Genomic DNA, 57,671 nt, shown 5'->3' on the forward strand with positions numbered 1-57,671 from the left:
GACGCCGCAGAATGGCGGCAAGGGCGATGTCTATGGCCTGGAATTGACGCTGCGGCAGAAGTTCAAGGATCTGCCGGAACCGTTCGACGGCTTCGGCATCGGCGGCAACCTCACCCGGCAATGGACCTCGGTGGACCTGGGTAACGATGTTGTGGGCCGCAGCCAGCGCATCCAGAACGCCCCGGAATGGCTGGCCAATGCCCAGTTGTTCTATGAATATGAAGGCTTCACCTTCGACGTCATCTATAATTACACCGGCAGCTACGTCTCCGTTTACAACTTCCTGAACCAGCCGGGCACCTGGGATAATCTCTGGGTCCGCCCGACCACCCGCCTGGACCTGCATACCGGTTACCAGTTCGAAGGCGGTTTCAGCGTCGATCTCTCCGTCTCCAACCTGCTGGGCGACTACACCTATTGGTCGCATGTGGGCAAGAACAGCCTGGCGATCTCCGACGTGGTGGATAGCGGCACCACCAGCCTGCTGACCATCAAATACACGTACTGATGCCGACCCCGGTGGTCGGAAACGATCACCGGGTCTCATACCAACCCGCCGAAAGGTTGACCTTTCGGCGGGTTGGAGGCCGGCGACCGCCGGCCCGCCGCTTGGTAGCGGCGTAAGCCAAGCTGCCGGAGGCAGCGCCCGGCGCCTGAGGGAACGCAAAATCTCCCTGGATCGTTCACGATCCAGGGAGATTGGTATCACGTACCGGTGCAGGGTGGTGTGCATTGCACAGCCGCCCTGCGCCGATGGGGAGCTGCCATGTCCGCCACCGTCATCAAACTGCAACCCACATCCGCTAGGACCACACACGCCAATATGCATGGCCGCAAGGCCCAGGCTGGATGCGGAAGAATGGCGGAAAAATCCCGAACCCTGGCGGATGCCGAGCATCAATCGATGCTGCGGGCCTATTTCACCCGCCAGATCGGTGGCGGCAGTGATGTTGAAGATTATGTACAGGATGTTTTCGTCCGGGTGCTGAGTGCGGCCCCGGCCGAACGCGTTGGCAATTGGCGCGGCTTCTTGCTGCGCGTCGCCTCCAGCCTGGTGGTGGACCGGTTCCGCCGTGATCGCGCCCGCCTGCGCGACCAGCATCAGGAATTGGAAGAAGCCGGCGAGTTGATCGACGATCAGGCGATCAGCCCCGAACAGGCGCTGATCGGCCGTGAGAATCTGGAGCGACTGGAAGAGGCGTTGAAGCAGGTTGATCCCATTGCCCGCAATGTGTTCCTGCTGGTGCGTGTTGATGGAATGCGCCACCGCGACGTGGCGGAACGGCTGGGCATGGATACGCGGACAGTGACAAGGCTGGTTGACCGCACGCTGGTGCATCTGGGCCGTCATCTGGCGGAGACGGAACAGTGATGGCGGGCGACCCGGAACAACGAATTTTGGATCAAGCGGCGGAATGGATGCGGCTGTCGGCATCCGGCAAGCTGGGCCCCGATCAACAGGCCGCCCTGAAGGCATGGCTGCAGGCCAGCACCGACCATGTGGCGGCGATGGATATCGTGTCGCGCGCCTGGATCGCCTCCGGTGCCATCAATGACCAGGGCCGGATGCGCCCCGACATGCTGCGCGCCCGTAATTTCCGCATCGCCCGCAACAGCAGCACCGGCCGTTCCTGGCGGGGGCCGCTGCTGGCCGGGTTCGGCATGGCGGCGGCCTGTCTGCTGGCGGTGATCGGCTGGCAGGGAGCGGTGACAGAGGCCGATTATGCCAGTGGCCCCGGCGAGGGGCACAGTATCGTGCTGGCGGACGGCACCTTGGTGCGGCTGGATGCCGGCACCAGGCTGCATGTGCGCATCGATCCCCTGTCCCGTCAGGTGACCCTGCATCAGGGGGAAGCCGAATTCGATGTGGTGCATGAGAAGCTGCGCCCCTTCAGCGTGGCTGCCCGCGATCTGGTGGTGCATGATCTGGGCACCCGCTTCACCGTCCGCCACCGGGCGGACAAGGTGCGCGTCGTGCTGCTGGAAGGGGCAGCCGATGTGCGCGATGCCCAGAATGGCCGCGTGCTGACGGTGCTGAAACCGGGCCAGCAGGTGGAAAGCCAGGCCCAAGGCGCGCCGTTGCGGCTGACTGCCGCCAATCTGGGCCGGGTGCTGGCCTGGCGGGACCGGCAGGCCGTGTTTGAGGATACGCCCCTGACCGAGGCACTAGCGGAGGTGGAAGCCCGCACCGGCGTGCGGATGCGGCTGGCCGACCCCGCCCTGTCAGGGTTGAAGGTCAGCGGGGTTTTCCACACGGCCGATATCAGCGGCTTTCTCAACGCCCTGACCCTGCTGCACCCGCTATCCTGGCGCCAGACGGCGCCGGGGGAGTATCAGCTTGAGCCGCGCCGGCGTTGATCCCCGCCCTGGCCGTCGGGTAGCGGCCATCGCGCTGGGGGCCGCCTTGCTGGCGGCGGGTGCGGCCCCTGCCGCACCGGGGTCGCAGCAGCGCAACCTGTCGGATGCGTTGCTCTCCCTGGCCCGGCAATCGGGCCGCAACCTGCTGTTCCAGGGTGCCGCCCTGCCCCCGCGCGCGGCCCCTTCCATCCCGGACGGCACCAGCTTTCGGGCGGCCCTGGATCTGCTGCTGGCCGGCACCGGTCTGATCTATCGTGAACAGCCGGATGGCACCATTGTCATCCTGCCAGCCCCTGCCAGCCGCCCCACCCCGCCGCTGCCCCGACCGCCGGAACCGACAGAGGAAATCCTGGTGATGGGACAGCGCCTGCAGGACCGGTTTGCCGCCGAACTGCGCTCCCCCCTGCCCGTGCATATCCTGCCGGCGGCGGATTTCAACCGGGCGGCCGACCGCAACATGGCGGAACTGCTGGGCCGCCTGCCCGGCGTCAATGTGATGATGACCTCCCTGCAAGGTGATCTGGGCGGCATCGACCGGGCCGCACGGGCGGAAGGCCAGTCGGTCGCCATCCGGGGGCTGGGCGGGGCCTACAGCCAGTTGCTGATGGATGGCGTCAATATCGCGCAGAGCCTGCCCTATAGCCGGGATGTGCAACTGAGCCTGCTGCCCCCCTTCGGGCCGGACGCGCTGCATCTGGAAACCGCCCTGACAGCGGACAAGGATGGGGATGCCATTGGCGGCATCATTGATTTCCGCAGCGCCAGCGCCTTTGATCTGGGGGCAGAGCGCACCCGTATCAGCCTGCGCGGCAACTGGACAACCCGCACCGGTGATTATCACCTCTCCGGCGCCGGTGGCGGGGGGGAGGTGGAATGGTCCCGGCTGTTCGGGCGGGATAATGCGCTGGGGCTGGTGCTGCGCGCCCATGCCGACAGCCGCCCGTTTGCCAGCCGGCAGCAGACCTATCAGACCGGCCAGTTCGATTATGCCATCACCGATGCGGCCGGCCATAATCCGGCCGGCATGGATGCGGGCGAAAACCTGCTGGCCACCTCCCTGAATGCACAATTTGTGCGCGGGCGCACCAAGCGGGGCGGTGCTGCGGCAGCACTGGACTGGCGGCCCGATGCGCCTTACAGCGCCTTCCTGCGCGCTGGCTGGAACCGCGCCGACACCGAACAGGATGTCTATCAGGTGGGGTTCCAGGGCGGGCGGGATGCCAGCTTCACCCGCCGCATCCCGCTGGGCAATGGCCTGTACCAGACACAGAGCATCAAGAACCAGTTGCATTACTGGTTCCAGACCAACCCGGACGAAGCCGAACTGCTGACCCTGCATGGTGGTGGAGAGATCAGGGCCAGCGCCCTGACCCTGCGCCCCTATCTGTTCCATAGCTGGGGCCGCAACGACAAGCCGCGCCATATCGAGGTGTCGTTCTGGAACAATCGCGGCACCACGGTGGATGAAGGGCTGGTGATGGCTGACCGGGGCGGCTATCCGGTGCCGTTGCTGGGGCCGAAGATGCAGGCACTGCTGGCGGGTGCCGACGCGGTACCTGCCTCCAACCTGGGCGAATATACCAGCCTGACCAGCCGGCAGCGCAAGGATGGCGGCGGGCTGGACCTGGAGACAGGGCCAGACGGCATGAAGCTGCAAGCCGGCATGAAGCTGGTGCGCAGTGACAACAGCGTCACCCGCCGCAACCAGCGCCCGCAGAATAGCGGCGGCAGTGCCGCCCTGCCGCCCGGCACCCGCATGGGCGATCTGACAGCGCTGGGCCTGTCCGACGGCACCTGGGTGACGGTGGCCAAGGGGCTTTATGATTATCAGGTGCCGCTGATTGATCAGGGGCTGCTGCTGGAACGCTTTCGCGCCCATGCCGGTGACTTCGTCTGGACCCCGGACGATTATAACGGCAACAGCATGAGCGGTCAGGAAACCGTCAGTGCCGCCTATCTGCAGGCTGATCTGCAGCGCGGTCCCTGGCAGCTATTGCCCGGCCTGCGGGTGGAACGGGCGGAAATCAATACACGCTACTGGCTGTCGGGGAACCAGGGGGTGCCGGCGGGCGGCATTGCCTATGGCTGGAACCATGGCGAAAGCCGCTATAAAGCCTGGCTGCCGCGCCTGCTGGTGAACTACACACCAGATGAGGATCAGCGTTACCGGCTGGCCATCTGGACCGGGCAGGTGCGCCCCGCGCTTTATCAGCTTTCCGGCAGTGCCACGGCCAGCCGCGACGCCAATGGCACGGTCACCCTTATCCAGGGCAATCCCGATCTGAAAGCGGTGTCGGCGCTGAATATCGATCTGGGCGGGGAATGGCGCTGGCCGGGTGGCCATGCCGGCCTGTCGCTCTATCACAAGCGTTTGCGGCATTATCTTTATGATGCCGGCGCCAATTACAATGGCCTCGCCGACGGGGGGGGAGCAAGCCTTCCCATCGTCAAGCCCTTCAATGGCGGCACGGCGCGGCTGTGGGGGGCGGAACTGGCGGCGGCACAGGAACTGGATTTCCTGCCTGATCCGTTCAACGCCCTGGTGCTGGAAACCAGCCTGAACAGCCAGCAGAGCCGGGTACGCCTGAACATGCCAGACCTCGCCCCGGTGGAACGGCTGCAATATGCGCCCAACTGGCAGGTCAATAGCCGCCTGCGCTATGCGGCGGACGATTGGTCCCTGTCCGTCAGTTACAGTTGGTCGGATGCCTATATCCAGAAATACGGGTTGCACGGGCTTTCCGGCAGCGGCAGCCGGATGAATGGCAGCGCCCTGGATGTCTGGGTCCAGCCGTCGCAGCGACTGGACCTGCAGGGCGACTGGCAGGTATCGCCCGGCGCCACCCTGGAATTCTCCATCCGCAATCTGCTGAACGACCTCGCCTATCGCGCCACCATCGGCCGGCAGAGCGATGCCGTGCCGGAAACCATTGCCAGCGGTCGCAGCGCCCAAATGGTGCTGCGGCTGGAATTCTGATTCCCTTTCCACCAGCTTTAAGGAAACCCGCGTCTTGAAACGCCTTGTCCTGGCCTTGCTGGCCACCCTTATTGCCGCCCCTGCCCTGGCCGCTGCCGATCCGGCACCGGGGCCGGGCTGGAAACTGGAACGGTCGGTGCTGCTGCTGCGCCATGGGCTGCGCACGCCGCTGGAAACCGAAGCCGCCATCACCGGCCTGAACGAACTGCCGCTGCCAGCCTGGAAGGAACCGCCCAGCCTGCTGACCGCCCATGGCGTAGCGGCCACCCGGCTGCTGGGCAGCTATCTGCGCGGCTGGGCCGCCAATGGCCAAATCCTGCCCACCGCCGGCTGTCCGGCGGATGGGGTGGTCGATATCTGGACCAACAGTGCGGCCCGCACCATCAGCACGGGGGAGGCCCTGGCCGACGGTCTGGCCCCCGGCTGCAAGGTTAAGGTTTCCCATCTGGAACCCGGCACGCGCGACCCGCTGTTCAGCCCGCCCAATGAGATGACGGGCTTCACCCCCGAAGCGGCCATTGCCGCCATCCGGGCGGAAAAGGGCGATCCGCAGGGCATCACCGCCCCCTACAAGGCGGAAATCGCCCTGATGGAAAAGGCGCTGGGCTGCGACCGCCGCAACCCGCCCTGTGATATTGCCGGCACCAAAGCCACCCTGTCTTTATCGGCCGATGGCAAGGGCATCGATCTGCTGGGGCCGATCTATATCACCTCGGGCACGGCACAGGTCTTCCTGCTGCAATATCTGGAAGGGATGCCGATGAAGGATGTGGCCTGGGGCAAGCTCGACGCCACGGAACTGGCCCGGATATCCCGCCTTCACGCTCTGCTGTTCGAGGTCTATGCACGGCCGCATTACATGGCCCGCCACACCGCCTTCAAGATGGCACCGCGCGTGCTGGACGCCCTGTCGGCGGACAAGGGGCCGGCCCTGACCCTGCTGATCGGGCATGACAATAATGTCGCCGCCCTGTCCAGCCTGCTGGATGTGCATTTCCAGGTGGATGGCTATGGCCAGGATGATCCGCCCATCGGGGGTGGCCTGCGCTTTGAACGCTGGCGCGATCCGGCCGGTGCCGTCTGGGTGCGGCTGGCCTATCTGGCGCAGACGCCGGACCAGATCCGCCACCTGACCCCGCTGTCGGTGGCCCAGCCGCCTTTTACGGAAATCCTGCCCATTCCCGGCTGCGCCGATACGGGGGATTTCTGCCGGCTGGACCGGTTCACCACGCTGATCAACCAGGCCCTGGCGAAATCCTGATCGGCGATCACGCCCCCGCCATCGCCTCCCCCACCGCCAGAAAGGCGCGGACAATGCCCAGGCGGCTGCGGTCACGCAGGCACAGGACATATTCGTCCAGATCAATCCGCAGCCCCTGCAGCGGTCGCAGCACCATGTCGCTGTCGCCGCTGAATTCTGTCTTGCAGATGAAGGCCAGCCCCATGCCGGCCTTCACGGCCGCCAGTTGTGCCTCACGGGAAGCGATTTCGATGGTGTCGGTCAGCACCAGTTCGGCTTCCGCCAGCACCCGTTCCACCACACGGCGGGTCATGGAACCCGGTTCCCGCACCAGCACCCGTTCCTTGGTCAGCTCCACCGGGTCCACATGGTCACAGGCGGCCAGCCGGTGACTGGCCGGCATCATCACCATCACCTGATCCCGCCCCAGCGGCAGCCCGGTCAGGCGCGGGTCGATGGTGGGGCTGGCCAGCACCGCCACATCCAGCCGCATCTCCAGCAGATCGCGGCGGATTGTCTCGGCATTGCCCAGCGACAGGCGCAGCTTCACACCGGGATGCCGGCGGGTGAATTCCGCCACCAGCGGGATGGCCAGCACCGGCCCGTCGGCCCCCACATTCAGCGTTCCGCCCGTCAGGGCCCGGTGACCGGACAGCAGTTCCAGCGCCTCCTGCTCCGCCGCGAACAGCCGGTGGGTAATCTCCTGCAAGGCTTGCCCGGCCTGGGTCAGTGTCACGCCGCGCCGTTCCCGCAGGAACAGCATGATGCCATAGCGTTCCTCCAGCGCCTTCACCTCTGCCGACAGGGTGGGCTGGGAAATGGCCAGCGCCCGGGCCGCCAGGGTGAAGCTTCCTTCCCGCGCCACCCAGTGAAAGGCCCGCAACTGTGTATGAAGCATGACCACTCCTATAGATTTTATCTATATCTGCCATTGATACGATGGATTTCCAATATAGTTCCCCCGCCTTCATGGTGCGGCCGGAATGGTCCGCCCGTCGCCAAAACGGCTCCCCGTCCCTGATCTGCTTCGTCCTTTGAGGATGCCCCCATGCGCCTCCGCCGCCTTTCCATCCTGCCGCTCGCCCTTGTCGCCCTGGCCATGGGGTTGGCAGCGCCGGCCAGCCGGGCGCAGGAAAAGACCAGCCTGACCGTCTATACCGGGTTGGAGGCTGATCAGTTGAAAGCCTATAAGGCGGCGTTCGAGGCGGTAAACCCCAGCGTGGAAATCCGCTGGGTGCGTGACAGCAACGGCGTCATCATCGCCCGGCTGCTGGCGGAAAAGGCAGCCCCCAAGGCCGATGTGGTGATGGGGGTGACCGCCACCTCCCTGATGCTGATGGACCAGGAAGGCATGTTGGAACCCTATGCGCCGGCCGGTCTGGCGCAGGTGAAGCCGGCACTGCGCGACAGCCGGCCGCAACCCACCTGGGTCGGCATGGATGTGCTGAGTTCAGCCTTATGTGTCAGCAAGGTGGAACGGGAAAAGCTGGGGCTGGCCCTGCCCACCCGCTGGACCGACCTGACCGATCCGGCCTGGAAGGGCCGCATCACCATGCCCAACCCCGCCTCCTCCGGTACCGGCTTCCTGATGGTCAGCGCCTGGCTGCAGATGATGGGGGAAGAAAAGGGCTGGGCTTTCATGGATGCGCTGGACCGCAACATTGCCAGCTATTCCCATTCGGGTTCCAAACCCTGCAAGCAGGCAGCGACCGGGGAATTTGCCATCGGTCTGTCCTTTGAATATCGCGCCAGCAAGCTGATCGAACAGGGGGCACCGCTGGAACTGGTGCTGCCGGCGGAGGGGCTGGGCTGGGACATGGAAGCTGTCGGTATCGTCAAAGGCACGCCTAAGCTGGCGGCGGCCCGTACCCTGCTGGATTGGGCAGTCACCCCGGAGGCCAACGCGCTCTATGCGCAGAACTTCGCCATCGTCGCGCGACCGGAGGTACAGCCCAAGGTGCCGCATATCCCGGCCGATCTGGAAAGCCGGCTGGTGAAGCAGGATTTCGCCTGGGCCGCCGCCAACCGCGACCGCATTCTGGCCGAATGGTCGCGCCGTTATGATGCCAAATCGGAAGCGAAATGATCCCTGGTTCTGTTGCTGCCAACACCGCACCGGCCCATCTGGTCCTGTCGGGGGTCGGCCATCGTTTCGGTTCTTTCACAGCCCTGGCGGGCGTTGATCTGACGGTCCAGCGGGGGGAATTTGTCACCTTGCTGGGGCCGTCCGGTTCCGGCAAGACGACGCTGCTGCGCGCCATTGCCGGGCTGGCCCCGCCGACGGAAGGCAGCATCCGGCAGGATGGGGCCGATGTCACCGCCGTGCCGGTGGAACGGCGGGATGTCGGGATTGTCTTCCAATCCTATGCGCTGTTCCCCACCCTCAGCGTGGCGGACAATATCACCTATGGGCTGCGCGGCCTGTCGCGCGCCGCCCGGCGGGACCGGCTGGATGCCATGCTGACCCTGATCGGCCTGACCGCCCATGCCGGCAAATATCCCGGCCAGTTGTCGGGCGGCCAGCAGCAGCGCGTGGCGCTGGCCCGCGCCCTGGCCCCCGGTCCCGGCCTGCTGTTGCTGGATGAACCGCTGTCGGCCCTTGATGCGGAGGTGCGGCGCGATCTGCGCGGGGAACTGCGCCGCCTGCAACGCCAGCTGGGCATCACCACGCTGATGGTCACCCATGACCAGGAAGAGGCGCTGACCCTGTCCAACCGGATCATGGTGCTGAACCAAGGAAGGGTGGAACAGGTCGGCAGCCCGGTCGACCTGTATGACCGGCCGGCCAGCCTGTTCGTCGCCGGTTTCATCGGCGCGGAGAACCGGTTGCCGCTCACAAGCGGGCCGGATGGTTCGCTGCGGCTTGGGCCCTGGCCGCTGCCAGGGCTGGAACTGGGCAACAACCAGCCGGGGCAGGCCCCCGTGCTCTGCCTGCGGCCGGAATGGCTGGGGCTGGAGGATGGCGGGCTGGACGGGCCGCTGATCGAGGATGGCCATCTCTGCCTGCCCGGCCGGGTGACCGACAGCGAATATCGCGGTGCCCAGATCATGGTGCAACTGGCACTGGATGCGCCGGAACTGGCGGGCCTGTCGCTGACCAGCCTGCAACCGGCCTGGGCTGGGGCGGTGGCCGGTGGGGACTTGGCCCCGGGTCGCCGGCTCCAGCTGCGATTGCCCTTGGGCCGGCTGCGCCTGTTCGCCGATGGGGTCGCCGCGTGACCATGCCCCAAGCCCTATACCGGCCCCGCCTTGCCGGGCTGACGCGGGCGACCATATCACTGCTGGCCATCACCCCCACCCTGCTGTTCCTGCTGCTGGCCCTGGCGCTGCCGCTGGCGGCCCTGCTGTCGCAGGCGCTGCATGATCGGGCGGGGCATTTTGTCGGGCTGGCCAATCTGCGCGACTATCTGGCCAACCCGTCGCTGCTGGCCGCCCTGGGCAACAGCCTGATCCTGTCGCTGGTCAGCGCCGCCATCACTGTCACCCTGGCCTTTCTTTATGCCTATGGGCTGACGCGGACCCGGATGCCGGGGCGCAGCCTGTTCGCACTGATCGCGCAATTGCCCTTGCTGGCGCCGTCGCTGCTGCCCGGCATCTCCCTGATCTATCTGTTCGGCAATCAGGGGATGTTGAAGGGGGTGTTGGGCGGGCACAGCATCTATGGCCCCATCGGGATCGTGCTGGGGGAGGTGTTCTGGACCTTTCCCCATGCCCTGCTGATCCTCACCGCCGCGCTGTCGCTGGCTGACGCACGGCTGTATGAGGCGGCGCGTGCCTTGAAGGCGGGGCCCTGGCGGCGCTTTGCCACCATTACCCTGCCGTCGGTACGCCCCGGTCTGATCTCTGCCTTCGTCGCCGTCTTTGCCATGGTCATCACCGATTTCGGCGTGCCCAAGGTGATTGGCGGGCAGATGCCCCTGCTCTCCACCGACATTTACCGGCAGGTGATCGGCCAGCAGAATTTCCAGCGCGGGGCCGTGGTGGCCCTGCTGCTGCTGCTGCCGGCCCTGCTGACTTTCCTAATCGACCGGGCAATGGCGGCGCGGCCAAACGCCGCCCTGGGGGGCAAAGCGGTGGCGCTGGTGGCAGAACGCAACCGCGCGGTCGATACCGCTTTCCTGATCTTCTGCGCTGCCGTGGCCGGCTGCCTGCTGCTGATCCCGGTGACGGCCCTGTTCGCCTCCCTGGTCAGGCTGTGGCCTTATGACCTGACCTTGGGCCTGTGGCATTATCAGTTCGACATGGCGGACAGCAGCGGCTGGGAAGCCTATGGCAATTCCGTGAAACTGGCGGCTTTCACCGCCCTGTGCGGCACGCTGGTGATTTTCCCCGGTGCCTGGCTGGTGGTGAAGGGCCGGGCGGCGGCGGCGATGCGCCAGGGCATTCATGCGCTGGCGCTGCTGCCCCTGGCCGTGCCGGGGCTGGTGCTGGGGCTGGGCTATGTGTTTTTCCTGGCCGATCCGGGCAATCCGCTGCACGTGCTTCAGGGCACGCTGGCGCTGCTGGTGATCTGTACCATCGCCCATTATTACAGCGTGCCGCACCTGTCCGCGATGACCGCCCTGCGCCGGCTGGACCCGGAGCTGGAGGAAGCCGGGCGGGCGCTGAAAGTATCGCCCGCCGTGACGCTGCGCCGTGTCACCCTGCCGCTGACGCTGCCGGTGGTGCTGGACATGGCCTCCTACCTTTTCCTCAGCGCCCTGACGACCGTATCAGCCGTTGTCTTTCTCTATGATCCGGACACCAGTCTGGCGGCCTTGGCGGTGCTGGCCATGGATGATGCTGGCGATACCGCCCCGGCCGCCGCCATGGCAATGCTGATCTTCGCCACCGGCGCCGTGGCCCGCATCGGCTGGGCCCTGGCGACAGCCGGGCTTCGGCGGCGAACAGCGCGTTGGCAGACACGGACGGACGGTTGAAACGGGCGGCGCAGACGGTCACCCCGGCAAGGTAAGGTCAAAGATGGTGCCGCCCTGGCTGGATGGCAGGCAGCGCACATCGCCCCCATGGGCACGGGCAATGGCACGCACCACGGCCAGCCCCAGCCCGCTGCCCTGCCCGGACCGGGATTTCTGGCCCCGGTGAAAGGCATCAAACACGCTTTCCCGTAACGCCACCGGAATGCCGGGCCCCGCATCCTCCACCTGCAAATGGTAGAGACCATGGCGGCGGAAAGACCGGATATGCAGCGGTCCGGATTCGGCATGATTGATGGCATTGTCCAGCAGGGCCATCAGGGCCTGACGGATGCGCACCGGGTCACACACCACCTCGTCCGTGTCCATTTCCAGCTCCGGGACCAGCCCGGCAGCGCGGAGATTGGGTTCCAGCGTTCCCACCGCATCGCGCAGGCTGGCGGCCAGATCGCATTGTTCCAGCTGGATATCCAGCCGTCCGCTCTCCCCTAGCCCCAGCACGCGCAGATCCTCCACCAGCCGGGCCAACCCTTCCACCTGGCTCAACAAGCCCGCCAGCAGGGCGGGTGTGGGCTGGAAAACCCCTTCGGTCATGCCCTGCAGCCGTCCGCGCAGCACCGTCACCGGCGTGCGCAGCTCATGCGCGATGGCGGCGTTCCAGAAGGCCCGGTCGCGGGCCATGCTTTCCATCTGTTCGGCCAGATTATTGAAGTCCAGCACCAGCCGCGTGGCTTCCCCAATGGGGCTGCCATCCATCGTCGCCCGGGCGGAAAGGTCACCCTCCGCTACCCGGCGCAGGCTGGCCGCCACGGAATTCAATGGTGCCAGGATACGCCGGGCCAGTTTCACCGCAACACCTGTCGCCAAGATCAGCGCGACCAGCAGCGTGCCCGCCATCCAGATGATTTCTACCGGGTTGGGAACGATGTCATCGGAAATGCTGGAAGGAAAATATGTATAAAAATATGCATAAAAAGCATAAGAACCAAAGATCACAAGCAGTACCACACTGGTTGCGACGGCTGCCATCGACAGGATGATCTGACGTCGCAGACCGGAGCCCTTTGGAGGCACGATCCTTGGCGTCATACATCACCCAGTCGGTAACCGACGCCACGGACATTTGTTGGCACACCCGCAACACCTTGTGCCTCCAGCTTTTTGCGCAGCTTGCTCAGATGGCTGTCCACCGTCCGTTCCAGCGCCTCGCCTTCCGGCAGGCAGGCCTCCAGCAGTTCCATGCGGGTAAAGACCCGCTTCGGCATCCGGGCCAGATGCACCAGCAGCCGATATTCGGTCAGGGTCAGATCCAGGGGCAGGCTGTCGCCATCGGTTGTTTCGATCAGCGTTTGATGGCCTTCCAGGTCGATGCGCAGGGGGCCGAAGCGCAGGACGCGCGGGGAACGGGCGCCACCCTCCCCGCTACAGCGCCGCAGCACGGCCTGGACGCGTGCCACCACCTCCGCCGGGTTAAACGGCTTGACAACATAATCATCCGCCCCGATGCGCAAGCCCATCAGCTTGTCGATATCCTGGTCGAGCGCGGTCAACATGATGACAGGGGTATTGCCGCGATGGCGGATTTCGGCCAGCACCTGCCAGCCATCCAGCCGCGGCAACTGCACATCCAGCAACACCAGATCGGGGTGCAGGGTCAGATGCAGGTCCAGGGCCCGCCGGCCATCCTCGGCCCGGACCACGCGCAGCCCCGCCCGTTCCAGATAGGCGGTCAGGATATCGGCAATCTCCGGTTCATCTTCGGTGACAAGGATCAGCGCCTCGCCCGGCCGCCCCCGGCCGGGCGTCCCCGCATCGTCATGCGCATCCAGCATCATCATTCTTTTTTGCCATCTCCATCATTTCTCCACACACCCTCGATTAAAACACAACGGTCCTCTCAGACTTTCCCGGCGAGCGCCAGTCGGCCGTCATCGCATCAATCGCGAGGCAAACAGAGAATATGTACCGTAAATTGGCAATAACCGCTCTGTTGTTGGGCGGGGCAGCCTTTCTGGGTTTCTTGGTCCTGCAGAAGGGGACAAAAACCCATGCCGAAGTCGCAAAGAAGGAGATTCTGAGCGTCACGGTGACCAGTCCCCATACACAGACAATCATCGACCATACCGGCGTTGCCGGCACATTGGTGCCGCGAGAAGAGACCACGGTGATGGCTGAGCTTACCAATGTCCGCATCCTGGATGTGTCGGCCGAGGTGGGCGATCGTGTCAAAAAAGGCGACCCGCTGGCGGTGCTGGATGCAGAGGGCCTGCGCCTGCAGCTGGCGCAGATGGAGGCGGACTATGCCAAGGCCCGCGATGAGGCGACGCGGACCCTCTCCATCAAGGATACCGGCGCTGTCAGCGAAAGCCTGATCATGGAAAAGCGCAGCGCCCTGGCCACGATGAAGGCCAAGGTGGAGGAGGCAAAGCTGGCCATCCGGCGCGCCACCGTGCACGCGCCCACCGGTGGGGTGGTGTTCGAACGCCGGGCCCTGGTGGGGGGAATCGCCAACGCGACCGACCCGCTGTTCCGCATTGCACGCGATGGTGAAATTGAAGCCGAACTGCGTGTTCCCGAAGGCCAGGCCAACCGTGTGAAGCCGGCCAGCAATGTGCATCTGACGGTCCCTGGTGTTGCGGGTTCCCTGCTGGGGTCCGTGCGGCTGGTGTCGCCGCGCATTGATGCATCCGACCGTGCCGCCGCTGTACGTGTGACCGTCCCCAGCGCCCAGGGGCTGATGGTGGGCGGATTCGTCCATGGCGATATTGAACTGAACCCGGTGACGGCCCTGGCCTTACCGGCCACAGCCATTCAGCGCGATGGCGAGGGTGCCTTTGTCTGGGAGGTGGATGCCAGCAACCATGTCGTCCGCCATCCCGTAACGCCCCTGCTGCAACGGGATGGCGTGACCCTGGTCGAAGGGGTCACGCCCGATCTGCGGGTGGTGCAGCGCGCGGGAACGCTGATCCGTGCCGGTGATTTCGTGAAGACGGTGGAGGCACGCTGAGCCATGTCCATGCCAATTTCCACCTGGGCCATCCGCAATCCGATTCCGCCCATTGTCCTGTTTCTTGTGCTGACAGTTGCCGGTCTGATCGCGTTCCGGCAGCTTCCCGTCACCAATATGCCCAATGCCGTGGTGCCGGTCGTCAGCGTCATCATCAACCAGCCGGGAGCCTCTCCCAGCGAAATCGAAATCCAGATCACCCGACGCGTCGAAGGCGCCCTGGCGGGGCTGTCGGGGGTGAAGCACATCACCTCCACCATCGCCGAGGGGTCCTCCATCACCAATGTCGAATTCCATCTGGGCACGGATTACGACCGGGCCACCAATGATTCGCGCGACGCCTTGGCCAGCATCCGTGACCAGCTGCCACGCTCCATCCTGGAACCGCAGGTGCGGCGGGAAGAGGCGGATGGCGGGGCCATCTTCTCCTTCGGTGTCGAAGCACCGACCATGCGGCCGGAGGAACTGTCCTGGTTCGTGGATGACACGGTCAATCGCCGATTGCTGGCTGTTCCCGGCGTGGCCAAGGTGCAGCGCAATGGCGGCATCAACCATGAGGTGACGGTGACGCTGGACCCGGCCCGGCTGGCCGCCTTCGGCGTATCCGCCGCCGATATCAGCCGCCAGCTGGCCCAGACCAATATCGATCTGCCGGGCGGCCGGCTGGTGCAGGAAGGCACGGAATACAGCCTGCGTACCCTGGGCGGGGTCCAGTCCGTCAAGGCGCTGCGCCAGACCTGGATCAATCTGGGCAATGGCCGGGGGGTGCGCCTGGGTGAGATCGCCACGGTGACCGATGGCGGGGCCGAGCCCCGGTCCATCACCACCCTGAACGGCAAGCCGGCCGTCACCTTTGCGGTGTTCCGCGCCAAGGGGGCGAGCGAGCTGACCGTGGGTGCCGCCGTGCGGGAAGCGCTGGCCGATATTGCAGCCAACAACAAGGCCGTGACCTTCACCGAGCTGTTTTCCCTGGTCGATTTCACCCAGACCAGCTTCAGCTCCACCCTCTACACCTTTTTCGAAGGGGGGCTGCTGACGATCCTGACCGTCTTTTTGTTCCTGCGCGACGGGCGGTCGACGGCGCTGGCTGCCATCACCATCCCGCTTTCCATCATCCCCACCTTCCTGGCGCTTTATTTCCTGGGCTATTCGCTGAACATGGTCAGCCTGATGGCGATCTCCCTGGTCACCGGCGTGCTGGTGGATGATGCGATTGTGGAGATTGAGAATATCCATCGCCACATGGCGGATGATCCGACCAAGAAGCCCTATGATGCCGCCATCATCGCCGCCGATGAAATCGGGCTGGCTGTGGTGGCAACCACAGCGGTGATCTGCGCTGTCTTCATGCCGGTCAGCTTCATGGGCGGCGTGGTCGGTCAGTTCTTCGTGCAGTTCGGGGTGACGGTGGCGGTGGCGGCCTTCTTCTCCCTGGTGGTGGCCCGGCTGCTGACACCGATGCTGGCAGCCTATCTGCTGCGCGCACCCGCCACCCATCAGGGCCCGGTCGAAGGGCGCTGGGGGGCACGCTATCGCCGGCTGGTGGAATGGACGCTGGACCATCGTGGCGTGACCTTGCTGATCGCCGCGGCCAGCGTCGCCCTGTCCTTCGGCATGATCCCACTGCTGTCCACCGGCTATCTGCCCTATGAGGATTATTCCCAGTCAACGCTGACCATCGAGTTGCCGCGCGGTTCCACCCTGGCCCAGACGGATGCCACCGCCCAGCGCATGGCCGACATCCTGCGCGAACGGCCGGAAACGCTGTATGTGCTGACCAATGCCGGCGGGGAGCAGGGGGTGAATGTTGCCAACCTGCAGATCAAACTGGCCCCACCCAAGGAACGTGATATCAGCCAGCGTGAATTTGAAGCGCTGGTCCTGCCGGCCCTGTCGGTGGTGCCGGATGTCCGCGCCCGCTTCTCCAATTCCTCCGGTGGCAAGGATATCAGCATCATCCTGACCAGCGAGGATACGCAGGCCCTGGAGCGGACGGCCAAGGCCGTTGAACGCGGAATGCGCGGGATTGACGGCATCAATTCGGTTGGCAGCACCGCCCCGGTGTCACAGCCGGAAATCGTCATCACGCCCGATTTCGCCAAGGCGGCTCAACTGGGCATCAGCGTTCAGGCACTCAGCGATGCCGTGAATATCGCCACCATCGGCGATACCGACGCCAACCTGGCCAAGTTCAACCATAATGGCCGCCAGCTGGTTGTCCGCGTCCGGCTGGCAGCCGCACCGGAAACAACGCTGGAGACGGTGCGCGAGCTGCGGGTTCCCACAGCCGGTGGCGGGTCGGTGCCGCTTTCCGCGGTCGCCAGCATCCGGTTCGGGGCGGGGCCCGCCAGCATCGAACGCTATGACCGGCGCCGTAAGATCGCGGTGGAAGCCAATGTGGATGGGCTGTCGCTGGGGGATGCGCTGGAAATGATCCATGAGCTGCCGGCCATGGAGAACCTTCCCCGCAGCGTCGATGTCCGCAATGGCGGCGATGGGGAGGAGATGACCGACCTGTTCAACCGTTTCCTGGAAGCCATCGCCGCCGGGTTGATGCTGGTCTATGTCATCCAGGTTCTGCTCTACAAGGACTGGATCCAGCCGCTGACCCGGATGGCGGCGCTGCCGCTTTCCATCGGGGGTGCTTTCCTGGCCCTGTTGCTGACCAACACCGATCTCAACATGTCAGCCGCCATCGGCATCCTGATGTTGATGGGGATTGCCGACAAGAACTCCATCCTGCTGGTGGATTATATGGTGGAGCGTATCCGCAACGGGGTCGATCGGCGGCAGGCCATTGTCGAATCCTGCACTGTCCGGGCCCGGCCGATCATCATGACCTCGTTGGCCATGCTGGCCGGGATGCTGCCCATCGCGCTGGGCATCGGCCTGGATACGGCGTTTCGTGAGCCCATGGCGATTGCGGTGATCGGGGGGCTGATCTCCTCCACCGCGCTCAGCCTGATCTTCGTCCCGGTCCTGTTCGATTATGTGCGTGATGCGGAGGACTGGCTGGTGCCCCGGCTGCGTCGCCTGCTTTGATACTCTGTTACCATGATCAGAACCGATCGGTTCTGATCATGGCCCTCAATCGCCGGCGCCAACATCCGTTGGCTTGGCTTCACGCGGCACGTGCCGCGCGGCGGCGGTCGCCGCCGTACCAAGTTGCGATGCGTTCTGCTCATCGCAACTTGGTATGACCTGCCCCTTCAGACCGGCCACCCGGCAGACCCGATCCAGGGTCACCGGGCGGCCGGTGGCCCCGTTCCCTGGTCCAAGGACCGATCCCATGCGCCTGCCCATCCTGGTCGCCCTAATGCTGACCGTCTCCGCCTGCAAGACCGTGGCCCCGCTGGAAAAGCCGGAGCCGCCGATCCCCGCCGCCTTCACCCCGGCGCTGACACCCGATGGGGCCGGCGAGGCCCGGCGGCTGACACGGGAGGAGATGTTCCGCGACCCGCGCCTGCTGCGGGTCATTGATCTGGCCCTGGAGAATAACCGTGACCTGCGGCTGGCCCTGCTGAATGTTGAAACGGCACGGGCACAGAACAACATCCAGAATGCCGCAACCCAACCCGATATCGACCTCCAGACCTCCTCCAACCTGGAACGCACCAGGGTGCAGCGCAAGCGCAAGCCGGAGATGATCCTGCAGAACAATCTGAGCATTAATCTGAATGCATTCGAGATTGATCTGTTCGGTCGCGTCCGCGCCATGACGGAGGCCGCCGCCGCCCGCTATCTGGCCAGCGAGGAAGGCTATCGCGCGGCGCGGGCCACGCTGATCGGGGCTGTGGCCGAGAGCTATTTTGCCCAGCGGCTGGCCATTGAACAGCGGGCGCTGATGGAAAACATCCTGGCTGACTGGCGGCAATCGGCGGAACTGGCCAGCGCACGCTGGCGCAGCGGCACCGGGAACGAGGTGGATGTGATCCGTGCCCAGGCCCAGGTCTCCGCCGCCGAAGCGGATCTGCGCGGGCGTGAACGGGCGGTGCTGCGCGCGGATAATGCGCTGCGCCTGATCGTCGGTGCCGACCTGCCGGCGGACCTGCCCCCCGCCCTGGCGCTGGACCAGAACCCGGTGGTGACCCGGCTGCCGGCCGGTCTTCCCTCTGACCTGCTGCTGAACCGGCCGGATATCCGGCAGGCCGAACAGGTGTTGCAGGCCAGCAATGCCGATGTGGCGGCCGCCCGGGCCGCCTTCTTCCCCCGCCTGTCCTTGACGGCCGCCGTCGGTTTCACCTCCCCCGCGCTGGGGTCGCTTTTCAGCCCCACAAACAATACCTGGAGCTTCGCCCCCCGGCTGGCCCTGCCGATCTTCAATGGCGGCCGCCTGGAAGGTGAATTGGACGTGGCAAAGGTGCGGCGCAACGAAGCCGTCGCCCAATATGAAAAGGCGATCCAGACCGCCTTCCGGGAGGTTGCCGACGGGCTGGCGGGCAGCGCCACGCTGGACGCCCAGATTGATGCCCAGCAGCGCACCGTGGCCGAGGTGAAACGCGGCGTGGCCATGGCGGAGGCCCGTTACAAGGCAGGGCTGGAAGGCCGGCTGGAACTGTTGGATGCCCAACGGCAGCTGCAGATGACCCAACAGGCCCTGCTCGCCCTGCAGGCCGAAAATATCGTCAATGCCGTCGCCCTCTACAAGGCGCTGGGGGGAGAAGCGACCTGGAAATAATCGGGAAAAGGGTCACAAGGGGCCGCCATGCCGGCCCCTCTTTTCTCCCGCCGATATTATGAATTGTTTCCAATCAGGGGCATTTTTTCGCCGCCAAAAGAGGGGGTGACTTTTACGAAGGGCGCGATATAAAGTCCGGCGGCGCAATGGATATTGAAGGCGGTGCTGTTCTTAGGAATTTTTTCTCCGATAGAATAAACTGCCCGCAATCACATTGAAATACCCGGTCAGAGAATCACGATGCGTATCGGCTTTCTTTTCAACCATGACCAAATTCATCAGGTCGCCCATAGCCTTCCTATCGCCATTGCGCTGGCCGATGCTGGTTTCGCCGGTGAGATCATTGTTGCCACCACAACGGAACGGATGAAGCGGGAGGTTCTGCGCCTGGGTGGCGACCGGATCGGCCGCAGCATCCAGCATGTGGCGCTGGAGCTGAAGGGAAAATCCCAGACCCTGTCACGCCTGCTGGAATTCGCCATACCTTCCCGCAAGCTTTTGATCTATGGCGATAATCTGGATTTCTTCCGCAGCCTGGACATTATGGTGGTGGCGGAAAAGACCTCCCTGGTGCTGAAGAAGCATTATGGGCTGACCAATCTGAAAATCGTCCATACCCGCCATGGGGCGGGCGACCGGGCCATCGGCTTTGACAAGGCCAGTGCCGGTTTCGACCATGTGCTCTGCTCCGGCCCCAAGATCAAGGAACGGTTGATCGCGGAGGCGGGCGTTCCGGCGGAACGGATCAGCATTGTCGGTTACCCGAAATTCGACACGCTCAACCCCAGCGTCACCCGGTTTCCGGTGCAGAACGACAAGCCGGTGGTGTTCTATAATCCGCATTGTTCCGCCCATCTGTCCTCCTGGTTCAAACATGGGCGGCAGGTGCTGGATTTCTTTGTCGGTAATGATGATTACCAGCTGATCTTCGCCCCCCATGTCATGCTGTTCGAACGCAAGTTCGTGATGACCATCGACAAGCTGCGGCTGGATCGGCCGGGCCGCATCGATGAACGCTATCTGAAGTCGCCCAACATCCATATCGATCTGGGCAGCCGGGCCTGCACGGATATGAGTTACACATTGATGGCCGATCTCTATCTGGGGGATGTCAGCAGCCAGATTTATGAATTCCTGCTGCGGCCACGCCCCTGCCTGTTCCTGAACAGCCAGGGCGTGGATTGGCGCCAAGACACCAATTACACGCACTGGCAGGCCGGCCCGGTGATCGACAGTCCGGCGCAACTGGCTGCCGGGCTGAAACAGGCCCTGGAAAGCCATCCGGGCGACTATCTGCCCGTGCAGCAGCAGATGTTCGCCCGCAGTTTCGATCTGGATGATCGCCCCTCCTCCCGCCGGGCGGCAGACGTTCTGATGCGGCTGGCCGATCAGACATCCGGCGCTATTGCATGAGCGCGCTGATCACCATCCTGCTGCCCTTCTTCAATGAAGAAGGTTGGATCGGGGCGACCATCGACAGCCTCATCGCGCAGCATGATCAGCGTTTCCATCTGATTTTATTGGATAATGCCTCCACCGATGGCGGGCGGGCGGAGGCGGAGCGGCATCTGGCCGGCTGGGATGCGGGCATGTCCCGGATCGTCCCGGTGGCCATTCCGGGGAAAACCAATGCCCTGACCGCCGGCCTGTCACTGGTTACCACCCCCTATGTGGCCATCTGTGATGCCGATACGCATTACCCGCCCTGCTATGTCGCCAATTGCCTGAAACTGTTTGCCGGCCGCGCCGATGCGACGGCCGTCATGGCGATTGATCTTTACGATCCGGCAGACAGCGCAGCGGCAAAAAAGCGGATGAACCGCATCCTCGGCAAGGCCCGCCGGCACCGTGACCGCTGCCATGCCGGGGGCTATGCCCAGGCCTTCCGTACCGACGCGCTGCGGGCGGTCGGCGGCTTTGATACTCAGCGCTGGCCCTTTGTGCTGGAGGATCACGAGGTCATCCATCGTGTTCACCGGCTGGGCATTTCGCTTTATGATGCCAGCCATTATTGTCACCCGTCACCCCGGCGGGGCGACAGGCGCTGTGTCAGCTGGACAAGGTTCGAACGTTTGCTCTATCGCTTCCTGCCCCGGTCCCGGATGGATTGGTTCTTTTACGAATTCCTGTGGCGGAGACTGGAACACCGCCGCGCCTTTGCCGCCGCTTTGCGAGAGAAGAATTGGACGTGAACCAGGGTGGGGCGCCGCAGGGCACGCTGCGGCGCATTTTCAGCGGGCTGGGGCTGGTGCTGGGGGGCAAGGCCGGGGCGGGGCTGATCAGTCTGGCCTATCTGGTCATCGCCACCCGCGCCCTCGGACCGCATGATTATGGTGTGCTGGTGCTGATCCATGGCTATGTCACCACCGTCTGCGGCATTGTGGAATTTCCCGCCTGGCAAGCCGTTGTCCGCTATGGGGCGGAGGCACGGCGCGATGAAGCCACACACCGGCTATCCCGCCTGCTGCGCTTTGGCGCGCGGGTGGAGCTGCTAGGCGGGCTGGCCGCCATCCTGACGGCGGCCATCTGCGCGCCGTTGATCGGCCCGCGGCTGGGCTGGCCGGAAACGGCCCTGGTGCTCTCCCTGCCTTACAGTCTGGCCGTGCTGGGCTCCGTCCGCTCCACGCCGGCCGGATATCTGCAATTGATCAACCGGTTCGATCTGCTGGGGCTGCATAATCTGGTCCAGCCGCTGGTGCGGCTGGCGGGTGCCGGGTTGGCGGCCCTGGCCGGCTGGGGGCTGACCGGTTTCCTGGCGGCCTGGCTGCTGGCGGCATTGGCGGAATTCGCCGTGCTCTGGGCGCTTGGCCTGTGGTTCGCACATCAGCATCTGGGGCGGGATCTGCGCCATCCGGAACCGGGCAATGCGGTGGCCGATAATCCGGGCATCTGGCGCTTTCTGCTGGCCAGCAATGCCGATGTGACCTTGAGCGAACTGGCCGGGCGGGCGGCACCGCTGATCGTTGGCTGGGTACTGGGGCCGACGGCGGCGGGCCTGTTCTCCGTGGCGCAGCGCGCCACCGTGCTGATCGCCCAGCCGGCGCAGATATTGGGCAATACCGCTTATCCGGAAATGGCCCGCATGGTGGCCAGCGGACAGGGGGGCAGCGCCCTGCGCCATACGGTGCTGCGCGTCACCGGCATCGCGCTGGCAGCCAGCCTGCCCATCATTGCCCTGGTCTGGCTATTCGCCCCGCAAATCGTCCGGCTGATCGCCGGGCCGGAATTTGCCGGGGCGGCGGGGTTGATGGTGGTGCTGGTGCTGGCCCGTGCGCTGGCCCTGGCCGGGCCGCCGGCCACGGCGGCGCTGACGGCGCTGGGGCGGCCCGGCTGGTCCATGTCGGCCAACCTGACGGCCAGCCTGCTGTTCCTGCCCATTCTGCCGGTGCTGCTGAACCTGCAGGGGCTGGACGGGGCCGGTTTCCAGGCCATCGGACAGGCCGCCACCGCCAGCCTGCTGCTGCTGATTCTGGCCTGGAAACGGAGCGCGCAGGCATGAGCACCGCCCCCCGCATCGCCTATATCATCAATTCCGTGGAGGGCGGCGGCGCCGCCCTGCCCGTGCCCGCCGTTACAAAGGTGATGCGCGATGCCGGGGCCAGCGTGCGCGTCTTCGCCCTGACCCGCCGGGATGGCCGCGCCCTGCCGCCGATGCAGGCGGCCGGGCTGGACCCGCTGGTGCGCGAGGGCGGTACCGGTGACCATGGGCAGGCGCTGCGCTGGCTGCACCGGGAGGTGCGGGCCTGGGGCGCTACCCATCTCTGGACCTCGCTCAGCCGCGCCACCATCCTGGGCCTGCTGCTGGGGCCCTATCTGGGCCTGCCCGTCATCTGCTGGCAGCACGCGGCCTTTCTGAAACCCTGGAACCGCCGCTTGATGCGGCTGTTGCAATCGCGGGCGACATTGTGGGTGGGGGATTCCGCTTCTGTCTCCGCCTTGACGCGGCAGCGGCTGGCAGTGGGCGAAGACCGGCTGATGACCTGGCCGATCTTCGCCGCCGATCCGGCCCAACCCGTCGCCCCCGCCTGGCAGCCGGGCCAGACGCTGGAATTGGGCAGCCTGGGCCGGCTGCATCCGGTCAAGGGCTATGATGGCTTGATTGAAGCCCTGGCCCTGTTGCGCCAGCTGGGTTTCACCCCACCCTGCCCCATCCGCCTGACCCTGGCCGGCGAAGGCGATGAACGGGAAAGGCTGGCCGCCCTGGCAGCACAGGGCGGGGTGGCAGATATCGTGCTGCCCGGCTATGTCGACCGGCCGCAACAATTTCTGGCCGGCCTGCATCTTTACCTGCAACCCTCCCGGTCGGAGGGTTTCTGTATCGCCGCCCACGAAGCCATGGTGGCGGGTCTGCCCGTGCTGGCATCGGCCGTGGGGGAAATCCCCTTCAGCATTCAGGAAGGCATTACCGGTCACACGGTGCCGCCACGCGATGTGCCAGCCTTGGCCGACCGGCTGGGCCGGCTGCTGGCCGAACCGGGGCGGCTGCACGCCATGGGCAGTGCCGCACGGGCGCATATCCTGGACCGCTTCTCCCTCAGCCGCTTCAACGCAGCCGGTCAGGCCATCATGCAGCGGATCAGCGGAACCGGCGCCTGAGTTCCAGCCAGAGGCCGGCCAGCGAACGGTCGATATATTTCACGTCGATCACGGTCACCCCGCCGCCAGCGCTCAACGTATGAAACCCCTCCCGGTAGCGCCCGGCCGAGGCCGGCACATCCAGCGGTGCGCCCGCCTGTGCGGTGAACCCCGTCTCATCCAGCCGGTCGATCCAGAGCGGGCGCAAGGCGCCCCCATAGGTGCGGCTGCAATCCTGTGTCGGCAGCATGATCCGCCCGTCGATCAGCGCCGCCGTCCCGCCGGGACGGGATGAGGTCATGTCAACGCGCACCGGGTTGCCCGGATGCGGATGCCAGGGGCCGGTGATACGTTCAGCCCAGGCGACATGCAGATGCCCCATCCGGGTTTCCCGCCGATCAGCCGGGGAATAAAACAACCACCACCGCCCCTCATGGTAAAGCGGGGTGGCATCCACCGGTACCCGGTCCAGCCCGATCTCCGCTTCCCGCACCCAATCATGCAAGCCGTCGCGCATCCGGTAGAGATACAGGCGGCCAGAGCGGTGCGCCTCCGGCAGCATCCAGACAGCGCCGTCGGCCGCGAATACGGTGGGGTAGGAAAGATGCCAGGGTTCGGCCAGACAGGGCCGCCGCTCCAGCAGCTTGAAATCGGCATCCAGGGTCAGCAGGTCGATGGTGCCGTGCCGGCTGTTATAATCATAGGCTTCGGCAAAAAGGTGCAGATACCCGTCCTGCCGCCAGGGAAAGGGATCGGCCAGGAAATGAAAACGGGGTTCTTCCGCCAGCCAATGCACGGGCTGATCCGCCAGCCCCTGGCTCAATACCTGCTCCACAGGCCGGTCGATGATACCGCATCTCCAGATATCCTTGCGGCGCGGCATCTTTCCCTCCCGTCACCCAGTGCTGCGGGTGATGCGGATACCCAATTTCTTCACCCGGTGCCAGAGGCTGCGTTCAGTAATGCCCAGACGTTCGGCCGCGCGGGCCTGGATGCCGCCGCATTCCCGCAAGGCACGGGTGAGGATTTCCTTTTCCACCCGCGCCAGTTCGGCATCCAGATCGGCCGGCAGGGCCGCACCGGCACCGCTGGCCAGTCGCGGCCGATCCTCGAACAGATAGGGCGGCAGGTCGCCCACCTCCACCATCGGCCCCTGCGCCACGATGACAGCCCGTTCGATGCAATTCTGCAATTCCCGGATATTACCCTGCCAGCGATAAGCCTCCATCGCCGTCAGGGCCGGCTTGGAAAAGCCGGTCAGCCTTTTGGACATGAAGCGGGAATGACGGGAAAGGAAATGCGCGGCGAGTGCGGGAATATCCCCCGGCCGGTCGCGCAGGGCCGGCACGGTGATGGGGAAAACATTCAGCCGGTAGTATAGATCCTCCCGGAAGTTGCCCTTCTCCACCTCCTTGCGCAGGTCACGGTGGCTGGCAGCGATGAAGCGGACATCCACCTTGATGGAGCGGGTGCCGCCCACCATTTCGAATGTCTGTTCCTGCACAGCCCGCAGCACCTTGGCCTGCAAGGCCAGCGGCATGTCGCCAATCTCATCCAGGAACAGGGTGCCGCCATTGGCCAGGGAGAAGCGGCCATCGCGGGCAGCGATGGCACCAGTGAAGGCCCCCTTCACATGGCCGAACAACTCGCTCTCCATCAGGTTTTCCGGGATGGCGGCGCAATTGACGGCAACGAACGGCTTGTCGCGGCGCTGGCTGTTATCATGGATGGCGCGGGCGATCAGCTCCTTGCCGGTGCCGCTTTCCCCATGCAACAGCACCGTGGCCCGGCTGTCGCACACATCGGTGACCTGTTTCAACACCTGCTGAAACGGGGCGCTGGTGCCAATCAGGCTGCCGAAATCGAACTTGTCGCGCAGTTCCTGGCGCAGCCGACGATTATCATCCTCCGCATCGCGCAGTTTCAGCGCCCGGCTGATGGTGGCAACGACATCGTCCATTTCAAAGGGCTTGGCGACATAGTCGAAGGCCCCCTCACGGATCAGCGCCACCGCATCGCGTACCGAGGCATAGGCCGTCATGATAATGACGGGCAGTTCCGGCCGCGCCACCTGCAACTGGTTCAGCAAGTCCCGCCCGGAAGCACCCGGCATCCGCAGATCGCTCAGCACCAAGCGAACATCATTTTCATCCAGAAAGGCCAGGGCGGCGGGCACATTATCCACGGCATGGGCTTCAAAGCCGCGGGCTTGCAGCCCTGCCGCCGTCACCTCCCCCAGTCGCGTCTCGTCATCGACGATCAGGATCACGCCTACCTCCCCTCCTCCGGCGGTGCCAGGGGCAGCCGCAGGGTGAAACAGGTGCCCACACCGGTTTCACTTTCACATAAGACGGTTCCGCCATGCTGTTCGACAATATGGCGCACCCGGGCAAGGCCAAGGCCCGTGCCGCGCGGCTTGGTGGTGACGAAAGGTTCGAACAGGCGCTGCCGCACCTCCGGATCAATGCCATTGCCCGTATCGGCGATACTGACCAGCACCAGCTCCCCCTCCCTCTCCACCCGCGTGGTCAGGGTGCCCCCCTGGGGCATGGCATCCATGGCATTCAGGATGATGTTCAAGAAGACCTGATGGAGTTGTTCCGCATCGGCCTGGATGATGAAGGCGCCGGGCTGCCCGGCGCTTTCCACTACAATGTTGCGCTGCTCCAGATCATGCTTGGCGAAGGTCAGCGTATTGCCCAGTTCCAGCGCCACATCAACCGGCCGGCGCAACAGGATGCGCGGGCGGGCGAAATCCAGCAATTCCTGCACCAGATGATCAATCCGCCCCACCTCCTCCAGCACAAAGCCGACCAGCCGGTCGCTGTCCGGTGGCAGGGGGGATTTCATCCGCAGTACCTGGCTGGATGTCTTGATGATACCCAGCGGATTGCGGATTTCATGGGCCAGAACGGCCGCCGCCTCCCCCAGCGTGGCCAGCTGTTCGCGCCGGCGGACCAGCGATTCACGCTCGCGCATCACCTCCAGCCGGGACGCCATGGCGTTGAAGCCTGCCGATAGTTCAGTCAGTTCGCCCCCGCCAGCTACGGGCACGCGCGCCTTGAAATCCCCTTCCCGCACATGGCGCAAGGCCTGGCTCAGCGTCGTCAGGGGGCGGGAGATCAGTTTCGACAGCCACAGTGCCACCAAAAGTGAATTCAGCGCCGCACCACCGGACAGGGCGAGAAACAGTTCCAGCGTGCGCACATGGGCCAGCATGGAAAGCTGGTTGGCCAGCCGGCTGGAAACAATGCCCACCAAGGTCCCATCCAGATCGCGCAACGGGGCAAAGCCGGTCGCCAGATGGTCATCATCGTCAACCGGGGGTGCCAGCAGACTGCGCGCACCCGATACCAGCTTTTCCCGCACCCCTGGCGGCAAATGTGCCGGCACGCCATTGGCCAGCACGGTGCCATCATGGGCAATGGCAAAAACCTCGATCATCAGGCCGGGGACGCTGTCCGACATATTGATCATGATGCCGTCCCAGCGGTCGGCCACCAGCGCGTAATAACGTTGGCCATCGCGCTCGAACCGGCGTGTGGCGCCCATCAACAGGACAGGGCGACCTTCATCATCATTCACCAGGAAAAAGCCGCTGCGTTCCCCCTTGGGCAGGCTGCTGCCATGCCCGACGGGGCCGTTGGAGAACAGCAGATTGCCATCGGCATCATAGACGGCCACCGCATCGAAGCCGGCCGAATTCAACAGATGTGCGCTGAAATTCAGCGGCCCCTTATCCAGGCCACGGTTCCCCAGCGTTGCCGCCATGATGCTGGCCGCCTGTCGCGCTTCCGTCTCGTCACTCACCGATTGTTCGGCAAAGAAACGGGCCGATTCCTCCAGCCAGTTTTCCATGTTCGAGGCAAAGGCTGCCGAAATAATGTCCGCCGCAACGTAGCAGGCCAGCAGGACCGGCACAGCGCTGACCAGTACGAAGGCACTGACCAGCCGCCAGCGCAGCCGCATATCCGGCAGGAATGACAGGACAAACGCCTTCCAGCCGATCTTCATGCCCCTTCCCCGCTGGCGTTGCGTGCCTTCAACTCCGGATCCCAGCGATCAAAGGCCAGCCAGGGGGCGAGCCGCCGCAGCAGACGGTTCAGCAGGCCGATACGGCAGCGCACCAGGATGGCAGACGGCAGCAGCCCGCTGCCGAACCGAAGCTTGGAGGCGTAAGCTGTCTGGCCGGACTGGAACAGGCGGCGCCCCGTTTTCAATGTGAACCGCACATTTTCCATCCAGCTGACGGCGTAAATATTGTGGTCACGTGCCAACGGATATTCCATGCCCAGGAACTTGTCGATCACCCGGTCATCGCCCAGCAAAAGCAGGTTGAATGCCGCCAACCGATCCCCCACCCAGTAGAGCACGAAACGTGCCCTGTCTCCCAGGGCTTCGGGAATTTTCTGGAAATACCCGGCGGGCAACTCCTCGAAATCGCCATAGCTCAGGCTGGAATGGGTCCGGGTGCTCTCATACAGCGCTTCGATGCGGGGCAACAGGTCGCCAGCCGACATCCGGTGCTCAATACGCACCTGCCCGCCGACCGCCTTGAGTTTGCGCCGGATATCCTTGCGGGTGCCCGACGAAAGGCGCTCCAGATAGGCGGTCTCGCTGGCCACTCCCTCCAGGTCAAGGGCAGCAACGGGCAGGCTGTTGATATGGGTATAGCCAGCCGCCGCCAGCAGGGGGGAAAGCCAGCCGGCCTCCGGTGCTGCCATATCCTTGAAGGCCAGCAGCCGCGCCTTGCGCCGCGCCGCCTCCCGCTCCAGCAGGTCCAGAAAGGCGGTCACCGCCCACAGGCGCTGGTCAGGCGAAAGGCCGGGCCGCAGGGCCACGGGGCAGCGCTCCGTCAGTGCAGAACCCACACCCAGCAGGCGCCAGACCATCAGGCCCGGCAGCAGGCGGGACAGGAAACCGGCCACCGCCGCCGCCCGGCCTTCCTGGAAGGGGGTATCCAGTCGGTATTCCATCTCGAACAGCGGGGCGGCCATCAGCAGGCCGTCGGCATCCATCACGGCGGCAATCTCGCCGCCGCAAGCTTTCAGATAGGCCCAGCCCTCCGCCTCGCCGGGGAAACAGGCATCCCATTCCGCCTGGGGCAGCCGGTCGATCCCGGAGAGAACCAGGGCGCGCAAACCGGTATCAACCGCCATTGGCCACCTTGGCACGCACGGACGGGGTGGCAGACGCCCCGGAGAAGCCCGTCAGGAAGCTGTTCACCCGGGCGGCCACCAGATCGCGCTGCCCGTCAACGGTCACCAGATGATAGCTGTCATCCAAAATCAACGCCTCCACCCGCCCGGCCAGATGGCGCTGGATGTGGAAGGCGTTGGACAGGCTGGCAATATCATCATTGCGGGCATGGACCAGCAGGGTCGGCTGGCGCACCTGCCCCAGACGCGGCTTCACATCATCGGTCAGGCGCCACATCTCTCGAATGGCCCCGGACGGGGTGGAGAGCAGCCCGGCGGCCGAGCTGTCACCACTATGCATCGCCCGCACCACGGCGGCGCGGATACGTTCATCCTTGATGCCATAGGGCGGCTTTTCCACAAAGGAAAGCCGCGGCCCGATGGGGGTATGGATCAGGATACGCAGCAGGAAACCATACCAGGGGATGGACCAGCCATCATAACGCAGCGTGGGCGCCAGCATCACCAGCCCATGCACACGCTCCGGCTGCAGGGCTGCCAGCCGGGCGGCCAGCAGCGCGCCCATCGACAGGCCACCGACGACGATCCGGTCACAATCCTGTTCCAGCCGGGCCAAACCTTCTTCAACCGAGGCGTACCAGGACTGCCAGGGGGTTGCGGCCAGTTCCTCCCCCGTGCCGCAATGGCCGGCCAGATGGCAGCACAGCACGTCGGCCCCACCATCGCGCGCCTTGCGGGCCAGCGGCTTCATCTCCACCGGCGTACCGCCCAGCCCATGCACCAGCAGCAAACCCAGGCGCCCGCCATTGATCCCGTTGCCGGTCATATGGATGCTGCGATCGGTCGTCATAATGGCCAAATCCTTTCACGGGCCATCTCATCGGCCATCGCCAGGATGCGCCGGTTGGTCCCGTCATTGATGCTCGATGTATTGTCGGGGGGTTGTACGGAATCCCGGTCGGTGGCCGACAGGAACCAGCGGAACGGATCACGGAAGACAGGCGGGGAGTAATCGCCGCAGACATCCATGCCCAGCAGGCGCCGTTTCTGTGCCAGACGGCGCACCAACCCCAGCACGGCATCCAGCTTCATGCCGCCCTGGTCCCAGTTGGTGACGGCCTCCGCCGGGGTCAGCACATCCTTGTCCAGCGATACCCACAGGCCACCGGACGGCAGCCGGCGGTCCAGATCGTCGCAGAACGCGTCCCAGTCGGCATTGTCCAGATTATGCCAGTGGATGGCACCATCGCGCGTGCCGCAGCCCGGCCCATCGACCGGCCGGCCCCAGATGCGGCTGGGTTCGGCGTGCCAGGGATGCACCTCCAGCCGGCCCGACCGAACCGCTTCCAGATTGGCGAACTGCCATTCCGGGCGCACGAAATCATCGCTGGCGGGCCCGATGGTGACGATGCGCTGTACCAGCGGGTTCTCCAGCGCCCGGTTCACCCAGGCGCCGCAGTTCCAGGTGGCGGGAAAACCCGTCCAGTCCGGGTGATTGTCAAAATGCAGCACCGTGACCGGCTCGCGCACCGTCTGCAGGAAAAACGCCGCCAGATGGTGGAAGTCGCCCGACCCGTAGAAGATCAGCGGGGCAGCCCCACCCTGCGGCGGAAAGGCCGCGTCAACCCGCGCCCGCAATGTCGCCAGGCTGCGCCGCCCGCCGACAATGCGCAGACGCGGCCCCAGATCGCGGGCGGACACCAGCACAGCCTTCCCCTGCTGCACATGATCCGCCAGCGCCGGTTGCGCGGGAAGCGACCCATCCAGGTCCAATATCAGGCACGGTACACCCAACCCCATCACCCCTGCCCTTATTCCGCCGCCGCGGCGGCCGGCGAGGCGTTCCGGACCAACCAGTCATGGAACAGGGCCGTCAGATCGGCGAAGCCGGTAAAGGGCTGATGCGGAATGGCATGGTCGCGGCAATGCGCCGCCAGCTTGCCCTTGGCAAACACCTGATCGGCGCTGCCGGCGCCGCAGAAATCCGACCGGCCATCGCCGATCAGGATGGTCAGACCGCCCGTGCGGCGCTGGCCGGCTTCCATGCAGGCGCATTTGCAATTGCCTGCCGCCGTGGCACAGCCGGCGCTGGCATAGGGGAAGGTCAAGCGCCATTGATCCTCGCCCACCGGCTCCATCCGGTTGGACAGGACCGGGGCATCAACCCCCAGCCGTTTCAGCACACCGCGCGCCACCACATCCAGCCCGTCGGACAGGATGGTGAAAGGCATGTTCCATTGCCGGCAGAGTTCAACAAAGCCCATGAAGCCGGGATCGACGGCGATCTGCTGCACCATTTCGGCCATCGCCGCCGGCGTGGCCCGCAACAGGGCGACCTGACGGGCCATACATTCCCGCGATCCCATCTCCCCCCGTTCCCAGGCCGCTTCCACATCATGCCATTCCGGCAGGGCGAACCGTTCCAGGATCAGGTCCGTGGTATCGGTGGCGGAGATGGTGCCATCGAAATCGATATAAAGCTGGGGAAGCGCGCGCATTTGGCTATTCATCCGGGAAGTGAGGACGCCCTCTCTTTCCGCAAACTCTGTGCCAAAGGCAGCATTGGCGGATTTCCGCGCCTCACAACGTCCGCACTCCCCCTTCCTCCAAAATTGGAGCTACAAATTTTGTAGTTTCCCTCGCCTTTGGAGGTACCGAACTATGTCGGATGGCGGGGGAGAAGCAGGTGAAAACATAGGCATTCCGCCAGAAGCGGACAGCTGGCACTGCCGATGCGGACAGCTGGCACAGCCGATGCAGTAGGGGGTTACCGCCCGGCCGATGGCCCGGCGCTATCCACTTTCTTGCAGGTGTCGCAGCATGACCCAAAGCTACTGTCAGCCCGACCGTTATCGCCAGAGTGCAGCCTTGTTCGACAAGGCACGCGCCATCATCCCCGGCGGGGTCAACAGCACGGCGCGGGCAACCTGGTCCGGGTGGGATCCCCATCCGCTGTTCATTTCCCACGGCACCGGCTCACGCGTTACCGACGTCGATGGTAACGAATATATTGATTACCTGCTGGGCCTGGGGCCCATGCTGCTGGGACACCGCCCGAAGGCTGTGACACAGGCGGTCATCAATCAGATCGAACAGCATGGCACCGTCTTTGCCCTGCCCGTGGCTGACGAGACGGCCCTGGCGGAGAAGATCCGCCGCGCCGTGCCCAGCATGGAACGGGTACGTCTGTGCAATACCGGCACCGAAGCGGTGCTCTACACCATTCGTCTGGCCCGCGCCTTCACCGGCAAGAACAAGATCATCCGGTTCGAGGGCATGTATCACGGCTTCTCCGACGGGATTTACTGGAGCAAGCACCCCAACCCGGAAACGGCCGGCCCCGACCGCGCACCGCGCCCCGTGCCGCAGGGTCCGGGGATGCCCAACGGCATCGGCGACAGCCTGATCATCCTGCCCTGGAATGATGTGCACGCCCTGCGGGAGACGCTGGAGCGCGAAGGGTCGAATATCGCCGCCATCATCACCGAACCAATCATGTGCAATACCGGCTGCATCCTGCCGGAGAATGGTTACCTGGAAGCCATGCGCACGCTGAGCGAGCGCCATGGCGTGGTGCTGATCTTCGACGAAGTGATCACCGGCTTCCGCATCGCCCTGGGGGGCGCCCAGGCCCATTATGGCATCACGCCCGACCTGTCCGTCTTCGCCAAGGGCCTGGGTGGCGGCTTCCCGGTGGCCTGCATGGGCGGCCGTGCCGACATCATGGCCCTGGTCGAACAGGGTCGTGTTTCCATGGCCGGCACCTATAATGCCAACGGCATTGCGGTCGCCGCCGGTAATGCGGCGCTGGATGAACTGGCCAAGCCCGGCATGTACGAGCACCTGTACAATGTGTCCGACCGGCTGCGCGAAGGGCTGACCAGCCTGATCCACGATCTGCGCGCGCCGGCCCATGTCGTTGGCCTGGGCCCGGTCTTCCAGCTCTGGTTCTCCCGTGAGCCGATCCGCAATTACCGTGACGCGGCCCGCCATGCCGATCATGATGCCTTCCGCCTGTGGTGGGAAGGCATGTTGAACCGGGGCGTCATGTTCCATCCCGGTGCTTATGAGAACCTGTTCGTCTCCTTCGCGCACACGGTGGATGATGTGGATCAGACGCTGGCTGCAGCGCGTGAAACACTGACCGACATGCTGTCGCGTTGATCAGGACAGGCATGGTGAAGCGTCTGCTTTTGCTGGCAGCCCTGCTGGGCTGTACCCCCCTGCCTGCGCAGGGCGGATCACTGGCGGATGTCTTTACCATGCCGGATATCCGGCTCTCGGCCGGGCCCGGCATGGTGCTGGGCCCGCATTATCCGGGGGCATCGGGCAGCCATCTGCAGCCCTATCCTTATGTCGATGGCCAGATCGGCAATGATATCAGCTTTGACAGCGAGAACGGGTTGCGCCTCACCCTGTTGTCGCTGGAAGGGCTGGAGGCAGGGTTGGCGGCCGGCTATCGTGCCGGCCGCGCCACCCATGACATGCCCGCCAACCTGCGCCCCCTGCATGGGGTGGATGAGGCGATCACCCTGGGCGGTTTCGCCAGCTACAGCATCGGCCCCTTCTCCCTGGATGTGGAGGCGTTGCGCGACGCGGTGCCGGGGCGCCAGCGGCTGATGCTGGAAATAGAAAGCGCCATCAACATTCCGTTCGGCGATCCGGCGGAACGCAAAGGGATTTCCTTCGGTCCCTATCTGGAAATCGCCAGCAACGGCTTTCAACAGACCTATTTCGGCGTCGATGCCGGACAGGCCGCGGACAGCGGCTTCCGCCCCTTCTATCCCAAGGGGGGACCGCTGATGGCGGGCCTTGATCTGGAAAGCTCCTTGCGATTGTACCAGCGCTGGTCGCTGGCAGGCTTCGTCAATTGGGGCCGGATGCTGTCGGATGCTGCCCGATCCCCCCTGGTGCGCCAGGGCGGATCGCGGGATCAGCTCAGCGCCGGCCTGTTCCTTGTTTATGATTTCTGACGGACACCCCATGTCTCAACTCGCCATCATCCTCTGGCTTCTGAACATGCTGCTCGATACCGGCGGGCAACTGGCCTTCAAGAAGGCTGCCACCGCCCCCGGCGACGGTCTGGCGCGCTGGCGCGCCATGGGGGGCCAGCCCTGGATCTGGCTGGGCGTCCTTTGTTATGGCGGCGAGTTCCTGGCCTGGACGGCGTTCCTGTCCACCGTACCCCTGTCGCAGGGGGTGCTGCTGGGCTCCGTCAATATCATCATCGTCATGATCGCCGGACGGCTGCTGTTCGCCGAACGGCTGAGCCGGATGCGGGTTGCCGGCATTCTGTTGATCGCCGCCGGGGTCACCCTGGTCGGAATGGGTGGAGGGGCATGATGCGGCGCGGGATCATTATCGGCTTTATCTGCCTGCTGGGTTTCGACGTGCTGGCCCAGATCGGTTTCAAACTGGCCGCCGAGGCCGCCTTGCCCGTGGCGGCCAATGTGGATTGGCTGTTGCGATTGCTGGCGCATCCCGGTGCCTATATGGCGGTGGCCGGCTATATCGGTGCCTTCTTCACCTGGATGTCGCTGCTGAAACACGCCCCCATCGGCCCGGCCTTTGCCGCATCGCATCTGGAGGTGGTGGCGGTCATGCCCTTTGCCGTGGTGCTGTTCGGAGAGGTGGTCAATCTGCCGCAATTGCTGGGGGCCGTCATCATCGTGGCGGGGATCATCTGTCTGGCGCTGGATGAAGACCATGCCGCCGGCCCAGCCTGATCCTTTCCGCGAGTTGCCGCCCACGGCGGGGCTGCCCATCGGCTGGCGCGACCTGCTGGCCGGTTTCACGGCAAGCGAGGGCGGCTTTACCCGCGCTGCCGCCCGCTTTCTGGGGGTGGACCAGCTGCTGCTGACCTGTTCCGGTACTGCCGCGCTGGTTGTCGCGCTGAAGACATTGGCCCTGCGCAGCCGCCGCCGCGACGTGATCGTGCCGGCCTATACCTGCCCGCTGATGGCCATCGCTGTGGCCCATTGCGGGCTGCGGCTGGTGACCTGCGATCTGGCCCCAGCCGGGATCGGCATGGATCTGGACATGCTGCGGGGGCTGATCGGGCCGCAGACCCTGGCCATCGTGCCCACGCATCTGGCCGGCCGGGTGGCACCGGTGGCGCCGGTGCGCCAGCTGGCCGCCCAGCACGGCGCCTTTGTGGTGGAGGATGCCGCCCAGGCCTTTGGCGCGTTCCAAGATGGCCAGCCGGTGGGCACCCTGGGCGATATCGGCTTTTACAGTTTCGCCGTCGGCAAGGGGCTGACGCTGTATGAGGGCGGGCTGATCCATGCCGGCGATCCGGCCTTGCGGGCGGAGCTGGCGCGCAGTGCAGCGGAGATCCTGCGCCCGGCCCCCCTGATGGAACTGCGGCGCAGCCTGGAACTGGCCGCCTATGCGCTCTGCTATCGGCCCCGGCTGCTGCCATGGGTCTATGGCGCGCCGCTGCGCCGGCATCTGCGGCACCGGGATATGGTAGCCGCCGCCGGCGATGATTTCGGCATGGATATCCCGCTGCACCCGGTAGGCCGCTGGCGCCAGGGTGTGGGCGAAAGCGCCCTGGCCCGGCTGGCGGATTTCCTGGAAGCCGGGCGGGAGCGGGGGGAAAGGCTGCGCAGACAGCTGGAAACGATCAGCGGTATCAAGGTGATCAGCGATGCGCCGGGGGCCAGGGGAAACTGGCCCGCCCTGATGGTGCAATTGCCGGATCGGCAAAGGCGGGATCAGGCCCTGCAAGCGCTCTGGGGCGCCGGGGTGGGGGTCTCCTGCCTGTTTGTCCATGCGCTGAATGATTATCCCTATCTGGCCCCCATCGTCCCCGCCATAAGCCATCCCCGCGCCCGCTGCTTTGCCGGCACCAGCCTGTTGATCGGCAATTCCCCCTGGATGCGGGATCAGGATATGGAGCGGATTTATACGACATTGGCGGCGCTGACCGCCCTGCCGCAACAGCCGCCGGAGCGCGCCAATCGGCAGGGACAGGGCTGATCCAGCCGGCCGTTCACGGGGCCGGTTTCGGCCAACTGACCACGCGGGCCGCCAAGCCGGTCGCCCGCGCCGCCTCAATGGCCAATTGATGGGCCGTCTGCTCATCCGGCAGCGGCCCCAAGGTCACCACATGCCAGGGCGGCATACCGGGAAAGCTGGCCGTCACCGTCTCCGCCGTGAAACCTTGTTTCTTCAACTGGGCCACCAGATCGGCGGCAGCCGGAGCCAGCAGGAACCGCGCCACCTCTACCGAGATGACACGGCTGGAAAGCGGCAGCTCCCCGGGCCCCTGTGCCGCCAGTGCCTGGGTCGCCAGGGGGCCCAGCGGGGTGCCCGGCACATCCGTCACCGCCCCGCTGCGCAACCCCTTCACCATCGGGCCACCGGACGCGGCATCCGGGCTGATGGTCGCCGTCTGCGTTGGTGGGACGCTGGTGGCCTCAATCGGTGGTGTCGGTGTGGTGGCGGTTGTTGCGCCGGGATGCGGCACCACCCCACCCGGCGCCGCTGTGCTGTGCGCGGCCTGATTGCGCCCTTCCTCTGGCTTGTCCGCCAGGGACAGCCCGACCAGCAGCCCGGCCAGAAAGGTCAACAGGCCGAACAGGGCCGTTCCAGCAATGATCCATAAGGGATGCAGGCGCGGTGTCACCGCGCCCTCCCCGGCGGGGCGGGCGGCGGGGCCGCCTGTGGCGCCGGCGGGGGGACGCTGCGGGTGGGCGGGGCGGCCGCGTCCGGTTTGCCGGCCGCAACCACCGGCTTGGCCGGGTGCGCCTGCGGTTGTCGCAAGGGGGCGACGGGCTTCTGCGCTGTTTCCTTGGGTGCGGCCTTCACCGCCCGCGTCGGCTTCACCGGTGCGGGGGCCACGGCGGCTGGTTTGGCCGGCTCCGGAACCTTCGGCTTTTCTGGTTCAAGCGCCTGACGCTGGTCACGGAAAGTGTTGCGCTGCATCCCGATGCCGCCCATCTGCAGGCGCTGCCACGGCGTGAAACGGTCTTCCGGCAGATTGGCCTGGCCACGGAAAGCGGCGATGGGCTGATAGGTGCCGGAATAATTGCTCCACCAATCCAGCGCCCCATTATCAAACCGCATGGTGCCGGCATAGAGCACCGGCCGGCCAGCGGCGATGGCGGCATGGCCGGCCTTGGCCGAAACCAGGGTTTGCGATTGCGCCCGGGTCTGGCCTGCCACGCGCACGAAATTATAGGTGCCGTTGGGCCGCACCATCACGCCCCGGTCGGGCTGGCGCAGCTGGAACATGTCCTGGGCGGCCTGAACCAGCTCCTCCCCCGCACTCACCCGCGCGCCACCCTGCTGGGCAGTGCGGATGGCATCGAAGGTCTTCATCGGCTGGGCGACAGCGCCTTGCGGCGTAAAACGGCGATTGGGCGGGCTCATCTTCACCCCTTGCGGGTAGCTATCCTATAGTAGCGGAGGGAGCATTCCGCTTCAACCATGGCAGACTTTGAGGGCAAGGGATCAGGGCACCTGCACCGTTACCTGTCCGGCAAAATTGATGGAGATGACCCCGCCCCAGGCGCACATGCATTTGGAGCTGTTATTCAGTGCCGGCATATTGCCGATCAGCACGGTGGGCGCACCGGGTGCCCAGGGGGCCACCGTTACGGGCATACAGGGCATGGGCGTCAAGGCCCCCATGGCAGCGGCCGTCGCCGCGATCACCATCGGATTGGCCATGCTGTTGCACATGGCGAAGGGCGGGATATTCAAGCCGGGGGCAAAATCCATGATATTGGCGGCGCACGGCCCGCCCGCCATGGTGCGATTGATCGGCAGCACGGACAGGGCCGCCGGGGCCGCCCCGAAATTGCATTGCAGCAACGCCCCTGCCACCACCTGCTGGCCCATCGCTTAGCCCCCTTTTCCAAACAACCGATCCATCAGGCCCGGCTTGCTGGCCGCCACCTGATCACCCAGCGGGTTCTGCCGCACCCCATCGACATAAAGGACGCGTTCCAGCACCTGACCGGCCGTATCATAAACGATCAACTCGCCGCTCAGCACGCCATCAACATAGCTGGCCTTCTGCCGCAATTGTCCGCCTGGATGGTAATCCAGCGCCTGGCCTTGCAGCAGATCATCCTGATAGGTTTCCACCCGCATGGGCCGGCCATCGGGATAGAAGATGGTGGCCGTGCCATGCTTGCGCCCGGCCAGAAAGGGGGTGATGGCCACCTTGCGCCCGGCGGGGTCAAAGGAATGCACCTCCCCCGCCAGCAGCCCATCCTGATAGGTCATTTCCAAGGACAGCCGCCCCGCCTGCCAGATGGTGGCCGGCCCATCCAGCACGCCCAGACGAAAAGACTGCCTTGTTTCCGGTCGCCCCTTGGCGTCGAAAATCTCCATCACCCCATCCAGCAACCCGTCACGCAGGGTGAAACGGCGGCGCAGCGTGCCCGCCGCGTCAAATTCCTCATACAGGGCCGGTGCGCCGGCATCGGGGGCGGGGTCCGCCTCAGCCATGCTGCATCATCCTCAATTGATCTTCACCAGGCCGCCCTTCAGGGTCAACATGCCACCGCCATCAATGGTGCCGCTGGCACTGCCCTTCACCTCTGCCGATACACCCCCTTGCAGGGTGGCGCCGACATCAGCCTTGGCTGTGACATTCAGCCCCTTCACCGTGGCATCGGTGCCGGCCTGCACGGTGGCTGCTGTGCCGGCCTTCACCGTCGCTTCGGTACCGGCCTGCATCGTAGCACTGGTGCCCCCCTTCAAAGTGATGGAACCACCGGCCTGGATGGTGATGTTGCCATTCACCTTCAAGGTGAAATCACCCGTTACGTTCCAGGTCACATCGGCCTTGCTGGTATGGGTCTCATCGCCTTCCACCGTCACCGCCCGCGTGCCCTTCACCGAATGGGTCTCCTTGCCCTTGGCCACTTTGGTGGTCAGGTCGCCTTCGGAAATGGTCAGCGTGTCATTGCCCTTGGTGATGGTGGTGGTGCGGTTGCCCTTGTCGATGGTCAGCAGATCGTCCGCCTCATTGATCGTGGCCTTGCGCTGGTTCTTCACCAGTTGGGTGAAGTCCTTTTCGGCCTGCAGGTAAACTTCCTCCTCCCCTTTCTTATCCTCGAAGCGGAATTCATTGTACCCGCCGCCCCCCTTGGAGACGTTGGATTTCACCGTGCTTTTGGTCTGGTTGTCCGGCAGGGCATAGGGGACGGGCTGTTCGCCATTATAGACCGATCCCGTCACCAGGGGCCGGTCAGGGTCGCCCTCCAGGAAGCTGACCACCACCTCCTGCCCGATGCGGGGCAGGAAGAAGGAGCCCCAGTTCTTGCCCGCCCAGCCCTGGGCCACACGCACCCAGCAGGATGAATTTTCATCCTTCTTGCCTTCCTGGTCCCAATGGAACTGCACCTTGATGCGGCCATGCTTGTCGGTCCAGATTTCCTCCCCCGCCTTGCCCACCACGATGGCCGTCTGGGTGCCGGCGATGCGGGGGCGATGGGCGTTGCGCGGCGGGCGGAAGGTGGCGCTGGCCGGCAGGGCGGCGAAACTGTTGCTATAGCTGCCGAACCGGGCCTGATGATCCACCTGATGCAGCACATAGGCGGCATTGGCTGCCGATTTGGGATGGCCGGACAGGGTGAATTTCAACCCCGCCGCCATGGCCCGCACCGACCCGGTGCCGCTGGCCCGGCTGGCCGGCACTTCCAGTTCGGCCAGCCGGATCTTGGCCAGGGCGTCGCCCTGGCTTTTCTTGCTGTACAGGCCGGGATACTCATAGACCTGTAATTTGCCCTTGCCGGACACGCTGGTCTTCAGTTCCGTGGACGGCGTATCGAAAGCGAAATCATCGGCCTGATACTTGCCGCTGACCATCATTGTTTCGATGGTGAAACTTTCCACCCGGTCCAGATCGACCCAGCCCTTTTCCGCCGGCAGCGGGATATAGGGCAGCGTCGCCGTGCCGGGAATATTGCTGTGGGCGGAGGCATCATCGGCCAGCACCAGCGTATGTTTGCCATCGGCATGGGTGAAGAACCAGAAGATGCCTTCATCTTCCATCAGCCGGCAGACAAAATTCAGTGCCGTTTCATTATATTGCACACAATATTCACGTGCCTGATATGTGGCCGTCAAACTATCCTTGAAATCGCTGAAGCCCAGATCGCTGAAAACCGCTTTGATGATCTCCGGCGCTGTCTTGTTCTGGAAGATGCGGCAGCCGCTGGTCAGCGATAATTGCCACAGCCAGGGGCGCAATTGCAGCTGACAGGTGCTTTCCATCTGCACTGCCCGCACACAGACGCCGTTGATATAGCGTTTGGCCCCGTCCGGGCCGATCAGCGTCACCGTCGGCGACTGGCCAATCAGGCTGGACAGGTCGGTATCGGCCGTTTCCGCCGTGGCGGTAATGTCAAAGCTGAACAGGGAACAGACTCCCTCCTGCCCCGTCAATTCACGCAGGACCAGCTTGTCCTTGCCCAGCGATGTCGACAGCGACAGCGACTGGCCCCCCTGCGTCCAGGCATCACTCATGCGCCTTGCTTCCCAAACCGAACCACCAGCCCGGCCCCGGCCGGATCGGTGGCGACATGCACCAGATCAATGGCGGCCCCATTGGCCAGCCTTTCCAGCACCTCCCCCGATAATTGCGGCAGCAGGTTATTGGTCAGGATCTGGTCAATAGCCCGCGCGCCCGCATCCGCCGCCCGGCAGCGGGCGACGATATAGGCCACCACAGCCTCATCATAGGTCAGTTCAGCCTGATAGGCATCGGCCATGCGCGCCTGGATGCGGGACAGTTTCAGCCGCACAATCTCCCCCAGCCGGGCCGGCGGCAGTGGCAGATAGGGCACCACCACCATGCGGCCCAGCAGGGCCGGCTTGAAATGCCGCACCAGGGCGGGGCGGATCGCCTCCACCAGCATCTCCGCCTTGGCCCCGGCGGCGGCGCGTTCATGGATGATCTCGGCCCCCAGATTGCTGGTCAACAGGATCACCGTGTTCTTGAAATCAACGGGAACGCCCTCGCCATCCTCCAACACACCCTTGTCGAACACCTGATAGAACAGTTCCAGCACATCGGTATGGGCCTTTTCCACCTCGTCCAGCAGCACCACGGCATAGGGGTTGCGGCGCACCGCCTCCGTCAGCACCCCGCCGCGGCCATAGCCGACATAGCCGGGCGGCGCCCCCTTCAGGCCGGAAACGCTGTGCGCTTCCTGATATTCCGACATGTTGATGGTCACCATGGCCCGCTCACCGCCGAACAGCAGGTCGGCCAGCGCCAGCGCCGTTTCCGTCTTGCCCACGCCGGACGGACCGACCAGCAGGAAGACGCCGGTGGGTTTGCCCGGTTCGGCCAGGGAGGCGTAATAGGTCTGGATGCGCCGGGCCACGGCGTCCAGCGCATCTTCCTGCCCCACCACCCGTTCCGCCATGCGCTGGCGCAGACTGCGCACGGCGGCGATATTGTCGGTCAGCATCCGCCCCACCGGAATGCCGGTCCAGCCGGAAACAACGGCGGCAACGGCGCGGTGATCCACCGACAGCGGCACCAGGGTTTCATCCTGCTGGATCTGCTCCAGTTCCAGCCGCAACCCTTCCAGATCGTCTAGCGCTTTGCTGAAATCAGCCCCGCGCAGGGTGCCGGCGGCCAGCCTCTCCTCCAGCTCCCGCACGCGGGCGGCCAATGCCGCCTCCTGCCCCCAGCGCTGGCGCAGCTGTTCCAGCCGATCCTGGGCCTGTGCACACCGATCTTCCAGCGCCTCTATCCGCTCCCCATGGTCGCGGCCGCGCGCCTTTTCACGACCCAGCAGGGCGATTTCATCGGTCAGTTGCCGCACCTCACGCCGTGCTGCCTCCAGCGCTGGCGGCTCCCCATTCTGGGCGATGGCGACGCGGGCGCAGGCAGTATCCAGCACGCCGATGGCCTTGTCCGGCAATTGTCGGCCGGTAATATAGCGGTGGGACAGGCGAACGGCATCGGCCACCGCCTCATCCAGCACGCGCACACCGTGATGTGTCTCCAGCTTGGGCACCAGCCCGCGCAGCATGGCCACCGCCGTTGCCTCGTCCGGCTCATCCACCTTCACCACCTGGAAGCGGCGGGCAAGGGCGGGGTCTTTCTCAAAATATTTCTTATATTCGGCCCAGGTGGTGGCGGCGATGGTGCGCAATTCGCCGCGCGCCAGGGCCGGTTTCAACAGGTTGGCGGCATCGCCCTGCCCCGCCGACCCGCCGGCCCCAATCAGGCTATGCGCCTCATCAATGAACAGGATGATGGGACAGGCGCTCTGCGCCACCTCCTGGATCACCCGTTTCAGCCGATCCTCAAACTCCCCCCGCACCCCGGCGCCGGCCTGCAACAGGCCAAGGTCAAGCGACAGCAGCCGCACCGGTTTCAGCGGCGGCGGCACCGCCCCTTCAACAATGCGCTGGGCCAACCCCTCCACCACCGCCGTCTTACCGACACCGGGATCGCCGGTCAGGATGGGGTTGTTCTGCCGGCGGCGCATCAGCACATCGATCAACTGGCGGATTTCACCATCCCGCCCCACCACCGGGTCGGACTTGCCTGCCCGCGCCTGGGCTGTCAGATCAATGGTATAGGCATCCAGCGCCGGGCTGGGCTGGGTGGCAGTGCTGGTCAGGATGGGGTTGTTCATCACTTTGGGTGATGCAGTGGGCAACGCCGCCCCCAGCCCCGGCATATCCTCCGCCGATCCCTTGATCAGGTCGGGCAAATCGTCGGCCAGCCGCCCGCGCGGGATTTTCGCCAGCAGCGGCACCGGCTCCAGCAGCAGGCCGCGCAGGGCATCATCGTCCAGCAGCGCCTTCAGGATGGCGCCCGAGCGCACCAGCGGGGCCGACAGATCCAGGCTGGAGACCAGCCAGGCCGATTGCAGCAGCCGCACGATATGGTCGGAAAAGGCCGGCGTGCGGCTGTTACCGCGCTTCAGCCGGTCCAGCGTGGCCGTCAGCTGGGCCTGAAGCGCGCCTGTGTCGATCTCATAATAGCGCAGGATCGGCGGCAGATCGCCATCCCCCTGCTCCACCAGTTTCAGCAGCAGATGCTCAACCTCGACCGCGAAATGCGTCTGCGCCAGACAAAGCTGTGCCGCCCCCTCAAGCGCCCGCTTGGTGGAGGGGTTCAGGCGGGCGATCAGGGTGGCGAGGGTGGACATTGAGGAATCGCTCAATTGGTTGCAAAATGCGCCACAGATGGAAAATCTACAGCATGTGGAACCCCATTCATTCTCCATCCGAAGAATAATCACTTACATCTTCATAGTCATCATCATCATCTAATTTTCTTACGTATTTTACGTTACTTACACCTTTTTCTCTTTTTTCCATTAAATTATCATATGCTTTAAAATAATCTGTATCTGTTTTTCTATTTCTTCTTGCAGCCAATATCCTTTTACGATGACCTGACTGGAGCAAACCCAATCCAGTAATAGACATAACCATATCCCTATCAATTAAATCATATGCATTGTCATCGTCCTTTTTGTTTGAAAGGCCATCTGGCATAATTATATCAACATTATTTCGATATTTAACAACCATATTCTCTATATCATTATTCAAATTTGTAACTTCCTTAGCAAATCTATCCGCCACAACATTCGCGATGCACTCAGCCAAAAGCTTCCGCCGGTAATTACTCGCCCCCTCTCCAGAACCATGAAGTTCTTTCAAGAAATTTCGCAGCAGTGTTGTCTCTGATGTTTTCAACTGGGTACCTGTAAAATTTTTGCATTGTATAAGCTTTATTATATTCCCTTTAAAGGCAATTAAATCCAATCCAGCAGAATTGTTTTTAATCGTATTGAGGTCAACAACATAAAATCCAGACATATTCAAACTTCTACGAGTATATTGCTCAAGAGACTCCCCTTTAATTTTATTAACCGGATCAACACTCGATTCCATTCTTTGCTGAAGATGGATAACAGTTTTCTTGTATATATCAGAATGCTGGAACCCAAAGTTATCGTCTGAAGATTCATTCATTTCACTTATTAACACTTTTTTCTTGGAAAATTCCTCAGAAATATTATCATAACTTGAGCTTCTTTTCATCATTTGAATAGTATTGTTATGTTTTTTAGGAACTTTGCCTTTGATTAAAAATGACTGATTTTGTATATTTTTTGCAGCGCAAAAGGATTTTTTTTGTAGATCCAATCTCTCTTGACTGCCTTTCGCGGCAAAAGGTGCAAAAATCCCTGAAGACGGATTTTTCTCTTTAAGTTGTGTTACTGTACCCTGTGTACGAATAGGGGCTAAGGGCGGTGGTGCAAAAACTCTCGCCGCTCCTGCCTGTGGTTTGGATTGGGCAACAGTATTTATGCCGCGTATCGGTGCAAAAGGTGGCGGCAAATGCTTCTTGGTCATTACGATACCCTCAAATCTTCCGATACCATTCGCGCGGGCTGGCCACCCTGGCGCCACTGAAATCATCCACGCCCGCCGCCCGCGCCACATCCATGGCGAAGCTGCTGCACTGGTTGCGGGCAAGGCTGAACTGGACGCTGCCCTTGCTGTATTCAGCCACCTTGCCCATGGCCTGCTGCGCCTGTTCAGCGCTGATGGCATAGGCGCGGGTGCGCACGCCGGGTTTGCTGAAAGCGCCGTCATCGCCATGCACCTTGCCCGGCACACCGGCTGTCAGGCGGCCCAGATCACGTTTCGGGTCCATGGTGCTGAACCCGGCGGGGGAAAAGCCGAACGCCTCCCGCTTGCCGCCGGGCCGTTCAATAGCCACAAAACCATGGCCCGCCATGGCGTCCGGCAGGCCTTTGTCCTGATGCAGATAACCGCCGACGATCAACCGATACCCACTGCCCTGGGCCTTGGCCCCCGGCTGGGCGGCCTTGGGCTGCACGGGGGCGGCAACGCCAGGGCGGGCGAGGGTAGCGGGCTTGGCCTGCACCGTTTCCGGCAGCCGGTGGCTGGCGGCGCGCTGGCCCATCCGGTCGGCCTCTGCCTCCAGATGGTGATCCTGCACGACGGCGATGCCATTGCCGAACGGGTTACGTACCCGGCCGGCCCGCTGCTGAATCACATGAGTCAGTTCATGCCCCAGCAGGGCTTGGCCCTGCGGGCTGTCCGGGTTGTACTGGCCGGGGGCGAAGTAAAGGCTGCTGCCCATGGTGAAGGCCAGGGCGCCGATGCTGGGTGCTTCCGGCCCGACATGCACCCGCACATCAGAGAAGTCGGCCCCGAAAAAACTCTCCATCTTCGTGCGCACCGCATCCGGCAGAGGGCGACCACCGGCGGAAGGGCGCAGCAGGCCCGGCGGCAATTGCTGCGCATCCCCCCCTGGGCCGCCAGCGCGCTGTTGTACCAAACCCGTGCCGGGTTTCCCCGTCAGGCGCGGCCCTGGTCCCTGGAAACGCCCCTGTATCACGCGACCAGACATGGAGACCCCACCAGCAGAGGTAGCATCTTTTCATTCACCCATAGCAACGCATCAACGTCAAGCAAAGCACAGGGTAATCGTCCCGCAATCGAGGTTGAAACAGCCATATTTATCCCCCCTCGCCCGGCCGGATGGTCACCACCATCTCCCGTTCCGGCGACCGCCCACCCAACAGGGTGGTGCGCCCCAGCGCCCGGCCGGAGGCACGTTTCAGGTGCAGTTTCGGCACCTGATCCCCCCGCAGGCGCAGGCGCAGCGTTACCTCCAGCTGCGGGCCAGCATGGAAGGCCACCAGGGCCAGCAGTTCCCGCAAGGCACGCCTGCCCGGCATGAAGGAGAGGTAGTGGCGCAGGCCCAGCGGCCCCAGCTCCACCAGAATGCCCGCCGCCTGATCCCATACCCGCGTGCCCAGCACGGCCCCCCGACCCAGCCGGGTGCTGTCGGCCGCGCGGCCCAGGCGGCTATGATCCTCCGGTTCCAGCGCCATCCAGTTGCCCTGCAGGGGATGGATGCGCACCGGCAGGCCGAAATGCCCCGCCAGCAGCCGTTCCAGCCCGTGCTGGCTGGCCGGCTGGCGGTTCAACAGGCCGGCGAACCGGTAAAGCCCCCGGTCCGCCACCGGCAGCCGGCCTTTCAGGGCCGGCGTGCCGATACCGCAGAGGGCGGCGGCGAATTCCGCCAGATTGGTCTCCCATGGCGCCAGTCCGGCCAGTTCCGGCCGGTGCGACCGGCGGGACCGCATCTGGATGGAAACCAGCCGATGGTTGAACAGGTCCAGGAAATCACGCATGGCGAAATCGCCCGCCCGCGCCCGCTCACTCACCCATTCCGCGATCGGCTGCGGCAGCGGGCCGAAGGAACCGGCCAGCCCCAGCAGGCTCTGTCGCAGGGTATAGCGCACCCGGCCCGAGGGGCTGGCCTGCTCCTTGATCTCCTGCACCTGCCCGCCGGGCAGCACCACGCCCAGCGATGACCGAAACCGGATCACCTCTGCCGCGGCGTCATTGCCGCTGGCCGGGGGTATGAAGCCGCGCGCATGGGCGCGCGCCGCCTTGCGCGCGGCATCCAGTTCCAGGATGCGGACCGCCTGCAGCGCCTCAAACCGGCCGGGATCGGCCAGCAGCTGGCGGATCAGAGAACGTTTCGCGCGCCAACCCGGGCCGGCCATGTCTTCCACACTCCATCACGCTGGCGGCTTTTCAGCACCAGCTGGGTAAAGCTGTTGATCCCGGCATAAAGCGCCAGGAATTGGTCCAGCACGGTGGCCAGCAGAAAGGCGCTGCTGCCGATGAACTGGGTTTCATCCAGGGTCAGCGTCACCTCCGTCCCGCGCACAAAGCCGCGCCAGGCCTCACTGCCGATGCGGCGCACCAGGGGCCGGGCCGACAGGCTGTAAAGCCCCGCCGCCTGCTGCTGCACCTCTGCCCCGCCGCCATGGCCATAAAGGATCAGGATTTCGCGCAGCGCCCGCAGCGATGCCTCCGGTGCGGTCGCATCACCCAGGGAGAGCTGGTTCAGCGACAGGGAAGAGACCAGCTGCCACAAAGTCTCCCCCTGCTGCGGGGCGGCGATCTGCCGGGTGGGCCGGTTCAGGCAGCTGACCCGCGCCACCGGGGCATCCACCTCCAGATTTAACAGGGTGCCGGGGGCCAGCTGTTCCGCCATGCCCCGGCTGGTGCAGAGCGTATGGGCATAGAGCGTCTGAGACGGCGGCTGACCGGGATCGAGTTTCAAATCCACCAGCGACAGCCAGATATCGCTACCCGGCATATCGGCCCGCACCGCCGGCCGGCGGCGGGCGATCCAGAAACAATCCGCCCCGGCACGGGCGGCGTTATGGTCATAGGAGAAGAAGGGCCGCACCAGCCGGCTGTCATCACCGGGATTGCTGACACTGGACAGTTTGGTGATGGAATGCACCTCGCACGACCGTTCCCAGCGGCTGTCCGGTGTCAGCTTATATTCCACCTGGGTCTGGTCCAGCCGCACCGGCTCGCTGGTTTTCGGAAACAGGTTGATGATGGGGGTGCAATTGGTGCGCACCTGGATACGGTCCAGTCGCTCGGCCCGGTCGGGTACCCGGTCCAGCAGGAACAGCAGTTCCGCCTCCTGCCCCGCCGGCCAGCCCGACAGGCCCGCCATATCGATGAACTGGAATTTCTGCGGGAAGCAGAAATATTCCCGGATCAGCCGATAGGCCTGATGGCTGTGGCCGGGGAACGGCAACACATCCTCATCCTCCGCGAACCCGACCGGCCGTATCGCATCGGCCGGCAGCCGGGTGATGGCAGCCGCATCCCCCGGCGCCTTCAGCACCACGCTGTGGCAATTATTCAGCAGCAATTCATAGAGGATGCCGGCCAGCATCGGCTCCCCATCCAGATAGAAACGCAGCCTGTCCGGCTGCATCTCGGCAAAGGTCAGGGTGCCCAAGGCCCGCAGCCGCAGGCGCAGCACCCCCGCCGTCGCCCCCAGCCGGGCCAGGGTGGGGAACCGTTCGGGCATCTGCAAATCCATCCCCGCCACCTCCACCGGCCAGAGCCGGAGCGGATAGCAGCTGCGGAAATGGCAGGTCAGGCCTTCCTGCGTGCTCTGCGCGAACAGGGCGATATTGTCGGGCAGCTGGAAGCCCAGGGCGGCGCGGGCCTGCCCGGCATCCACCTCAAACCGGGCAATCGCCATGCTGGGTACCGGCGCCACCAGCTGGGGATATGTCGCCTCCAGCAAGGCCGCCGGGATCAGCGGGAAATCGGCATCCAGCGTGCGCTGGATGCGCGCCGTCAGAAAGGCGAAGCTTTCCAGCAGCCGCTCAGTATGCGGGTCGCGGCTTTCATGGCCGTTGAAATCCAGCCGGCCGGCCACCTTGGGATAGGCGGCGGCAAATTCCGCCCCTTCATTGCGCAGGTAGAGCAGTTCGCGCTCATAGGCCTCGAACAAGGCGTCGGCCTCCTCACGCGGCATCGCTGCCTCCCATGCCGTCACGGATGATGACGGGAAAATCCACCGGTTCAATGCGGCCGTCCAGCCGGATCTGTCCGCTGATCTCCACCAGCAGCGATTGGCGGTCATGGCTTTCCGGCAGCACGCTGAACCAGCCGCCCAGCCGGCGCAGCTGCTGGTTGGGGGTCAGCCGTGCCGCCCGTTCCGACCATTCGCGCATGAAGGCGGCGCGGCGCGCCCCATCCAGCCGGTGCAGCCGGACCTTTGGCGCGATCAGCCTTGGTTCAAACGCGGCAATTGCCACCGCCAGTTCCCCCACCAGCTCGGTTTCCCGTTCATTGTCAAAGGGCTGGAAGGCGGACAGGTCGGGCACGCCATAATCCAGCACGGTGCGGGCACGGCCGCCCAGGGCCGCGCGGGGGCGCGGCAGGCGGGTGTTCAGCAGCGACGATATCTCCGCCGCGATGGACAGGATCAGCCCATCGCGGTCCAGCGAGGGCGCGCTGCCATCGCCATCGGCGATACCATCGACCAGCCGTTCGAACAGGGGCACCGGGGCGCCGGGAAGAAGTCTGGGTCCACTCATGCCGGGCCTTCAGGAAGGGGCCGGCAGCGGGCGGACATCACCCGCCGCCGGCCAGCTTCGCGTTACGACACTTCCTGCTTGATCAGGTCGTGCTTGACCGGCTGCGCACCTTCGCCCGTGCCGTCATCTTCCTTCTGCGGAATGTACTTATATTCGACGATGGCATAGCTCAGCGTGATGGTTTCAACCGGGATGTCACCGGTGCCGCCACCGATGGAAACATTGGAGACGATGATCTTCTCCATGGTGATTTCCAGATATTTCACCGGCTTATTGTCACCATTGGCACGGTAGGCACAGAAGACGCCCTTGGCGATGTGCTTGCCGCTCCAGCACATTTTCAGCAGATCGTCGCTGGAGGCGTCGATATATTTGGTGAAGCTGAAATCGGAATGGTTGGCCTGCTCCACCGTGCCGCCACCGGCACTGCTGCGGGTCGGCGGGGTGGGCTGGTTGAAGGAATGGCTCCAGGACAGAACCTGGATTTCTTCCTTATGCGAACTGTCGGTGCACTCACCCTTGATATCCGGGGTGGTGAGCTTCAGGAACATATTGCCGGCCATGGCAATTCTCCGTCTGAAAGGGTCGCGCTGCGATCAGGGATAGGCCCGGCCGCCAGGATCGGCGGCCGGGTGATGGCCATGGATCAGGCCGCCGGGGCCGCCGGCAGTTCCGCCACCAGACGGATGGAAGCCGTCAGCTCCTCCAGCTGGAAATGCGGGCGCAGGAACACGGTGGCGCGATAGCAGCCGGGCTTGCCCGGCACGTCATAAACATCCACACGGGCTTCGCGCAGCGGGTATTTCGCCTTCAGCTCGTGCCCGGCATCATCCTTGCCCAGCACATAATCCATGATCCAGGTATTGAGGAAGCCCTGCACCTCCTCCTTGGTCATGAAGCTGCCGATCTTGTCGCGCATGATCACCTTGATATAGTGGGCAAAGCGCGAGGCGTTCAGCACATAGGGCAGCATCGCGGAGATGCGGCTGTTGGCATTGGCACTGTCGGTATTGTACTGGCGCGGCTTGTTGGCGGTCTGGCCGCCGAAAAAGGCGGCGTAATCCGTGCCCTTGCAATGGACCAGGGAGATGAAGCCCAGGTCATTCAGCTCCTTCTCCCGCCGGTCGGTGATGGCGATCTCCGTCGGGCATTTCAGCGCCACGTCGCCCTCATCGGTGCGGAACGTGTGGGTCGGCAGGCCATCGACCTTGCCGCCACCTTCCACGCCGCGGATGGCGGCCGTCCAGCCATATTTGGCATAGGCATCGGTGATGCGCTGGGCCAGGGCATAGGCGGCATTGCCCCACAGATATTTCTTGTGGTCGCGGCCGTCCGTATCCTCCACAAAATCAACGCCTTCCACCGGCACCGTGTTGGGGCCATAGGGCAAGCGCAGCAGCATGTGCGGCAGCACCAGGGAGACATAGCGGCTGTCTTCGCTGTTGCGGAAGGACCGCCACTTCACCAATTCCAGGCTCTCGAAAATCTTCGACAGGTCGCGCGGCACCCCCAGCTCGGTGAAGCTGTCCATATCGAACAGGCGCGGGCTGGCCCCGGCGATGAACGGCGCATGGGCCGCCGCCGCCACGTTGGAGATCAGTTCCAGCAGCTTGGTATCGGCCGGGTGGCGACCGAATTCATAATCGCCGACTAGCATGGAATAGGGCTGGCCGCCAAACGTGCCATATTCCTCTTCGTAGATCTTCTTGAACAGGGCGGACTGGTCGAACTCCACCGCCTTTTCCAGGTCCTTCAGCAGGTCGGCCTTACTGATATTCAGCAGGCGCAGCTTCAGCTTGGTGCCGGTTTCGGTGTTGAACACCAGATAGCCCAGGCCGCGCCAGGCAGCTTCCAGCTTCTGGAATTCCTCATGATGCAGGATTTCGTTCAGCTGGTCGGAGAGAAGATCGTCAATCTGGGCGATCTTGTCATTGATCATGGCAACGACATCACTGCCGACGCTGCCACCCTCGGCCAGCACGGAATTGACGAATTCCGCCACCAGATCGCGGGCAAAGCCGCGCTGGCTTTCATCGCGCGCCAGCTTGCCTTCCACGATAATCTTGTCGAGCAGGGTTACCGACGCAGTCTCGGCAACAGCCGCGTTTTCCTCAGTCTCAGCCATTTTTTAGCCTCACGGGGAATGGGTCGGGTGCCGGATCGGGCACCTTATGGCGTTTTCTTTGGGGGACTGGGGTGCCTTAACCGGCGCTGCCCAGCTGCTTCTTCAAGGTCGACTGGTCCTCAGTGTTGCGGACCACTTGGTTCAGCAGGCTGTCCAGCTCATCATTGCCGTCCAGCTTGGTCAGCAGGTCGCGCAGACGCTTGCGGGCATCCAGCAGCGCCTTCAGCGCCGGCACCTGCCCCATCACCTCCACCGGGGAGAAATCATCCAGGTGGGAGAAGGTCAGTTCCACCGCCAGCTGTTCGTCGCTGTCCTTCACCAGCTTGTTCGGCACGCGCAGCGCCAGACGCGGCGTCGCAGCCGACAGCACTTCGTTGAAATTATCACGGTCGATTTCAACGAATTTACGATCCTTCACCGGCGGCAGCGGCGTGGCCGGCTTGCCCGACAGATCGGCCATGACGCCAACAATGAAGGGCAATTCCTTCTTCTCGATCGCACCGCCATTTTCAACATCATAGGTAATCTGGACGCGCGGCGGGCGAACCCGGCTGAGCTTCTGCTGTGTACTGTCGGCCATTTATTTGCTCCTTCCGTTGAGGGGCCGGGTTGACACCGCGCCCGCGACTTTCAGGGAGATGACTGAACCATAACAACCAAAAATTACATTATCATATGACATACGCAATCGTATGCCATTTCCGCCCGGCTTTACCCTTCTTCAGGCAGGCCGAGAAGCTCAAAAATGGCAGCGACATCGCGGCGGCCCCGGCTGAGTTCCAGCAGCAGGGCCGGCAGCGGCAGGTCGCGCCATTGCACGATGCGGTGCAGCAGATAGGGGGTGGGGCTGTGCGGCTCTGTCTTGGCCAGAAAATCCGCAATCTCCGATAATTGGCGATAGGCATCGCGCCGGTTGGCAATGCCCCTGGCCGGCGACAGGGCGGCGGGGGCAGCTGCCCGCTCCTCCCCATCTTCCATGTTCAGCGCCTCCGTGGGCGTGGGGTCAGGTTCCAGCGCCTCCAGCATGGCCGGTTCCTCCCCCCGTTCACGCAGGGTGACCAGCACCCATTGCGCCATTTCATGCAGCCGTTGCGACAGGTCATGCAGGGAGGGCGCCTGATCGCCCAGGGCCCCGTTCAAGGCAATTTTCAACTGGTCCAGCGCTGCCAGCGCTGCCATCAGCCCCTGATAAAGTTCCCGGTAAAAGCCGGCGGGCGTGGCGCGTGCCGTGGCGTTGAACAGCTGCAATGTCACCGGCAGCTGGCCGCCACGCGGCGGCGGCCGGCTCTCCCGCCCTGCCAGTGTCTGCAGGCGCTGGCTGTTGAGGAAATCGCCGAAGGTCAGCCCCATCTCCCGGTCGGCCGGCGGATTGGTCACCTGCAGGGTCAGCAGCAGCACGACCAGCCGTTCATTCAGCCACTCAAAAATCAGGGCGCGGCGGGAAAGGTCGCCATCTTCATCCGGCCGGGGATGGCAATCATGGCCGAAACCATTCAACAGATGGGCCGGCAGCAGCAGGCCGGCGATCAGTCCCGGCACCCCATGGCGGGCCAGCATCGCCTCGCACAGCCAGGCCGCCACCTGCAGATCCTTCGAGCGGTCGGCCAGCACGGCGCTGGCAAGGCGGATCACCTCCGCCCAGTCGGCCCGCTTGCGGTCGGCCTTCCACACACCCTGCGGCAGGTCGATCTCCTCCCGCCGGGCTTCCTTGATCAGGTCATATTCGCCGCCATAGCGGATATCCTCCCCGCTGGGGTCGCCACCGGGAATGGGGGCCAGCAGTGCATCCATATCCAGCAGGCTGTTGGCATCGCGGATGCTGACCATCACATATCCCCCCCTTGAATGCCGGCCGGTGTCGGCGCCTTGGCCGGAAAGGTTGGCAGCACGTGCCGACGGCGCACCGCCGGCTTGCCAGGTTCCGCCGCCGGCGCGTCGGAACTGAGCGCCACGCGGACGAAAATCCGCGCCTCCCCTGTCGGCTGGCCGGGTCGCGGCCCGCCCGGCAGATCACGCACCACCATGGGTGCCGTCGGCACATCAAAGCGCAGCGTATGCGGCTGGCGGTCGCCGCCCTGGCCAAAATCCTGGAAACTGGCCCGGTGGCTTTGCAGCAGACGCAGCAGCGCCCACCGCCCCTCATAGGCAAAGGTCGCCGTCAGCCCATCGACATAGGGCTGGTCGCCGGCCGGTTGCGGCAGCACCGATCCATCACGGGCCCAGCGCAGGCGCAGGCTGACCGGATCGCCGGGACGCCAGCCGATGCTGCCGGCCTCATCACCGGTTTGCAGTTCCTGCACGCCGATGCGCAGGGCCCATTCGATGATCTGGTTGGCCTCCACCTCGCGCGGGCGGTTGACGCGGAATTCCGCCGCCACCTTGTAGGTGCCCGCCCCCTCCAGCGTCGGCACCAGGGGGGCCAAGAAGGCCTGCACCTGATCCATCTGGGCCAGAAACTCCACCACCGGCGCCAATTGCCGGTCGCGCTGGGCCCGGTTGGCCATCGCCTTGCGCAGACGCTCCCCATTGGCAGCGTAATCGCGCAGGAAGCGCACAACATCATCCGGATCGGCTTCCGGCAGGTCGTCATCCAGCCGCTCACTGCCGGTGACAAAGGGGTAATGGCCCGCCAGGGTGCGGTTGAACGTTTCCGCCAGCCCGGCATAATCGGTATTCACCGACTGCCCCTGCAAGGTGCGGCAGCGGTCCAGCAGCGCCGCGCGGATCGCGGCAGCCCGCTGCTGGAAGAAGTCACCCGGACCGCCGCTGCTACCGGCCAGTTTCTCTTCACATTCATCCAGCCGCAGCCTGGGCAAATCCACGCGCAGCAGGCTTTCCAGATTTGTCAGGCTGTTGCCCGGTGCCTTGGCGGCATAACGCTGCAGCCCCTGGCCGATGGATTGCCAATAGAACAGGGTCGCCCCGTCCTGCCAGCCGCTGCCCAGTTCATTCCGGCTGATCATATCCACCAGCGGGGCCGCCAGATTATTCCAGAGATGCTCCAGCCGGCCGCGCATATTGTCCAGATACTGGGCCATGGCCACATCGTCGGCGGCATAAAAACCGGCCTCCGCCGCACTGCCATGCCCATCCCAGTTGGCGAACCCGTCCACCGGCTCGTAAAAGCTCTCCATGGTGGTCAGCTCGTCCAGTTCCGTCAGCAGGCCCCCGGCATGGGCACGCATGACCCGGCGCAGCTCGTCATGCAGATCATCCAGCCGGTTCTGCGACAGGACGGACAGGATGGCGATCAGCTGTTCGGAAACCTGGCGCAGATCGGTCACCTCCGCCGTCAGGGCCGATTCCCCGAAATCCTGGAAGCGCTCGCTGCTGCGGTCGATCTTCTGGGCGGCGACCAGATGGTTGCGCAGACTGTCTTCCAGACGCTGCCGCCCCATCCGGTCCACCGCACTCTGGAAATCGGCGGGAATGCGCGGTAGGTCGACGGCGCGGAACTCCTCATAGCTGCGATAGGTCTTCAGCACCTCCGCCAGAGCCAACGGATCCCAGCTCATCACCTGTCCCGACCCGGCCGCCGGCGGCATGGAGAGGGAGACACGCGGATGTTCGCGCATGAAGGGCCGGTTCAGGGCAGGCTGGAAATGGTCCGACAGGGCATGGAGATGATCATTGAGGCGGAAGCCGGCCCCGCTGCCGGAGCGCACCAGGATGCGTTCGCCATCCCCATCGGAAAATTCCAGCAACTGCCTTACCAGGGCCTTATGGGCATCCCGGATGCCGGCGGCAAACTGGTTGCGCACCTCCGCCCCCACGGAATCCGTGGCCATCATGGCCATCAGATCGGTAATGGCGGGGCTGGTGGTGATATCGTCGCTGGCCAGCCACAGCAGGCCCGGATCGTCCAGCATCCGCCGCACATCCACCAGACTGGCGGCCAGATCCTGCATCCGCTGGCCAATATCCTGGCCTTTGCGCGGCTGCTTGACATCGGCCACCGCGTCGGCCAGCCGGCGCACGCGTTCAACAATGTCCCCTTCCGAGCCGATGCGGCGGGTCAACCCCTCCGCCAGGACGCCCAGGGTGGATTTCACCTGCCGGGCATGGTCAGGCGACAGTGGCGGGATATGCACCTGATGCAGACCGCGCAGATAAAGACCGGCATTATGGGCAAAATTGCCATCCAGCCGGGTGCCGAACAGGCTGTTGGACAAATTGGCCAGCTTCTCCACCGATCCCTTGTTGGCAGCAGCATATTCCGCCGCCAGCCGATCCAGCCCCTCCACCTTGCGCAGATAGGCCGCCATCGCCTCCACATCCGGCGCACCCGACAGATGGTGGTTATTATTCTCTGACAGAGGGGCGATGGGCGGCACATCGCGCAGCAAGGTGTAACGACGCTCCAGCTCCGCCCGCAGCGCCTTCAGCACCAGATGATCCAGCCCCTGGCCGAAACTGCGGGAGACGGCGGCATCGGTGCGGCCATCCCAGGAAGAGGGGATGAAGGGGAAGATCAGCCAGGAACGGCCGATGGCCTCAAAATCGGTCAACAGGCGGTGGGCCGCTTCGCTGCGGAAGCCATTATCGCCCCCATGCGCCTGCTGGGCCAGTTCCTGGCGGATCAGGGCCAAGGGCGGCTCCACCTCTGCCACGGTGCGTTGCAGCCACTGGTCAGCGATGAACAGTCCCACCGCCAGAACCAGGGTTGTGCCCACCAGGGCCGACTGGGCGATCAGGCTGGTGCGGGTCCGGGCGACCAGCCCGGTGCGGGCCGGCTGGGCCAAGCCTTTCTCCGCAAATACCTTGTCGGCCAGCAGATCGGTGACGAACAGCAGGCGGGGGGCAGCACTGGCAATCGCAGCATGGCTCCCGGCCGTGGTGACCAGACCGGGCGTACCCGGCCGCAGCGCCGTCAAGGCGTTGGAAAGCGGGCTGCCCCCCGCCGCCGGCACCGCCAGCAGGTCGCCCGCCTCCACCGGCTCGGCCGCGCCGGTGAACCAGATACCTCGCAGGAAATGGGTTTCCTGGAAAGCCGCCGCCCGCAGGGCCCGCGACAGGAAGGTCTTCAACGGGGCGGCCAGAACCGGGAACTCCCCGGGGAACCGGAACATGCCATCGGGATCGGCCGGATTGTCCAGGCCGGCCGCCGCATCGACATAATGGTTCCACAGGGCGGCCGAGACATCGGCAATGGCCTGATCAACATCGGCGGCATCGAACATATGGTCGGTGGCGCGCGGGGTGGCCCAGCCCAACATGGTGCCGGTGCCACCTGCCGGAGCAGCCTGCCAAAAGGCGGCAAAACCCGGAATATGGTCACACTGGGTGACCACGACATAGATCGGCAGGCGCAGGCCCACCCGGCGCTGCAGATCCCATAATTGGGCCTGAAAGGCATCGCCCTTGATGGCCAGCATTTCCGTGCCCAGGGCTTGCGCGCCCATCAGGTCGGTAGCGGAAATGGCCAGGATCACCCCGTCCAGCCCCCGCTGCGGCCGGTACCATTGCAGGGCGCGCATCAGCCGGCGCCATTGATCATTCACCGCCGGCCGGCCATCGGGGCTGAGGGCTGCGCGGCCGGCCGCATCAATCAGGATGCCATTTTCATAGCAATGCAGCGTGGCATCTTCCCCGGCCGGGGTATCGCTTTCCGGCAACAGCCTTGGCATGGCGGCGGCACGGGCCAGCGTCGTCTTGCCCGCCCCCCGGTCGCCCAGCAGCAGCACCCAGGGCAGCGTGTAGGGGGAGCGCACCCCCGCCTGATCGGCCAGACGTTTCAAGCTGGTGCGGAAAGCCAGCATGGTGGGCTGGGCCGAACCGCCATTGACCAGCGCCCCGTCAACCGCCCCCGGCTCCAGCAAAGGCTGCTGCTGGGCCAGCCCCCGCGCCTCACGCAGGCTGCGTTGCAGGGCCAGCAGCATCAGTGCCAGCACCAGCAAGGCCACCAGCAACAGGCCCGCCGCCACCCATCCGGCATGTGCGATCAGCCAGCCCGCCATCAGCGCGCCCCCGCGGCCGGGCTGGGGGGAACCGCCTGCGTGGGGGCGGTCTTGACCGGTTGTGTCGTCACCGCCTCCGGCACGGTCAGCGCATCCAGCCGGGCCGTCCGTTCCATCCACAGGCCATGCGCCAGCAATGTATAAAGCGCCAGCAGCACCGCGAAGCCGACAATATAGGGGCGCAGATGCGGCAGCTTCACCGCCACATCCCGCGCCACCGTGGCCGTATAGGCGGTGGGGCAGAGCCGGGGCAATGTGGCGGGTTCCTGCCGACGCCCCTCCCCCCGCGCATCTTCCAGCCGTTCGGACAGCACCGCCCGATAATGGCGCAGCTGCTGGTTATCCTGCGGGCGCCAGTACCGCCCCCGGAAACCCAGCGACAGAACGCAGAGATAAAGCGCCAGCATCTCCGGATCGGGCATCGGGTCGGCCAGCAGACGATCCAGATTCTGGAACACCCGCTCGCCCGCCACGCGGCTGCCGAACAGGGAGAGTTCCAGCAGATTATCCATCCAATATTCCCGCCCCTGCCACTCCTTCTCCTGCAACAGGATCTCATCGGCCAGGGCGGCCATCAGATATTGCGCCTCGCGGTAATGCATGGCGGCAAAGCTGCCGCCGCCACGCTGGGCGCTGGCCGCCTGACCATCCAGCACCCGGTGCAGGCGGCGATTGATGCGCACCGCCAGATCGGCCGGCTGCGGCCCCGGCTGACCTTCCCCGGCCAGCCGGTCACTCAGCGCCAGGGCGTCACGCACGCCCGAGAGTT

At 64.5% G+C, this 57,671-nt stretch carries 47 protein-coding genes (2 of these 47 running past the window's edge); 20 read left to right on the forward strand and 27 right to left on the reverse strand.

Features of this window, described 5'->3' with window-relative positions:
* From PCJ49_RS02395 to PCJ49_RS02415, 5 genes are all read left to right on the forward strand, one after another.
* On the forward strand, positions 1-508 hold the end of the coding sequence (locus PCJ49_RS02395) for a TonB-dependent receptor (RefSeq protein ID WP_269909541.1). The gene continues 2,234 nt to the left of window position 1, outside the view; only the last 508 of its 2,742 coding nucleotides appear in the window; the start codon falls outside the window, past its left edge; it ends in the stop codon at positions 506-508.
* 351 nt (positions 509-859) lie between these two features.
* Positions 860-1,372 carry an RNA polymerase sigma factor gene (locus PCJ49_RS02400; RefSeq protein ID WP_269909542.1) on the forward strand — a complete coding sequence of 171 codons (513 nt, stop codon included), beginning with the start codon at positions 860-862 and terminating at the stop codon, positions 1,370-1,372.
* Entirely contained in the window at positions 1,372-2,358 is a 987-nt protein-coding gene (locus PCJ49_RS02405) for a FecR domain-containing protein (RefSeq protein ID WP_269909543.1), read from the forward strand. The genes PCJ49_RS02400 and PCJ49_RS02405 overlap by 1 nt, the downstream gene beginning before the upstream one ends.
* Positions 2,339-5,335 (forward strand): TonB-dependent receptor, encoded by a 2,997-nt coding sequence (locus PCJ49_RS02410; protein ID WP_269909544.1) that lies wholly within the window; start codon positions 2,339-2,341, stop codon positions 5,333-5,335. The genes PCJ49_RS02405 and PCJ49_RS02410 overlap by 20 nt, the downstream gene beginning before the upstream one ends.
* A 34-nt stretch (positions 5,336-5,369) precedes the next feature.
* Entirely contained in the window at positions 5,370-6,596 is a 1,227-nt protein-coding gene (locus tag PCJ49_RS02415) for a histidine-type phosphatase (RefSeq protein ID WP_269909545.1), read from the forward strand.
* Positions 6,597-6,603: 7 nt separating this feature from the next.
* On the opposite strand, the gene PCJ49_RS02420 is transcribed toward PCJ49_RS02415, so the two are convergent.
* Positions 6,604-7,473: a LysR substrate-binding domain-containing protein gene (locus PCJ49_RS02420; protein WP_089287060.1), complete on the reverse strand. Its 870-nt coding sequence runs from the start codon at positions 7,471-7,473 to the stop codon at positions 6,604-6,606.
* A gap of 150 nt (positions 7,474-7,623) precedes the next feature.
* Between PCJ49_RS02420 and PCJ49_RS02425 the strand changes: the two genes are divergently transcribed.
* Genes PCJ49_RS02425 through PCJ49_RS02435 form a run of 3 tightly spaced genes read left to right on the forward strand, consistent with a single transcriptional unit; the run spans position 7,624 to position 11,494 of the window.
* Positions 7,624-8,661 (forward strand): putative 2-aminoethylphosphonate ABC transporter substrate-binding protein, encoded by a 1,038-nt coding sequence (locus PCJ49_RS02425; RefSeq protein ID WP_269909546.1) that lies wholly within the window; start codon positions 7,624-7,626, stop codon positions 8,659-8,661.
* A complete protein-coding gene (locus PCJ49_RS02430) occupies positions 8,658-9,794 on the forward strand; it encodes an ATP-binding cassette domain-containing protein (protein WP_269909547.1) in 1,137 nt (378 codons plus the stop codon). The genes PCJ49_RS02425 and PCJ49_RS02430 overlap by 4 nt, the downstream gene beginning before the upstream one ends.
* A gap of 2 nt (positions 9,795-9,796) precedes the next feature.
* Positions 9,797-11,494: a putative 2-aminoethylphosphonate ABC transporter permease subunit gene (locus tag PCJ49_RS02435; protein ID WP_269909817.1), complete on the forward strand. Its 1,698-nt coding sequence runs from the start codon at positions 9,797-9,799 to the stop codon at positions 11,492-11,494.
* Positions 11,495-11,512: 18 nt separating this feature from the next.
* On the opposite strand, the gene PCJ49_RS02440 is transcribed toward PCJ49_RS02435, so the two are convergent.
* Together PCJ49_RS02440 and PCJ49_RS02445 are read right to left on the reverse strand one after the other, a co-directional pair.
* Positions 11,513-12,388, reverse strand: a complete 876-nt coding sequence (locus tag PCJ49_RS02440) for an ATP-binding protein (protein WP_269909548.1) — start codon at positions 12,386-12,388, stop codon at positions 11,513-11,515.
* A 188-nt stretch (positions 12,389-12,576) separates the two neighbouring features.
* A complete protein-coding gene (locus PCJ49_RS02445) occupies positions 12,577-13,323 on the reverse strand; it encodes a response regulator (RefSeq protein ID WP_347710418.1) in 747 nt (248 codons plus the stop codon).
* Between the two features lie 254 nt (positions 13,324-13,577).
* On the opposite strand from PCJ49_RS02445, the gene PCJ49_RS02450 reads away from it, so the two are divergent.
* The 7 genes from PCJ49_RS02450 to PCJ49_RS02480 all read left to right on the forward strand — a co-directional run bounded on the left by PCJ49_RS02450 (position 13,578) and on the right by PCJ49_RS02480 (position 23,772).
* Entirely contained in the window at positions 13,578-14,498 is a 921-nt protein-coding gene (locus PCJ49_RS02450) for an efflux RND transporter periplasmic adaptor subunit (RefSeq protein ID WP_269909549.1), read from the forward strand.
* A gap of 3 nt (positions 14,499-14,501) precedes the next feature.
* Positions 14,502-17,540: an efflux RND transporter permease subunit gene (locus PCJ49_RS02455; protein WP_269909550.1), complete on the forward strand. Its 3,039-nt coding sequence runs from the start codon at positions 14,502-14,504 to the stop codon at positions 17,538-17,540.
* Positions 17,541-17,787: 247 nt separating this feature from the next.
* Positions 17,788-19,176, forward strand: coding sequence for an efflux transporter outer membrane subunit (locus PCJ49_RS02460; RefSeq protein ID WP_269909551.1), 1,389 nt, complete (start codon positions 17,788-17,790; stop codon positions 19,174-19,176).
* Between the two features lie 240 nt (positions 19,177-19,416).
* Entirely contained in the window at positions 19,417-20,589 is a 1,173-nt protein-coding gene (locus tag PCJ49_RS02465) for a hypothetical protein (RefSeq protein WP_269909552.1), read from the forward strand.
* Positions 20,586-21,368 (forward strand): glycosyltransferase family 2 protein, encoded by a 783-nt coding sequence (locus PCJ49_RS02470; RefSeq protein ID WP_269909553.1) that lies wholly within the window; start codon positions 20,586-20,588, stop codon positions 21,366-21,368. Before PCJ49_RS02465 ends, PCJ49_RS02470 begins: the two co-directional genes overlap by 4 nt.
* On the forward strand, positions 21,365-22,675 hold the full coding sequence (locus PCJ49_RS02475) for a lipopolysaccharide biosynthesis protein (protein WP_269909554.1): 1,311 nt from the start codon (positions 21,365-21,367) through the stop codon (positions 22,673-22,675). Before PCJ49_RS02470 ends, PCJ49_RS02475 begins: the two co-directional genes overlap by 4 nt.
* On the forward strand, positions 22,672-23,772 hold the full coding sequence (locus PCJ49_RS02480; protein WP_269909555.1) for a glycosyltransferase family 4 protein: 1,101 nt from the start codon (positions 22,672-22,674) through the stop codon (positions 23,770-23,772). Before PCJ49_RS02475 ends, PCJ49_RS02480 begins: the two co-directional genes overlap by 4 nt.
* On the opposite strand, the gene PCJ49_RS02485 is transcribed toward PCJ49_RS02480, so the two are convergent.
* From PCJ49_RS02485 to PCJ49_RS02515, 7 genes are read right to left on the reverse strand one after another with little or no spacing between them, the layout of a single operon-like run.
* A complete protein-coding gene (locus PCJ49_RS02485) occupies positions 23,753-24,634 on the reverse strand; it encodes a formyl transferase (RefSeq protein ID WP_269909556.1) in 882 nt (293 codons plus the stop codon). The two genes, PCJ49_RS02480 and PCJ49_RS02485, sit on opposite strands and share 20 nt — an antisense overlap.
* Before the next feature lie 12 nt (positions 24,635-24,646).
* The gene (locus PCJ49_RS02490) at positions 24,647-26,020 is read right to left on the reverse strand and encodes a sigma-54 dependent transcriptional regulator (RefSeq protein WP_269909557.1); all 1,374 of its coding nucleotides are present in this window, start codon (positions 26,018-26,020) and stop codon (positions 24,647-24,649) included.
* A gap of 2 nt (positions 26,021-26,022) precedes the next feature.
* On the reverse strand, positions 26,023-27,765 hold the full coding sequence (locus tag PCJ49_RS02495) for an ATP-binding protein (RefSeq protein WP_269909558.1): 1,743 nt from the start codon (positions 27,763-27,765) through the stop codon (positions 26,023-26,025).
* Positions 27,762-28,910: a GNAT family N-acetyltransferase gene (locus PCJ49_RS02500; RefSeq protein ID WP_269909559.1), complete on the reverse strand. Its 1,149-nt coding sequence runs from the start codon at positions 28,908-28,910 to the stop codon at positions 27,762-27,764. The genes PCJ49_RS02495 and PCJ49_RS02500 overlap by 4 nt, the downstream gene beginning before the upstream one ends.
* Entirely contained in the window at positions 28,900-29,760 is an 861-nt protein-coding gene (locus PCJ49_RS02505) for an alpha/beta fold hydrolase (RefSeq protein WP_269909560.1), read from the reverse strand. The genes PCJ49_RS02500 and PCJ49_RS02505 overlap by 11 nt, the downstream gene beginning before the upstream one ends.
* On the reverse strand, positions 29,757-30,710 hold the full coding sequence (locus tag PCJ49_RS02510; RefSeq protein ID WP_269909561.1) for an arginase family protein: 954 nt from the start codon (positions 30,708-30,710) through the stop codon (positions 29,757-29,759). The genes PCJ49_RS02505 and PCJ49_RS02510 overlap by 4 nt, the downstream gene beginning before the upstream one ends.
* Before the next feature lie 11 nt (positions 30,711-30,721).
* Positions 30,722-31,408: an HAD-IB family phosphatase gene (locus tag PCJ49_RS02515; protein ID WP_269909562.1), complete on the reverse strand. Its 687-nt coding sequence runs from the start codon at positions 31,406-31,408 to the stop codon at positions 30,722-30,724.
* 322 nt (positions 31,409-31,730) lie between these two features.
* Between PCJ49_RS02515 and PCJ49_RS02520 the strand changes: the two genes are divergently transcribed.
* From PCJ49_RS02520 to PCJ49_RS02540, 5 genes are read left to right on the forward strand one after another with little or no spacing between them, the layout of a single operon-like run.
* Positions 31,731-33,074 (forward strand): aspartate aminotransferase family protein, encoded by a 1,344-nt coding sequence (locus PCJ49_RS02520; protein ID WP_269909563.1) that lies wholly within the window; start codon positions 31,731-31,733, stop codon positions 33,072-33,074.
* Positions 33,075-33,085: 11 nt separating this feature from the next.
* Entirely contained in the window at positions 33,086-33,883 is a 798-nt protein-coding gene (locus PCJ49_RS02525; RefSeq protein ID WP_269909564.1) for a MipA/OmpV family protein, read from the forward strand.
* A gap of 10 nt (positions 33,884-33,893) precedes the next feature.
* Positions 33,894-34,253 carry an EamA family transporter gene (locus PCJ49_RS02530; protein WP_089287041.1) on the forward strand — a complete coding sequence of 120 codons (360 nt, stop codon included), beginning with the start codon at positions 33,894-33,896 and terminating at the stop codon, positions 34,251-34,253.
* Entirely contained in the window at positions 34,250-34,636 is a 387-nt protein-coding gene (locus PCJ49_RS02535; protein ID WP_244559419.1) for an EamA family transporter, read from the forward strand. The genes PCJ49_RS02530 and PCJ49_RS02535 overlap by 4 nt, the downstream gene beginning before the upstream one ends.
* Complete coding sequence (locus PCJ49_RS02540; protein ID WP_269909565.1) at positions 34,617-35,891, forward strand: aminotransferase class I/II-fold pyridoxal phosphate-dependent enzyme; 1,275 nt, start codon at positions 34,617-34,619, stop codon at positions 35,889-35,891. The genes PCJ49_RS02535 and PCJ49_RS02540 overlap by 20 nt, the downstream gene beginning before the upstream one ends.
* Positions 35,892-35,904: 13 nt before the next feature.
* Here PCJ49_RS02540 and PCJ49_RS24740 read toward each other — a convergent pair whose 3' ends face one another.
* From PCJ49_RS24740 to PCJ49_RS02625, 17 genes are all read right to left on the reverse strand, one after another.
* Positions 35,905-36,540 carry an SPOR domain-containing protein gene (locus PCJ49_RS24740; RefSeq protein WP_269909566.1) on the reverse strand — a complete coding sequence of 212 codons (636 nt, stop codon included), beginning with the start codon at positions 36,538-36,540 and terminating at the stop codon, positions 35,905-35,907.
* Positions 36,537-37,286: a hypothetical protein gene (locus tag PCJ49_RS02550; protein WP_269909567.1), complete on the reverse strand. Its 750-nt coding sequence runs from the start codon at positions 37,284-37,286 to the stop codon at positions 36,537-36,539. Before PCJ49_RS02550 ends, PCJ49_RS24740 begins: the two co-directional genes overlap by 4 nt.
* Before the next feature lie 81 nt (positions 37,287-37,367).
* Complete coding sequence (locus PCJ49_RS02555) at positions 37,368-37,757, reverse strand: DUF4280 domain-containing protein (RefSeq protein ID WP_269909568.1); 390 nt, start codon at positions 37,755-37,757, stop codon at positions 37,368-37,370.
* 3 nt (positions 37,758-37,760) lie between these two features.
* Positions 37,761-38,372 (reverse strand): hypothetical protein, encoded by a 612-nt coding sequence (locus PCJ49_RS02560; protein ID WP_269909569.1) that lies wholly within the window; start codon positions 38,370-38,372, stop codon positions 37,761-37,763.
* Positions 38,373-38,384: 12 nt separating this feature from the next.
* Entirely contained in the window at positions 38,385-40,397 is a 2,013-nt protein-coding gene (gene tssI / locus PCJ49_RS02565; RefSeq protein WP_269909570.1) for a type VI secretion system tip protein VgrG, read from the reverse strand.
* Positions 40,394-43,048, reverse strand: a complete 2,655-nt coding sequence (gene tssH, locus PCJ49_RS02570) for a type VI secretion system ATPase TssH (RefSeq protein WP_269909571.1) — start codon at positions 43,046-43,048, stop codon at positions 40,394-40,396. Before tssH ends, tssI begins: the two co-directional genes overlap by 4 nt.
* Positions 43,049-43,115: 67 nt before the next feature.
* On the reverse strand, positions 43,116-44,267 hold the full coding sequence (locus PCJ49_RS02575; RefSeq protein WP_269909572.1) for a hypothetical protein: 1,152 nt from the start codon (positions 44,265-44,267) through the stop codon (positions 43,116-43,118).
* A 10-nt stretch (positions 44,268-44,277) separates the two neighbouring features.
* Positions 44,278-45,294, reverse strand: a complete 1,017-nt coding sequence (locus PCJ49_RS02580; protein ID WP_269909573.1) for a DUF4157 domain-containing protein — start codon at positions 45,292-45,294, stop codon at positions 44,278-44,280.
* Positions 45,295-45,403: 109 nt separating this feature from the next.
* The gene (tssG, locus tag PCJ49_RS02585; RefSeq protein WP_269909574.1) at positions 45,404-46,462 is read right to left on the reverse strand and encodes a type VI secretion system baseplate subunit TssG; all 1,059 of its coding nucleotides are present in this window, start codon (positions 46,460-46,462) and stop codon (positions 45,404-45,406) included.
* On the reverse strand, positions 46,426-48,255 hold the full coding sequence (gene tssF / locus PCJ49_RS02590; RefSeq protein ID WP_269909575.1) for a type VI secretion system baseplate subunit TssF: 1,830 nt from the start codon (positions 48,253-48,255) through the stop codon (positions 46,426-46,428). Before tssF ends, tssG begins: the two co-directional genes overlap by 37 nt.
* Complete coding sequence (locus tag PCJ49_RS02595; RefSeq protein WP_269909576.1) at positions 48,245-48,820, reverse strand: GPW/gp25 family protein; 576 nt, start codon at positions 48,818-48,820, stop codon at positions 48,245-48,247. The genes tssF and PCJ49_RS02595 overlap by 11 nt, the downstream gene beginning before the upstream one ends.
* A gap of 62 nt (positions 48,821-48,882) precedes the next feature.
* On the reverse strand, positions 48,883-49,383 hold the full coding sequence (locus tag PCJ49_RS02600) for a type VI secretion system tube protein Hcp (protein ID WP_089287014.1): 501 nt from the start codon (positions 49,381-49,383) through the stop codon (positions 48,883-48,885).
* An 83-nt stretch (positions 49,384-49,466) separates the two neighbouring features.
* Positions 49,467-50,945, reverse strand: a complete 1,479-nt coding sequence (gene tssC, locus PCJ49_RS02605) for a type VI secretion system contractile sheath large subunit (RefSeq protein ID WP_269909577.1) — start codon at positions 50,943-50,945, stop codon at positions 49,467-49,469.
* Positions 50,946-51,021: 76 nt separating this feature from the next.
* Entirely contained in the window at positions 51,022-51,525 is a 504-nt protein-coding gene (gene tssB / locus PCJ49_RS02610) for a type VI secretion system contractile sheath small subunit (protein ID WP_153205662.1), read from the reverse strand.
* Positions 51,526-51,656: 131 nt separating this feature from the next.
* Positions 51,657-52,772 carry a type VI secretion system protein TssA gene (gene tssA, locus PCJ49_RS02615; protein WP_269909578.1) on the reverse strand — a complete coding sequence of 372 codons (1,116 nt, stop codon included), beginning with the start codon at positions 52,770-52,772 and terminating at the stop codon, positions 51,657-51,659.
* Positions 52,772-56,902 (reverse strand): type VI secretion system protein, encoded by a 4,131-nt coding sequence (locus tag PCJ49_RS02620; RefSeq protein WP_269909579.1) that lies wholly within the window; start codon positions 56,900-56,902, stop codon positions 52,772-52,774. Before PCJ49_RS02620 ends, tssA begins: the two co-directional genes overlap by 1 nt.
* A protein-coding gene (locus PCJ49_RS02625) for a DotU family type IV/VI secretion system protein (protein WP_269909580.1) crosses the window boundary here: on the reverse strand, positions 56,902-57,671 show its 3' portion. The gene runs 97 nt beyond the window's last position; only the last 770 of its 867 coding nucleotides appear in the window; its start codon lies beyond the right edge, outside the window; it ends in the stop codon at positions 56,902-56,904. The genes PCJ49_RS02620 and PCJ49_RS02625 overlap by 1 nt, the downstream gene beginning before the upstream one ends.

Origin of the sequence: Niveispirillum sp. BGYR6 (assembly GCF_027568365.1) — a bacterium.
GTDB lineage: Bacteria > Pseudomonadota > Alphaproteobacteria > Azospirillales > Azospirillaceae > Niveispirillum.

What these genes read in the sequence shown, in the direction of transcription:
- tssI (WP_269909570.1), bottom strand. Translation starts at nt 40,397, where the DNA reads ATGAGTGATGCCTGGACGCAGGGGGGCCAGTCGCTGTCGCTGTCGACA.
- PCJ49_RS02530 (WP_089287041.1), top strand. Translation starts at nt 33,894, where the DNA reads ATGTCTCAACTCGCCATCATCCTCTGGCTTCTGAACATGCTGCTCGAT.
- PCJ49_RS02560 (WP_269909569.1), bottom strand. Translation starts at nt 38,372, where the DNA reads ATGGCTGAGGCGGACCCCGCCCCCGATGCCGGCGCACCGGCCCTGTAT.
- PCJ49_RS02420 (WP_089287060.1), bottom strand. Translation starts at nt 7,473, where the DNA reads ATGCTTCATACACAGTTGCGGGCCTTTCACTGGGTGGCGCGGGAAGGA.
- PCJ49_RS02400 (WP_269909542.1), top strand. Translation starts at nt 860, where the DNA reads ATGGCGGAAAAATCCCGAACCCTGGCGGATGCCGAGCATCAATCGATG.
- PCJ49_RS02495 (WP_269909558.1), bottom strand. Translation starts at nt 27,765, where the DNA reads ATGAAGATCGGCTGGAAGGCGTTTGTCCTGTCATTCCTGCCGGATATG.
- PCJ49_RS02575 (WP_269909572.1), bottom strand. Translation starts at nt 44,267, where the DNA reads ATGACCAAGAAGCATTTGCCGCCACCTTTTGCACCGATACGCGGCATA.
- PCJ49_RS02440 (WP_269909548.1), bottom strand. Translation starts at nt 12,388, where the DNA reads ATGGCGGGCACGCTGCTGGTCGCGCTGATCTTGGCGACAGGTGTTGCG.
- PCJ49_RS02505 (WP_269909560.1), bottom strand. Translation starts at nt 29,760, where the DNA reads ATGACGACCGATCGCAGCATCCATATGACCGGCAACGGGATCAATGGC.
- tssB (WP_153205662.1), bottom strand. Translation starts at nt 51,525, where the DNA reads ATGGCCGACAGTACACAGCAGAAGCTCAGCCGGGTTCGCCCGCCGCGC.
- PCJ49_RS02515 (WP_269909562.1), bottom strand. Translation starts at nt 31,408, where the DNA reads ATGCGCGCGCTTCCCCAGCTTTATATCGATTTCGATGGCACCATCTCC.
- tssF (WP_269909575.1), bottom strand. Translation starts at nt 48,255, where the DNA reads ATGCCGCGTGAGGAGGCCGACGCCTTGTTCGAGGCCTATGAGCGCGAA.
- PCJ49_RS02510 (WP_269909561.1), bottom strand. Translation starts at nt 30,710, where the DNA reads ATGGGGTTGGGTGTACCGTGCCTGATATTGGACCTGGATGGGTCGCTT.
- tssA (WP_269909578.1), bottom strand. Translation starts at nt 52,772, where the DNA reads ATGGTCAGCATCCGCGATGCCAACAGCCTGCTGGATATGGATGCACTG.
- PCJ49_RS02455 (WP_269909550.1), top strand. Translation starts at nt 14,502, where the DNA reads ATGTCCATGCCAATTTCCACCTGGGCCATCCGCAATCCGATTCCGCCC.
- PCJ49_RS02480 (WP_269909555.1), top strand. Translation starts at nt 22,672, where the DNA reads ATGAGCACCGCCCCCCGCATCGCCTATATCATCAATTCCGTGGAGGGC.
- tssH (WP_269909571.1), bottom strand. Translation starts at nt 43,048, where the DNA reads ATGTCCACCCTCGCCACCCTGATCGCCCGCCTGAACCCCTCCACCAAG.
- PCJ49_RS02435 (WP_269909817.1), top strand. Translation starts at nt 9,797, where the DNA reads ATGCCCCAAGCCCTATACCGGCCCCGCCTTGCCGGGCTGACGCGGGCG.
- PCJ49_RS02520 (WP_269909563.1), top strand. Translation starts at nt 31,731, where the DNA reads ATGACCCAAAGCTACTGTCAGCCCGACCGTTATCGCCAGAGTGCAGCC.
- PCJ49_RS02485 (WP_269909556.1), bottom strand. Translation starts at nt 24,634, where the DNA reads ATGCCGCGCCGCAAGGATATCTGGAGATGCGGTATCATCGACCGGCCT.
- PCJ49_RS02535 (WP_244559419.1), top strand. Translation starts at nt 34,250, where the DNA reads ATGATGCGGCGCGGGATCATTATCGGCTTTATCTGCCTGCTGGGTTTC.
- PCJ49_RS02525 (WP_269909564.1), top strand. Translation starts at nt 33,086, where the DNA reads ATGGTGAAGCGTCTGCTTTTGCTGGCAGCCCTGCTGGGCTGTACCCCC.
- PCJ49_RS02600 (WP_089287014.1), bottom strand. Translation starts at nt 49,383, where the DNA reads ATGGCCGGCAATATGTTCCTGAAGCTCACCACCCCGGATATCAAGGGT.
- PCJ49_RS02500 (WP_269909559.1), bottom strand. Translation starts at nt 28,910, where the DNA reads ATGGCGGTTGATACCGGTTTGCGCGCCCTGGTTCTCTCCGGGATCGAC.
- PCJ49_RS02550 (WP_269909567.1), bottom strand. Translation starts at nt 37,286, where the DNA reads ATGAGCCCGCCCAATCGCCGTTTTACGCCGCAAGGCGCTGTCGCCCAG.
- PCJ49_RS02620 (WP_269909579.1), bottom strand. Translation starts at nt 56,902, where the DNA reads ATGGCGGGCTGGCTGATCGCACATGCCGGATGGGTGGCGGCGGGCCTG.
- PCJ49_RS02425 (WP_269909546.1), top strand. Translation starts at nt 7,624, where the DNA reads ATGCGCCTCCGCCGCCTTTCCATCCTGCCGCTCGCCCTTGTCGCCCTG.
- PCJ49_RS02555 (WP_269909568.1), bottom strand. Translation starts at nt 37,757, where the DNA reads ATGGGCCAGCAGGTGGTGGCAGGGGCGTTGCTGCAATGCAATTTCGGG.
- PCJ49_RS02595 (WP_269909576.1), bottom strand. Translation starts at nt 48,820, where the DNA reads ATGAGTGGACCCAGACTTCTTCCCGGCGCCCCGGTGCCCCTGTTCGAA.
- PCJ49_RS02540 (WP_269909565.1), top strand. Translation starts at nt 34,617, where the DNA reads ATGCCGCCGGCCCAGCCTGATCCTTTCCGCGAGTTGCCGCCCACGGCG.
- tssC (WP_269909577.1), bottom strand. Translation starts at nt 50,945, where the DNA reads ATGGCTGAGACTGAGGAAAACGCGGCTGTTGCCGAGACTGCGTCGGTA.
- PCJ49_RS02430 (WP_269909547.1), top strand. Translation starts at nt 8,658, where the DNA reads ATGATCCCTGGTTCTGTTGCTGCCAACACCGCACCGGCCCATCTGGTC.
- PCJ49_RS02465 (WP_269909552.1), top strand. Translation starts at nt 19,417, where the DNA reads ATGCGTATCGGCTTTCTTTTCAACCATGACCAAATTCATCAGGTCGCC.
- tssG (WP_269909574.1), bottom strand. Translation starts at nt 46,462, where the DNA reads ATGGCCGGCCCGGGTTGGCGCGCGAAACGTTCTCTGATCCGCCAGCTG.
- PCJ49_RS02405 (WP_269909543.1), top strand. Translation starts at nt 1,372, where the DNA reads ATGGCGGGCGACCCGGAACAACGAATTTTGGATCAAGCGGCGGAATGG.
- PCJ49_RS02460 (WP_269909551.1), top strand. Translation starts at nt 17,788, where the DNA reads ATGCGCCTGCCCATCCTGGTCGCCCTAATGCTGACCGTCTCCGCCTGC.
- PCJ49_RS02470 (WP_269909553.1), top strand. Translation starts at nt 20,586, where the DNA reads ATGAGCGCGCTGATCACCATCCTGCTGCCCTTCTTCAATGAAGAAGGT.
- PCJ49_RS02445 (WP_347710418.1), bottom strand. Translation starts at nt 13,323, where the DNA reads ATGCTGGATGCGCATGACGATGCGGGGACGCCCGGCCGGGGGCGGCCG.
- PCJ49_RS02580 (WP_269909573.1), bottom strand. Translation starts at nt 45,294, where the DNA reads ATGTCTGGTCGCGTGATACAGGGGCGTTTCCAGGGACCAGGGCCGCGC.